Source organism: Mesorhizobium sp. M0136 (assembly GCF_040322515.1).
Lineage (GTDB): Bacteria > Pseudomonadota > Alphaproteobacteria > Rhizobiales > Rhizobiaceae > Mesorhizobium.
Genome location: NZ_JAMYTP010000013.1, coordinates 1 through 56,181 on the forward strand (window position 1 = coordinate 1; position 56,181 = coordinate 56,181).

Genomic DNA, 56,181 nt, shown 5'->3' on the forward strand with positions numbered 1-56,181 from the left:
GGGCGTGCGCAGTTCCATGACGCCGATATCAGCGGCAGCCGCTTCTCGTTTGCCAATCTCGCACGGGCGGACTTCCGAGGAGCGACGTTCACCGCGCCGATAGACTTTGACCGCGCCTTTTTCTTTCTGACCCGTATCGAGGGCGTCGACCTTTCCAATTCGGTGGGTCTGTCCCAGTGGCAGCTCAACATGGCTTGCGGAGACGCCCGGACCGAGTTGCCTTCTGGCTTGACGAGGCCTGAAGATTGGCCCTGTCAATTCCAGCAGGAATAGTTGTCGGCAAGCGAACTGCGGCAATGCTGCGCCCGACAGGATGAAACTGAGAACCCCTATGTCATCGTTTGCGCTATATAACTTTTGCGACAGCCGGGAGCGGATGAATGGAATCGGGCCGTATTTCTCCCATTACCCACGCGGTCCGAGGCGGCAGAAATGGGGCCGAGCAGACCGTCCGCTGCTAGGGTACCCAGCACGCGAGCGGACATGTGAGAGTTCGGTGCGAAGGTCCGGGATCAGGCCCATTGCGGACGTACGTGTTGGTTCGCCTGTTGGCGCTGAAGCGCCCATTTGGGCCGCTAGCCGCACATGTGCGGCGGCTCAAAAAAGCCGATTGTCATGCGCCAGCGGAACGCTGTGACAAGCGAACACCAGCGCCGCCACCGTTCTCTGGAATGAATTCGATCCCGGCCGCTTCGAAGACTGCACGAATTTCGGCGAGGGTTGAATTCTTTAGCTGTTCGCCTCTTTCCAACCGCGCGATGGTATCGGGAGATACGTTTGCGTTTAGGGCTAACTCTCGAGTTCCCCGTCTTCGGTATTTCCGCCGCCTGGGCGATCGCCAAGTTCGAGTTCAAGGGCGAGGCGTTCCTGACCACACTGATCGACCTGCCGTTTTCGGTCTCCCCGGTCATTTCCGGCCTGGTCTACGTACTTCTGTTCGGCGCACAAGGCCTGCTCGGCGCCTGGCTCAAGGCGCATGGCATCGTCATCCTGTTTGCCGTGCCGGGCATCGTGCTGGCCACGATCTTCGTCACCTTCCCCTTCGTCGCCCGCGAATTGATCCCGCTGATGCAGGAACAAGGCAATGGCGACGAAGAAGCAGCCCTGTCGCTCGGGGCCAATGGCTGGCAGGCGTTCTGGTACGTGACGTTGCCCAACGTCAAATGGGGATTGCTCTACGGCGTGTTGCTGTTTGCCCGTGCCATGGGCGAGTTCGGCGCGGTCTCGGTCGTGTCGGGCCACATACGCGGGCTAACCAACACCATGCCGCTGCATGTTGAAATCCTTTATAACGAGTACAATGCCGCCGCCGCCTTTGCCGTCGCTTCGCTGCTTGCCGGCCTGGCGCTCGTCACGCTGGTCTTGAAAACACTTCTCGAGATGCGCTACGGCGCCGAGATCGCCGCGACGCGCGGACACTGACAAATGCATGTCGCCCAAAAGTGCGTAGCGGTTTTGGGACAACGACATGCATCGACAAAAAGAGACGGTTGATGGAAGTTCGCGTTGTCAACGTGCGCAAGGAGTTTGAGCGGTTTCCGGCGCTTCACGACATCTCGCTCGACATCAAGTCCGGCGAGTTGATCGCGTTGCTCGGACCTTCCGGTTCCGGCAAGACGACGCTGCTCAGGCTGATTGCCGGCTTGGAGCGGCCGACCCGCGGAAAGATCTTCTTCGGCGAAGAGGATGCCTCCCAAAAGTCGATTCAGGAGCGCAATGTCGGCTTCGTCTTCCAGCACTACGCGCTGTTTCGCCATATGACGGTCGCCGACAATATCGGCTTCGGACTCAAGGTCCGGCACGGGCCGTCACGCCCGTCGGCGAAGGAAATCCGCCGCCGCGCCTCGGAACTCCTCAACCTCGTTCAGCTTTCCGGTCTGGAAAAACGCTATCCGGCGCAGCTTTCGGGCGGCCAGCGCCAGCGCGTGGCGCTGGCCCGCGCCATGGCGATCGAACCGGCCGTGCTTTTGCTCGACGAGCCGTTCGGCGCGCTCGATGCCCAGGTGCGCCGCGAACTGCGCCGCTGGCTGCGCGACATCCACGACGCCACCGGCCATACTACGGTCTTCGTCACCCATGATCAGGAAGAGGCGCTGGAGCTTGCCGACCGCGTCGTGGTGATGAGCCAGGGCCGCATCGAGCAGGTTGGCACCGCCGACGAGATCTACGACACGCCGAACTCGCCCTTCGTCTATGGGTTCATCGGCGAATCGAGCTCGATCCCGGTCAAGGTCGAGGACGGCCAGGTCTGGATCGCCGACCGGCCGATCGGGCTTTCCGCGCCGCACGCACCGCAAGGTGAAGCGACGCTGTTCTTCCGCCCGCACGACGTCGATCTGGTGGAAGAATGCAACGGCTGCATCGCCGGCACGGTTGTCGCCAGCCGCCGCGTCGCCGGCACCAGGCGGGTCGAGCTCGAAATCGGCGGCGAACGCCAGCGGGTCGAGATCGAGTTGCCAGTCGACCATCCGGCGGCGCAGAAAAGCCGGGTGGCTTTCAGGCCGCGGCGCTGGAAGCTTTTTCCGGCTGCTTGATTACGAGGCGATTACCAACTTGTGCACAACAAGACGTTTCGGCCCGCTCTTTCGACGCGCCTTAGCGAGAGCACAAGGGTCATCGGATTTTCGGGAAAGCCGCAAAGCCGTAGTGCTCGTAGAAGGCTTTCGCTTCGTCCGATATGGCACGAACAAGAAGGCCGCGAATCCCGAGGATCGTCGCGGCGTAACGCGGTGCGCAGAACGGCGTCTTGCAACAGCGCGGCGCCTAACCCCTTGCCTTGCCAGCTTGTGTCCACGCTGCTCGAATGTCGCGCGGTCGACGTCGAGCAGCCTGATGGAGCAGGTCTGCACGGCCTTGCCGTTCAAGATGGCTTTGGTCACCGCGATCACGTTCCCGGCGGAAACTCGCCGTCGGTTGTCTCCCATCCCTGAAAGGCGTCCACGTCATCGACCGGAGCAAGCGCTGCGTCAGCGGATAGTGGTGTCGATGCACGCGTCTTTCGCCACAGCGGCGCCAGGAGCCACCATTCCCGGCGCTTCTCCAATACTGACCTTCGCGCGCTACGGCTTGAGGCGATTCGGAGCTGAACCTTCAAAGATAATAGCGAATTAAGAAAACAGCGGTATTTTGACCGATTGAAATCTCCTTGGGGGTGCTCATGGCTCTATATGTCATTGGCGCAGGCATGGGTCGCACTGGCACATATTCGCTGAAGCTCGCGTTGGAGCATCTTGGGTTCGGGCCGTGTCATCACATGGCAGATTTCCACGCCAATCCCGAGCAGAAGGCGCTGTGGCGCGCCGCCGGCCAGGGACAACTCCCGACCTGGGATGCGGCATATGCCGGCTATCTTTCCGCGGTCGATTGGCCAACGGCGCATTTTTGGCGCGAAGTGAGTGACCACTACTCTGATGCAAAGGTTATCCTGACAGTTCGTGACCCGGAAGCCTGGTATGACAGCATGGCGCAAACAATAGGGCTCACGATGGATGCTGCTACCAATGATCCACAGTCCTTTGGTGTGGCGGTGGTTGGAAACACTGTCTTTGGCGGTCGATTTGATAACCGTGATCACGCAATCGCTGTCTATGAAGCACATAACGCTTCCGTGAAATCAACGCTGCCACCTGAACGCCTTCTTACTTATCAGGCCTCCGAAGGGTGGGAGCCGCTTTGTGCCTTTCTCGGTGTACAGTTGCCTTCCGAACCGTTTCCACGCACCAATTCGACTGCCGAATTTCGTGCTCGCATAGGGCGCTGAACGGCGGTTTTCCACCCCGGCCGGACCTTCCCGAGCCTCATCAGGCAATCTGATGTCTGAACGCACCAACCGACCACGTGCGCCAGTAGCAGTCATCCGATCGGACGAATCGAATGACCGCTTTGGCTAGTTCGGTTCGAATTCTTTTGCTCCAGGATGTGTTCCGCCGAACCAACCACGTAGGCAGCTGGTACAATACCAATAACTGCAGGCCGGGGGTACGCCTCCGAGGAGGGCCGGTGCGTACGTCGCTGCGAAAGCGGCCAATTGGACCCACAATCAGCGAACATTTATTTTCGTCTGAGCGCCGATACGTCTCACAGTGGCCCTATGAACTCGGAAGATGCGATCTCGGCGGCGGGTGGACCATCATTCAGCATGCCGATGATTTCGGAGCGCTGATCGGACGTGAGTTTTGGGCGACGACCACCTTTAGTTGTGTGCGTCAAGTTCTGCAAAAATGGCGTGGCAGTAGCTGTGACGTCGGCGTGTCCGCCGCGCAGCCCCCGTGTTTAGCGGAGCGGCGGACACACGGCGGTGCTCAGGCGGCCAATGCTCTCAGGCTCTCCTTCTTGTGCTCGCGCAGATGATCCATGTTGAGATAGCGGGTCGCCTCGAGCCAGTTCTCGTGGATCTCGACCGCCAATGCCCGAACCAGCCGCAGGCAGCTCCGCGGGTTGGGGAAGATGCGAACGACCAGGGTGCGCCGCTTGATCTCCTGGTTCAGCCGCTCCAGCATGTTCGTCACTTCATGTGCTTGTGGTGGGCAAGCGGCAGCCGATAGAAGCTCAGCGTCTCCTCGATGTTGTCTTCCACCCAGTTGACCAGCTTCGGGTATTTGGCCTGCCATTTGGCGATCCACTGCGCCAGGTCGCGTTTGACCTCGGCAAGGTCGCGCCGGTCGTAGAACCATCTGAGCTCCATCAGGCAATCGTCGTCGACCTTGCGCGGCACGTAGTCGAGCGCGTTTCTGAGGAAGTGCACGTAGCAGCGCTGCCAGACCGCTTCGGGCAGCACTTCGCGGATTGCCGCCCTGAGCCCCGGATGGTCGTCGGAGACGACGAACTCGACGCCGGCGAGCCCGCGATTCTTGAGCCCCGTCACGAACTCGCGCCAGCTCGAATGGCTCTCCCGGTTGGCCAGCTCCACGCCCAGGACCTGGCGCCGGCCCTCCCAATCCACGCCGATCGCCACCAGCACCGCCTGGCTGGCGATCACGCCCGCCTCGCGAGCCCGTTCATAGCGCGCGTCCAAGATGAGATACGGATAGCTTTCCTCGAGCCGCTGCGTGAAGAACGCCTTGAGCGCCTCATCCAGCCGCATCGTCGCCTCGCTCACCGTCGAGGCCGAGAAAGAGTGGCCGCACAATTCCTCCGTCACCGCCTTCACCTTGCGGGTCGAAACGCCTTGTACGTACATCTCGACCAGCGCCGACACCAAGGCCTTCTCCGAACGCTGATAGCGCTCAAACAACTCCGTCGAGAACCGGCCCGTCCGATCCTGCGGAACGCGAAGTTCCAGCACCCCAACCCGCGTCACCCAGCTTGCGCTCGTAATACCCGGACCGGTAACTCACCCGCTCCGCCGTCCGCTCGCCTTTCTCGGCCCCGATCGCCTCCGTCATCTCGGCTTCCAGAGCCTCCTGCACGACAGTCTGCAATACCTGGCGAAAGCCGTCCTCATCCGACAGCAGCAACGCTTTCAACTCGCCCCTGCTCAGTTTAACTTCTCGATTGGTCATGGCACTTCCCCTTCCACGGGAATCGGTGATTGCAACGTCACCACCGTGCCATGGCCGCTCGCCCTTCAGAGCAAGCGCCGTTCTCTCTCCAAAACTTTTTGCAGAACCTTCAGGACACTATCCCACCTTTTCGCCCGCGCTCCTGGCCGCTTGAAGCCCCGCCATGGTGCCTTCCCGTACGATGGTTCGCTCGAATTCGGCGAAGGAACCGAGCATCCGCATCATCATGCGGCCTGCCGTCGTGGTCGTGCCGATTGCCTCGGTCAGTGAGCAGAACCCGGCGACGGCGGCCTCGATCTTCTCAAGGATAAGGAGCAGGTCCTTGAGTGACCGCATCAGTCGGTCTAGTTTCCGGACAGCCACGATATCGCCTTCTTCGAGCTTGCCAAGAAGCCGATGGAGCTCGGGTCGATCCCAGCGTCCTCCAGATGCTCGCTCCTCCGCGAGCCGCTTGCAGCCGGCGGCTTTGACACCGCAGACAGGCCTACGCGCTTCTCTGGAAGCCATACTTGGCCTACTCTGTCAGGGGATCAGATGAGTCGCTCGTCACGAAAACGACGACCAAAGGATCGAAGAATCGCTGGGTCGTCAGGCGCAGCGCGATATTTGGAGGTAACGATGAATTTCACGGACAGGCGCCTCTGGTACGGTGTGGCAGCCGTGATCGTGGTGCTGTTTGTGATCGGGTATGCGGCTGGGTGGTTTGGGGGCACACCGCCACCAGCGCCACAGCAGTAAGCGTACTCTGGTTGCGGTTGCCCGGTTTCTGGACGATGCGAATTGGACGCGTTTGTCGTCCAAAGAACTGCAAGCGCCTTAGCTTAGCCTAGGCTCCAAAGAGATGCGCTAAACATCTTGGATTCGAACGCGCAGCAGTTTTGCCGAATTCAGGAACACCAGGACATCTGGCCCCAAGTGCAAAATCGCTGCCTGGATAGGACCGATCCAGCCCATCAGCGCTGCGGTAATGCCCAAAACGTGCACAACACCGACACCGACAAAAATATTTTTCTGAATTGTCCGGTAAGCACGTCGAGCAATTGCGCGCGCGCTGACAATTTTTGCCAGATCATCCTTCATCAATGCAATGTCGGCGGCTTCCAGTGCCGCCTGCGTGCCGCCGCCGCCCATCGCAATGCCGACATCGGCGCGTGCCAGCGCCGGCGCGTCGTTGATCCCGTCGCCGACCATCGCCACGCGATGGCCCTGCTTTTGCAGTTCGGCGATGGCGGCGACCTTGTCCTGCGGCATCAGATTGGCACGCACTTCATCCACGCCGAGTTCCTTGGCGATGGTCCGCGCTGTGGCCTCATTGTCACCCGTCACCATCACCATGCGCTTGACCCCGGTCGCACGGAGCTTTGCCAGCGCTTCGCGCGCACCTGGTCGCAATGTGTCGGCAATCAGAATTACGCCCGCGAATTTCCCATCGACCGCGACGTGACCGGCGTCTGTCCGCCCTTTTCGGTCGCATCGGAAAGCGGCACGCCGGCCTCGCGCAGCAACGATGCATTCCCGACCAGCACGGTGCGTCCGGAGACCGTCGCCTTCACACCGCGCGCCTGCAACTGCTCGTACTGCTCCGGTTCCGGGACATCGATTTTCATCCGGGCGGCATAGTTGACGACCGCTTTCGCCAAGGGGTGAGCGGAGCGCCGATCGGCGGCGGCGGCAAGGCTGAGCAGATCAGCTTCCGAAAGCGTGCCGTCCTGCATCTCCACGCCGACAACCTCGGGCTTGTTCGCCGTCAGGGTGCCTGTCTTGTCGAACACCAGGACGTCGACCTTGGCCAAAGACTCCAGATAGACGCCCCCCTTGACCAGAATTCCACTGCGTGCGGCTCGCGCAATGGCTGCGATAATCACCAGAGGAGTCGCCAATCCGAGTTCGGCAGGCGATGTGAAAATCAGCAGAGTGACGATCATCCGAACGTCGCGGGTATAAAGATAAACCGCAACGAGGAAGATCAGCACGACCGGGATCAGCCATGACGCGACCTTATCCGCCAGTTTCTGGACGGGTGCCTGTTCCGCTTCGGCATTCTCGACCAGACTGATGATGCGGGCAAAGGTGGTGTCGGCACCAACCTTCTCGGTCTCGATGTCGAGGGCGCCGGATTCGACGGTGGTTCCGGCAAAGACATCGGCGCCATCGCTCTTGTCCTTGGGAATGCTCTCTCCAGTGATCGATGCTTCGTTGACCGAAGCCGCTCCACCGACGACGGTGCCATCGACCGGGATCTTCTCGCCGGCCCGCACCAAGACAACGTCGCCCGCGCGCAAATTCTCGATCGTGACCATGCGTTCGCCACCTGCGTCCCGCACAAGCGCAACTTGGGGCACCGAGCCGATCAGGTCTTTGATTGAGGCTCGCGCACGATCCATATTCAAATCGGCAATGAACTCTGCGATCAGAATGATCACCATGAGGACCGCGCCGGCGACGGTCTCGCCTCCGATCAGCGCTACCACCGTAGCGATGGTGACGAATATCTCGGTACCGATCTTGCGCTCTTTTACGAGGTCAACGGCGCCGGTCTTGACAAGCGGATACAAACCGATGGCAACCGCCCCCCACAAAGCTTGAATGGGAATCAGCTGTTGCCAGTACAGAAAGGCCATCAGGCCGGTAAATATAATGCGAGCGACTTCGGTCCAACGTTCGCGTGTCATCAACACTCGCCAGCCCGATGGAACAGCCTTAGGCGCCGGCTCAACGCTTTCGGTGGCTGCTGTCTCGGATTTCATGATTGGCTCGCTATCTGGATTGCGGTCTTGGCTTGAAGCGTGAGCGCATCAGGATCGTGTCCCAGCGAGTGGTGTAGTTGACGGCTTGGTCGCCGCAGCTTCCGGCATGGGCCGGGAATGATCAGCGCGCCACAGCAGGCTGATGAGCGGATCATCGCTCATTTGGCTGATGGTTTCCAGCGTAATGGATCTCGCCCGCTGCACGGCTCATTCATCGTTCTGCTCGAGCAGGATCGCGCCAACCAGACGGACGATGGCGTCATCGTTTGGGAAGATGCCGATGACCTCGGTGCGCCGCTTGATCTCAACGCTGAGGCGCTCGATCGGGTCGAGACGACCGGCAACGCCATGGCGGTGGTGCGGGTGCTTTCGCCTTTTGTCGACCGGATGATTGTGCATCACTGTCAGTCACGTTGGATACAGTTGGTTCGCGGGCACTGGCGACCTCGACGAGCCATGGTGGCCTATTCATTGGCCTATGTTCTGAGCCCATCTACCTCCGATGTTTCTTGCCGCCCCGTGGGAGAGTTCCTTCGTGCGAGCAGTTTGTCGATCCGCCGGCCATCCATGTCCACGATCTTGAAGTGCCAGCCGCCATACTCAAAATGTTCCCCGACCTCAGGCAGATGCCCTAGTCGAAACAGGGCAAATCCTGCGATCGTATGGAAGTCGCCTTCAGTTGGCCGTGCTCGAAAACCAAGGCGATCGAACGCGTCCTGGGCCGACATCATACCATCCACGAGAAGGGAGCCGTCTTCACGCTCGACGACATCCGGCTCTTCGCCTTCGATGTTGGGCAGGTCGCCGGCGATGGCTTCGAGCAAATCGGTCTGGGTAACAATTCCTTCCAGACTTCCGTACTCGTCGAGGACCATTGCTATGCGGACGGGCGCCTTCCTGAACTGCTCCAGCACTTTGAAAATCGGCGTTGACTCATGAACGACGAGCGGCTCACGGATGATCGCCATCGGATCGAGAACCTGCCCGTCAAGAACCTGGTCGAGCATGTCCTTCTTCAGAACCATGCCGAGCAGTTCATCGATACCGCCCTTGCCAACAAGGAGCTGCTCATGGCGGCAATCGCGGATCGTACGAAGAATCTCGGTTCGGTTATCATTCACGTCGATCCAGTCGATATCCGGCCGAGGCGTCATGATGTCACTGATGCGGCGCTCGCCGATATTGAAGACCCGCTCGACCATCTCCCGCTGCGCCTGCTGCAACAGCCCGCCTTCCTGACTGGCCGAGATCAGAAGCTTCAGCTCGTCTGGCGAGTGCAATGAATCCTCACCGGTTCCCGGGCGCAGGCCGCAGAGTCGCAGAACGAGGTTGCCGAGACCATTCAGCATTAGAATCGCCGGCCTGAGCAGAAAGAGGAACAGACCGAGCGGACGCACGACCCAGAGCGCAGTGTCTTCGCTGCGCTGGAGCGCCAGACTCTTTGGTGCGAGCTCGCCAAGCACGATGTGAAGCGCGGTGATCATGATGAAAGCGATCGCGACGGCGACAGTGTGTGAGCCCGCACTCGCCAACGACCCGAGCAGCCCGATCAAGAGAGGCTCGACGAGATGCGCGAGAGCAGGTTCGCCGATCCAGCCGAGTGCCAGCGATGAAATGGTGATGCCGAGCTGGGTCGCCGCCAGATTGGCATCGAGATTGTCTACGGCCCGCTGGAGCGCTGCCGCGTTCAGCCGCCCAGCCGCAGCGAGTTCGGCAACTCGGCTTCGGCGCACGGCGACCAGGGAAAACTCGGCGGCGACAAAGAAGCCGTTTGCGGCCACGAGTAGGAGAACCGACAAGATTCCAAGAATGTCGCTCAAACTGCCATCGCCTGTCGGCATGATATCCTCTTAATGACGCAATTGGATACTTCTCTGAAACGCAAATGATGGCATTGCGCAATCACTATCAGCATCACGATCGCCAGAAGCATAATCCCCTGATGGCGATGGTAGTGCATCTACTAGCGACTGATCACGGTGCGGTCGAATACGTTGAATGCGGCAAAGTGAGCTTGCAGCGCGGGTCATGTACCGACGCGCCCCATTCTTGGCGTGGATGCGCAGATCACATGAAGGCAGACGCCATCACGCAGCCCGTCGATAAAGCTCAAATGATTGGGCTTGAACTGCTGACGGTAACAGGGCTGAAGCCTGGGCGAACGCTATCCGCAGCTCTCCGGCGGACAGCAGCAGCGCGTGGCGCTGGCCCGCGCGCTGGTCTATGAGCCGAACGTGATTCTGCTCGATGAGCCGCTGTCAAATCTGGACGCCAAGTTATGCGAAGATCTGGCTGCGCCGCCTCATCACCAATCTCGGGCTATCGGCGCTGTGCGTCACCCATGATCAGGAGGAAGCGATGGCGCTCGCCGACCGCATCCTGCTGCTCAACGGCGGCCAGATCGAACAGGACGGAACACCCAAGCAAATCTACAACAAGCCGAAGAGCCTGTTTGCAGCAGAGTTCATGGGTGCCAGCAATCGCCTTGACGGCGTGGTACCGCCATCAACGGCAACCGTGCGGAAATTGTCGCCAACGGCATCCATCTTGTGGGCAGCGCCCAGCAGGAGCTGACCGTCGGCCCCAAAGTCACCGCACTCGTCCGGCTTGAGCGGGTGACGTGGTCCGGGGAGGACGGCCTGGACGTATCGCCATGACCTGCGTCGAGAGCCTTTTCCTTGGCGATCGGCATGAAGTCATTTTCGAAAGCAATGACCTGACCATCCGGAGCTATTCCCGGGACGCCCTTCCGTCCGGCCAATACCATGTCGAGTTCCGGTTCGAGGATCTGATGGTCTTCGCGGCGGAATGAACTTCGGCGTTCACCACCAAGAGGATCATTCTTGCCAACCGGCATGAACATTCTCGAGCGGCTGACCTGCCACGGGCAATTTCCTCCACCTGAGATTAGAGTCCGGCTCGATTGAAGGGCGGACTGATGAAAAGAAAGCGGTTTACGGAAGAGCTGATCATCGCGGTCCTGCGTGAGCATGAGGCGGGGCAAAAGCGGGCGACCTGGCGCGCAAGCATCGGACCTCCGAGGCGGTTAGCCTTACACACGTGTTGAACGCGTGTTCGCTTGCGCATCACCGGGTATCACAGCAAATATACCCGGAGAGGACTTGGCTGCTTCTGCAGGTGAAAAGTGCTGACTTTCTCAGGGTTCTATCTCGCGTCGTGTCTGCTCGCGCTCATTGCGCTCGTCGCCGTTCTCGAACTCGGGCTGCTTCCGGCACTGCTTTCGGGCCTTCTCGTGTTCAATCTCGTTCATTTCGCCGCACCGATGCTCCATCGAATCGGCGTTTCCAACAGCGTGACGAAAAGTCTTGCGCTGACCTTGGTGGCATTGATTTTCACGCTCCTGATAGCCGCCGCTATCTTTAGCGGCATGTCGCAATTGACTGGCGGTTCGGAGAACGTCGTGACGCTCCTCAAGAAGATGGCCGAGATCATCGATACCGCGCGCGTCCATCTCCCGACCTGGGCGATGGCCTATTTTCCATCAAACATCGAGGAACTGGAAGTCTTCGCGGCCCGGTGGCTCCGCGAACATGCCGGCCAGCTTCAACTCGTCGGGCGGGATGTCGGCGTCCTTGTGGTCCACATTATCGTCGGCATGGTGATCGGCGGCTTGATCGCGGTGAGCTCGGCGGCGCCATCGCGCGAGCCCGGCCCACTGGCGGTCGCGCTGGCAGATCGTGTCAACATTCTGAGCAAGGCCTTTCGCAACATCGTGTTCTCGCAAATCCGGATTTCGGCGTTGAATACGTTTCTGACGGCGGTCTATCTCGTCGCTGTTCTGCCGTCCTTCGGCATCGATCTGCCATTCATCAGGACAATGATAGCGCTGACTTTCGTCGCCGGCCTTCTGCCGGTCATCGGCAATCTGATCTCCAACACGGTGATCGTGGTTGTCAGCCTTAGCATCTCCTTCCTTGCAGCACTCGGCTCGCTTGCCTTTCTCATCGTCATTCACAAGCTCGAATACTTTGTAAACGCCAAGATCATCGGTTCGCGGATCAATGCGCGTGCCTGGGAGCTACTTCTGGCGATGCTTTTTATGGAAGCCTGGTTTGGTATGCCAGGTCTTGTCGCCGCGCCGATCTATTATGCCTATCTGAAGGCTGAACTGACGATGCGCGGGCTAATCTAGGGTTGGGCAGGTGGCGATTTGACGACGCAAGCAAGGTGGCCAGCACCAGCCGGCCAGCGTTCATCGCTCCTTTGATCCCCACCCTGGTGGAGAAGCCTCCCGAGGGCCGAGGGATGGACACACAAGTTCGACGGCTACCGCGGGTCTTCAATGCGGACCGCGTCGGAGAATAACTGGCGAATGATACTACGGGGCGACGGCGCAGCCGCCGACAGTCGGATGGAGGTCGATCTCGTCGCAGCCGCTGGGCCCGCTAAATGGCCCTCTTGACTAACGTGCCAGAGGGTCCATTTGTTGACCCTGCGGTGTGCTGATGTCGAAGCCCCTCTTTATCCCGGCGCTCGCTGCTATATGCCTGAGATCGCCGCTGGTGCATGCCGATAATCTCGATCTGGCGTTGGAAGCTTTTCACGGTATTTGTCTTGCCCATGGACCTGACTTCGAACGAACCGTCGCTGCGGCCAGGAGACGCGGATGGACTCCGTTGTCCGGCGACGCAGCACTTGCCCCGTCGATCACGTAGACGCCTTCCAGGGTTGGGAGGCGACCGGTGACGACCTCCCGTCCAAACCATGATCGCGGTGACAAAAGCCACCTTGAATGGCAAGTCCGTGCAAACTTGCTCCATAAGGCTATTCGATGTCGACCGCGCGGCATTCGAGGAGCGTTTCTTCGCCCGGACCGATGCCGAAAAAATCGGCGAGGACAGAAACGGAACGCAAATTTCCAAACTCTACATATTGACAGCCGGAAATCGCAAGCAGCTTGTCCATTTGACGTTCCGGAGGTCCCGGATTACGTCGAACACCGTCATTGCAAGCTCGATCGCTGATGACCAGGGCAGATCAGCTGGTGTTATCTGCACGGGGCGCGGGGCTTTTTGCGTTTGCAAGGAACTCGCGATAGGAATGCTCTGAATCGATCAGGAGCAGGAAATTGAGCGATCGGCAAAAGATCATCTGGATGATAGTGCTGGCAATCCTTGCTGGTATCGCGGTGATCATGCTCAAACATTGGCTGAAGGGCGACCTTGGGTAGCTGCCTCCTTAGATGAAGCAACACAGCCCTGATCGATCAAGGTTGGCATGGGCTTTAGCCCGTCCCATTTCGGCCTGCTTGCAATGGCAGGTGTCCTGCCTGATGCGGAATCGACGAGCGAAATGTGAGCGAAGAATGCAACTGACAGGCATGGTATCCGGCGCGGCGCTGTTGCTCGCTTCCACCGCGGCAGCGAACGCCCATCCGCATGTCTTTGCCGAAGCGAAGCTGGACCTGACCGTCGATCCAGACAAGACGGTCAAGTCGCTTCGGCATCTCTGGCGTTTCGACGACCTCTTTTCCAGCACTGTGCTGATGGAATTCGACAAGAATTCCGACCTTGTCCTTGATGCGAAGGAACTCGATGAAGTCGCTCTCACCGTCCATGCGTCGTTGGCCGAGTACAACTACTTTCAGATGGTGACCTTGAACGGCAAGGACGTGACGATGGCGCCACCGCCGAAGTTCAGCGTCAGCTATGAAAACGATCAACTCGTCGTCCAGTTCGAAACGCAGCCTAAGGACCCGTTGGCCCTTGCTGGAAAAGTCAGTATCGGTGTCTACGATCCGACCTTCTACACGGCAATCGATTTTACCGACGACGACAAGCTTGCGGTGGCCGGTCTGCCGCAAGGCTGCTCACGTTCCGTCGTCCGTCCAGATCCGGACACGGCCATCGCGCAGAACCAGAAGAGCCTGACAGACGCGTTCTTCAGTGATCCGACGGGGACCGATCTCGGCAAGATTTTCGCGACGCGCCTCGAATTGACGTGCGGCTGACCCGGAGCCGGTTCGATGGCCATGTTCCAGACGCTGGTCGAGTTCCAACGCACGATCTACCTGGCGTTGGCCGAGCAGATCAAACTGCTTGCGGCCGGCGGCGGTTGGCTGGCGTTCACGGCCTTTCTGCCCATGGGCATTCTGTTCGGTGCGGCGCATGCGCTGACGCCGGGCCATAGCAAGGCTGTCCTGGCCACCTATCTGGCAGGATCGGACGCCAGCGTCCGGCGTGGGCTTCTGGTGTCGCTGACACTCTCCTTCACGCATGTAACGATTGCCGTGCTGATCGCGGCGCTCTCGTTGCCGTTGGTATCGATTGCCCTGGGCAGTGTTGGCCGCGCCCCGCTGCTGGAAGACGTCAGTCGGGGCCTGCTTGGCCTGATCGGCATTTGGATGCTCTGGCGCGCATTGAGCCACGGCCATCACCACAAGCATGAGGGCGAGGCCGTCGGCGTCATGGCCGGCCTGATCCCATGCCCGCTGACGCTTTTCGTGATGACCTTTGCGATATCCAGAGGCGTTCCGGTCGCCGGCATTCTTTTCGCAATCACCATGATGGCCGGCGTGGCGCTGACGCTGTCTTGCGTTGCGGTGCTGTCGATCCTATTTCGTGAACGTCTGGTGCATTTTTTCGATAGCCGGCCACGCCTGTTCGATGCCATTTCCCGAGCCATTGAGGGCGCTGCCGGCTTGGCGCTTGCCGGCGTAGCCGTTTGGCAGATCACGTCGGGCTGAAATGCCGTGAACCAGATCGAGCGGTGGATCAAGACCCGTTTACCTGGAGGTCAGCCGTGTCTTCGTCGCGGCGCAAAGCTTCGACGCGCATCTGCGCTCGTCGGTGGAACAGACGGATAGGTGACGCCCGACTCTCCGAGTGGAGCCGGGCAACCCTGTATAGCGCTAGATCAGACGCTTGATGTCGATGTAGTCGCCTTCGGTCTGGATGGTCAGCGTCACGTTGCTGTCACCGCGGTTACGCCAGAACCAGCCGTGGTTCCCGTCGAAGGCGGCTTCCAGCACGCCTTCACCGGAAGGAACGCTACGGCCCTTTTCATAACTGACAGATTGTCCGCCTCCATCGCCATGGGCGTCGAAATTGACGACGCCGCCGTCCACGGCCCAGGCGAAGTTTGCCTTGGCGCCTTGCCGCATCACTAGCTTGACCTCTATGCCCTGACCCGGTGCCAGTGTGAAGGACATTTCATCTCGTCTTCCGCTGGTCTGAGCCGGCGCTTCCGCTGGGGCTTCGGCGACCTGTGGGGCCGTACTCGGATTGACTGGCAGGGTCTCGGCAGGAGCGATCTCTCCAGCTGTCACATTGTCTTGGGCAACGGCCTCCCCAGTTGGCGACGGCTGCAAAGCAGGCCGTTCGGCGGTAAGGGCGACTAGGAGGTTTTCAATTCGGTCCATGCGCGCCATCAACTCGGCTGGAGGGACCATTTGCGTCATCCGCTCGGCCGTAGCCTTCGCGCTGGCGATTTCGTCCGCTGCCGCCTCGGCTGCCAGCTGTGTCTTGATTTCGCCCATTCTGGTGAGGCCGAGCAATCTGCCTGCTCCGATCGGGTCGATCGCATACTCGGACGGCATGACGACCGTGATGAGCAAGGCGAGCGCCGTCAGCGCGGCAATGAAGGTGGAGCGCTTGAGCTGCGCTGACGTCGGCAAATCGGCGGGGCTGGGAAGGTCGGTGTTGTACATGATTTCGGTTCCTTATGCTGCGACGAACAGGCCGGTGAGCTGATATCCGATCAGCAGGAAACCAGCCGTCATCATGATGACGTTTGCGGTATAGGCGTGGCGCCAGAAGCTTCGTGTCCGGCGCCAGTAGCCCATCACGATCAGGATGGCGCCAAGGGCCATGAGCTGACCGATCTCGATACCGACATTGAAGGCCAGCAGGTTCGGCACCAGGCCGTCAGGCGAGATGTTGTATTCGAGGATCTTCGTCGACAGGCCAAAACCATGGAAGAAGCCGAAGACCAGCGTCGCGACCTTGGTGTTCGGCTGGAAGCCGAGCCATCTCTGGAAAGCGCCCATATTGTCGAGCGCCTTGTAGACCACGGACAGGCCGATGATGGCGTCGATGATGTAGCTGTTGATGCCGACATTGAAGTAGACGCCGAGCAGCATGGTCGTGGAGTGGCCGAGCGCGAACAGGCTGACATAGATGCCGATATGCTTCATCCGATAGAGGAAGAAGATCACTCCGAACAGGAACAGGATGTGGTCGTATCCCGTCACCATGTGCTTGGCGCCGAGATAGATGAAGGGCAGCACGTTGATGCCCGAGATTTCCTGGATGTAGCCCTTGTCGCCGGCAGCGACAGCATGGGCAAAGGCTGCCCCGGCGAGCAGCGGCAGGGTCAGGAGAGCGATAAGCAGGGGCAGGGCGGGTCGCCGACGCGCGTGGCGCGCGCGTGGCCGGCCCCGGTCGAAGGGTCCTTGCATTGAATTTCCAATCTTCGTCGTTGAGGGTGGCCGCGCGAGCGGCCGCGATCATGCGGCGAGGAATGGTCTCGGCGGTCGCTCGAGCCGGAATGTCGTATCCGGATCGACGAAAGTCAGCGGATAATTCAGCCAGCCCCGTTCGAGCTGCGGAACGGTCGGTGCGAAGTCAGCGGGCGTACTCGCCGTCTCGTGCGAGTGGTCTGCCGCATTGTGCCCGTGAAAATGTCCAAAGCTCTGTTCGTCCGAAACGCCATCATCGTGTGCGTGGCCATGATCTTCGATCTGTGCGGCGGCTCCGCCGTGACGTTCAACCGCGGTGGCAATCGCGATCGGATCGTGTGAGGTCGAATAGCCGAAAGGATGCAGCACGCCGAACATCATCGCTAAAGCGATGACCAGACAAAAAACCGTGCTGTGGATCCGATTCGGCATGAACGGCGATTATTCTCTAAAATCCTAACGAATGGTTTTGCTACATCAGAATCGAGGCCTCTTTGAGACTTGCGTATCCCCTCCAGGAGGATAGTATCTGGATATGAGCGATCAGCCCCACATCCACGAAACCCATCCCGATATTGTCAAGCGCCTGAAAAGGGCCGATGGACATCTCAAGGGCGTCATCGAAATGATCGAAGCGGGCCGGCCCTGCCTCGACCTCGCCCAGCAGCTTCATGCTGTCGAGAAGGCCATTTCGCAAGCCAAGAAGACCCTGATCCAGGATCATCTCAACCATTGCCTTGAAGACGTTGTCGGGCCGTTGGCGCGCGAGCAGCGCCGCTCGATCGACGAGTTCAAGGACATCACCAAGTACCTGTGAGAAGCGCCATGATGGACAAAGTTCGCGATTGGTTTGGGTTTGGCCCGATGACGCATGGCATGGGGGGGCACGGACATGGTCACGGTGATGGCGGCCACGGCCATACCCATGGCGTAATCGATCCGACGATCGCCACGACGACACGTGGCATCTGGGCGATCAAATGGTCGTTCGTCGTTCTGGCCATCACGGCAGCGCTTCAGCTCGTGGTCGTGTTCCTCTCCGGCAGCGTGGCGCTGCTGGCCGACACGATCCACAATGTCGGCGACGCGGCCACTGCGATTCCGCTGTGGATCGCGTTCGTGCTGGCCCGCCGCAAACCGAGCAAGACGTTCACCTACGGCCTGGGCCGGGTCGAGGATCTGGCCGGGATCGTCATCGTTCTCATCATCCTGTTTAGCGCCATCGTCGCCGGCTACGAGGCGATCGACCGGTTGATCAATCCGCGTCCCATCACGTTTCTTGGATGGGTCGCCATCGCCGGCCTCATCGGCTTCATCGGCAATGAAGCGGTCGCCGTATTTCGTATCCGCGTCGGGCGAGAGATCAACAGCGCGGCGCTGATCGCGGACGGCTACCATGCACGCACCGATGGCTTTACCAGCCTGGCGGTTGTCCTGGGCGCTATCGGCGTCTGGCTGGGCTTTCCGCTTGCCGATCCGATCGTCGGGCTGCTGATCACCGTGGCGATCTTCGCCATCGTCTGGCAGTCGTCGAAAGCCGTGTTGACCCGCATGCTCGACGGAGTCGAGCCCGCCATCGTCGATGAAATCCATCATGCTGCCGAACACGTGTCGGGCATCGGGCGCGTTGAAAGCGTTCAGGCACGCTGGATCGGACATCGTCTGCATGCCGACGTCGCCATCAGTGTTCCGGAGATAGCGACGGCCAAGGACGTGCTGGGCGTAACCGAAGCCCTCAAGGAGGAGCTGTTCGCCCACTTGCCGGCGTTGGCGGAAGCCAATGTCCGCCTGATGAGCTCGGCCGAGCCGGCCGCGGAAACCTCTCATGCTCACCATCATGCGCCAGAGCCCTTCAAGGTAGTCTGCGATCTGGCTGAAGGGACATTGGAAATCGTCGATACACCGGCCGGCGAGCGGATGCGGCTGACTATCGATCGTCACGCCGATGATTTGACAGCGACTGTAATCATCGACCGGGCCGGCGAGCCAGAGACGCTTCGCCTCGAGCCCGCCGCTGACAACCATCATCGGCTTGAGAGCACCGTCGCCCCTGCCGAGCCGCATGAGTTCCAGGCGAGGTTGATCCTGATCGCGAAGGGTCGGGAGCAGGTGCTGCCGTTCAAGATGGTCGAGCCGGAAGGTCACCATCACTGAGACAGGCAGGCCGTTCGCGCCAGTTCTCGATGAACCGTCATCCGCTGCAAGAAGACAAATATGCTTCAGGTCCTGGCCAATCGCACTTACCGTCATCTCTTCCTGGCCCAGGTCATCGCCCTGATCGGCACTGGCCTTGCCACCGTGGCGCTCGGGCTGTTGGCCTATGATCTTGCCGGCGCCGATGCCGGCGCGGTGCTCGGCACGGCGCTCGCCATCAAGATGATCGCCTATGTTGGTGTGGCGCCTGTCGCCGCTGCGTTCGCAGAGCGCCTGCCACGCCGCACCATGCTGGTTTCGCTCGACCTCATCCGGGCTGCGGTCGCGGTGTTCCTGCCCTTCGTTACCGAAGTCTGGCAGGTATATCTTCTCATCTTCGTCCTGCAGTCGGCGTCGGCAGGCTTCACTCCGGCCTTCCAGGCCTCGATCCCTGACGTGCTGCCCGAGGAGAAGGACTACACGCGGGCCCTGTCGCTGTCGCGACTGGCCTACGACCTGGAAAGCGTCGTCAGTCCCATGCTGGCGGCGGCGCTGCTTTCCGTCATCAGCTTCCACGGCCTGTTCGCCGGTACGGTTTTCGGCTTCCTGGCGTCCGCGGCGCTGGTCGTCTCCGTGGTGCTGCCCAGCCCGCAAGCCTCGGAGCCGCGCGGCATCTATGAGCGCACGACGCGCGGAATCCGCATCTATCTGGCGACGCCGCGATTGCGCGGGCTGCTGGCCCTTAACGTTGCCGTCGCGGCGGCAAGCGCGATGGTGATCGTCAACACGGTCGTCCTGGTGCAGGCGCAGTTCGCCCTCTCGCAAAGCGACACGGCGCTGGCGCTCGCAGCCTTCGGCGGCGGATCGATGATTGCAGCCCTTGCCCTGCCGCGGCTGCTGGAGAACGTCCCGGACCGGGTTGCGATGCTCTCGGGCGCCGCGATCCTGGTCGCGGGCGTGCTGGTGGGACCGCTCGCCGGCAGCTACTATCTGCTGCTGCCGCTCTGGTTCGTGCTCGGGCTCGGCTATTCGCTGGCGCAGACGCCTTCGGGCCGATTGATCAGGCGTTCCGCCGATGCCGTCGACCGGCCCGCTCTGTTTGCTGCCCAATTCGCGCTTTCGCATGCCTGCTGGTTGATCACCTATCCCATTGCCGGGCGCGTCGGTGCAGCAATGGGATTGCCCTTCACCTTCATTCTGCTCGGCATCATTGGCGCCGCAGCCCTGCTTGCCGCGATCTGGCTCTGGCCGAAACACGATCCCGACGTGCTTGTGCATACGCATGTCGATCTGCCTAAGGACGACCGGCACATCGGCGACGCAGTATGGTCGGAAGCGGGCTATGAGCATTCGCATGGCTACGTCGTCGACGATCGGCACCCGAAATGGCCCACGGCAAGCTGAGAGCTCGAAATGTCTGGCGAGCTCGCCATCTATGGCGGTCTTTTCCTGACCGCGTTTGCCGCGGCGACCATTCTGCCGATGCAATCGGAAGCAGCCCTTGCGGGACTGCTCCTGACAGGAAGCCATGCTCCGGCTCTGCTCATCGCTTTCGCAGGCGCAGGCAATGTGCTCGGCTCCATCGTCAACTGGTGGCTCGGCCGGGGGATCGATCGCTTTCGCAACCGCAAATGGTTCCCGGTAAAGCCCTCCGCGTTGACGCGCGCGACGCGATGGTATCAGCGCTATGGACGATGGTCGCTGCTGTTGAGTTGGCTGCCTCTCGTCGGCGATCCGCTGACGGTCGTGGCGGGGGCGCTGCGGGAGCCATTCTGGAGCTTCCTTGCGATCGTCACGATCGCGAAGGTCGGCCGCTACCTCGCGCTGGCGGCGATGACGCTGAGCTGGACTTAGCGCTTGTCGAGACCCGCGCCGGCACGGCGACATTACGCGGGATGGCGCTTTCCTTTGCCAAGCGCAGCGCGCGCGCCAACTTGGCTTGGCGCCGAATATGTCTATACAAATGGGAATGCATGTGTACAATCGCTACCAATCAATCAAAAATGGGGAACTGAAATGATCACTCTCGACCGCCGCAATTTCCTTGTTTCCACCGCCGGCCTTGCCTTCGCCGCCGCGCTGCCACGCACCGCCTTTTCGAAACCAACGACACGCTGAAGATTGCCATCGCCGCGGAGACCGGCGATCTCGACCTGCTGCAGAATGTTTCAACGCTGAGCACCTACACCATCGTCTTCGATGCGCTGATCCACTACGGCCAGAACGGCGCGCTTGAGCCGGGACTTGCCACCAAATGGACCATTGCCGACGATCAGCTTTCGATCGCTTTCGATCTGCGTGAAGGCGTGACCTTCAGCGACGGCACGCCGTTCGACTCCACCGCAGCCGAATGGAACCTCAAGCGATGGATGGGGGTGAGCGACTTCTCCTGGATCGGCATTTCCGATGCGTTCGACAGCATTGTCACGGACGGACCAAACAAGCTGACGGTCAAGCTGGAGCGACCGGTGCCGGCCGCACTCCTCGAACTCACCATCGTCCGTCCAGTTCGTTTCCTGTCGCCCAAGGCAGTCGACAAGGATGGCAAGCAGACAGCGCCGATCGGAACCGGTCCATGGATCGTCGAAAAATACGATTCGAGCGGCACCAGCCTCGTTCGCAACGACAAATACTGGGGCGAGAAGCCGCTTTTCAGCCGCATGGAATTGAAGGTGGTTCCCGATGAACTCGCTCGCGCCAACGGCCTCCGCTCAGATACCGGGCCTGCCGCCAAACCAGATCCGGCTGGAACCGGGTTGCCGGTTTGCCGAGCGCTGCGAATTGGTCGAAGCCGGTTGCCGGCAGCACCGGCCGCCGTTGCAGACGATATCCGCGTCGACAAGCCCGCACCGCGTGGCTTGCCCGGTCGTGCTGAAACGAGAGGGGATCGCCGTCCATGTCTGATGCCGCAGCGATCGAGGTCAGGGGATTGAAGGTGCATTTCGCCAACCGTTCGGGTGTCGGCGCGGTGCGGGCGGTCGATGGCATAAACCTGACGGTCACGCGCGGCGCGTTCCACGGCATCGTCGGCGAGTCCGGCTGCGGCAAGACCACGCTGGCGCGCACCATCGTCGGTTTGCAGAAGGAGAGCGAAGGCACTGTCCTGATTGGGGGAAGGGATCGCACCGAATGGCTGAAATCGGACACGAAGTCGTTCAGCCGCGAAGTCCAGTTCGTCTTCCAGGATCCGTTGGGGTCGATGAGCCGCCGCCAGTCCGTCTACCAGACACTGGAGGAGCCGCTGCAGATCCATCGCTTCGGTTCATCAGTCGAGCGCCGGCGCCGCATCGCCGAGCTTCTGGATCTGGTTGCGCTGCCTGAGACGGTGCTCGACCGTTTGCCAAGGTCGCTCTCCGGTGGCCAGCGGCAGCGCGTTTCGATTGCGCGCGCGCTCGCGCTGAAGCCGTCCATACTGGTCTGCGATGAGCCACTTAGCGCGCTCGACGTTTCGATCCGGGCGCAGATCGTCAACCTGTTCACGTCGCTGCAGAAACAGCTTGGCCTGACCATTGTCATTGTCGCGCATGATCTGGCGATCGTGCGCGAGGTCTGCTCGAACGTGACGGTGATGTATCTCGGCCGCATCTCGGAAGCCGGCCTGACCCGCGCGCTGTTTCGCGAGCCGGCCCATCCCTACAGCCAGGCGCTGCTGTCGGCTGTTCCTTCTCCCGATCCTCGCATCGAAGCCGGGCGCCGCCGGATCATTCTCGCCGGCGATCCGCCAAGTCCCAGCGCGCCGCCTCCGGGGTGCCGGTTCAACACGCGCTGTCCGGTGGCGATCGACGTCTGCCGGGTCGAGGAACCGATGCTGCGATCGGTGCCGCATGGCGGCGTTGCAGCCTGTCATCTGGCCGATAGCGGCCGCCGCCCGGTTATCTGAAAGATGTCATTTCTGCGCCTGAACGATTCGCGAAGCTGACCGTGGTCTCGGGCGTCCTGCGCGAGCCTTTCAGGGTTTTCCTGCTGCTTGTCGCCGTCGCCAAGGTCGGCCGCTATCTGGTTCTTGCCGCCGTGACCCTGAGCGTGATCTGACCTCGCGAACTTTTTCGAAGCTGAGCTGGTTAGGTCGGCTGGTTCGAAGAGCCCTGTATGATGCGCGCGGACGGGAAGCGCTAGCTCTTTTTGACGGCGACCTTGTCGAGGGTTGCGCGCAGGCCTTTTGCCAGCTTCTGCGTATCGCGCGACCGGTCAACCAAGCTACGGCGCAGCGCTCCAGCCAGCAGCGACATTGTTAAGACATTCCTGTGGCCGCGCGCCAGGCCTGCACAACCAAGCTGTGCTGGTTCCAGATCATCAGCGCTCCACTCACAGCCATGAGCGCGACCACAAGGCCGCGGAACTGTCGTCCACTCAGGCGTTCGAGCCAGCGCTTGGCCAGCAGATTGGCAAGCGCAGCGCCCAAACCCGCGGCTGCGCCGTACATGACCGCCTGACCACCGAGCGCGCCGAGTCCGGTGAATACCGCGATCTTGACGACATCGGTCACAAACGAGTTCACCGATTTCGTGGCGACCAACGTCTCCTTCTCCGAACCGTAGTTCAGATAGAGCGAATTCAGGACGGGTCCCACCGTGCCCATCAGCGCCGACAACAGCGCGACGATCAGGCCGGCCGGGAGGAACCACCAGCGGCGGGCTCGGTAGCTCCGCTCGCGCGCGCCGCCGCGAAATTCCCAGACTGCACTGATCAGATAGATCCCTATGAATATCTGGAGCCATTCCGCCCGACTGTTGGCGAAGAGCCAGGAGCCCGCCGCGGCGCCGGCGATGGCGCCGGGCAGGTACCAACGGACCAGGCTCCAATCGATGTTGCGCCGAAACGCCAGGGCGCGGATGGGATTGCCGATGAGCTCGGTCAAGGTGATGACCGGCGCAACCGGCCCTCGCTGTGATGAAAGTCACGGCGGGGATCAGCAATAGACCTCCGCCTCCGGCCGAGAGGGTGTTCAGCGTCCAGGCGAGGAACCCCGCCAACGCCAGGAGGCCTAGTCTAATCCAGTCCATCGGATCAGAACGAAGCGGGCCTTCGATCGTTCCGAACGCATCGGTTCGCAAAAACCCGGCCCGCCTTTTGAGTCTCGTGTGCGATGGAAATAATCACCCGTTACCGGGCCAAACGCGGGCGCCCGGAAGACCGGACGCCGGCGCACCGTGCCGCCGATAGCTTTGAAAGCTGGTTGAAAGCGTACCGGCTAACCAGCCGGAGTTACGGTGAAGTCATCAAAATACACGTGACTGTCGGCCTTCGACCACAAGCCAACACGCCCGGTCACCGGCTCAGGCAGCGTGTCCTGCAGGTAGAGCTTGCTGTCGACATAGCCTTCGACCTTGGTGCCGGCGATGCGCACCTTCAGGTCGTGCCATTCATGGGTTGAGGTTGGGGTGTTCTTGACCCAGGTCACCGACGAGCGTTTCCCCTTTTCGAACCTCCACAAGACAAGATTGTTCTCCAGAGGGTTGGCGCGAATCGTGAGATAGTCGCTATTGGGCTTAAGGTTGAACAATATCCCTGCACCCTGGTCGATGCGGCCGCTGATGCCTTCGAAGCGGACGCTGATCTCTCCATCGCGGAAATCTGGCGTGCGTTCAAAGACCGCGTAGGGGAAGTATGCATAAGCCTGGACGCGGTCGAGAAACTCGGCATACCGCTCCCCATAGAGCGCCCGTGCCTTGTCGGCGAGGCCGGCGGAGGTCTGCCCCTCCTTCGGCGGCCATCGACGGCCAACACCTTGTTGTCGCCTTCAGTTTCAATCCGCCAAATGCCCACCACGCCGGGCATAGCCTTCGAATCTGCGCCAACTTCCTCGTCCGAAAAGTTCACGATGCTGCGCTGGCCGGCAGAAGCTGGCAGCAGCAAGGCCACCAGGCCGGCAGCTGCGGCGACTGTCACGAGGCTATGTGAGATTTTCACGGCTGATCTCCTTCTGGCTTGAAGCGTATTCGATGGTCGGTACCCGGCGGCACCGCCACCAGGCGACCCCGATGAGCAGCGGCAGGCCGCCAAGGAACTAGGGAAGCGCGATCCAGGGCACGGCGACGAGCGGATAACCTGGATAGTCGTCGGTTCCTGTGACCGGTGCGAGCAGGGGTACGTTTGCGAGCCCGTAGAGGAGCGGCAGAATTTCCTCGGTGCCCGTCGATCGGCTGACAGCCGACCGGCCGCCGTAGCTGTACTCCACTTCACCATACGACTCGTCGCTTGCGCTGCCGACAGCGCTCTGCTGGTCGCCTGCAGGACGGATGATAATCCGGGGAATGATCCGCTCGAGCTTCGACAGGATGCTGGTCTGCAAATCCGCATACCGGGGGTCTTCAGGTACCAGGTGAACGGTGATGGTCAGCTGCTTGCTGAGCTGCGCCAGCGCCCGCTCGTCGGCTAGCGAGAAAGAGTTCCGCCGGTCCTCGGTCGAATCCACCGACCATCTGATCTGGGCTGCAGCGACCAGCACAAGGCAGGGCGCCGCGATGCAGACGACCGAACGTGCAACCTTGGTGCGCAGGGCAACGCCCATCGGGAGCCAAATGGTAGCGAGCGCAGCAAAACCAAGAATCGCAGCGAGCACCCCGACGACAAGACTGATCGACAACAATCCGAGCTCAAAGGTGTGCAGCGTTTGGGTGAGCGACAGCCACGACGACCAGCCAAGGAGGTCGGGTTGGCTGGCCGCCGCGAAGTCGATGACCCACGATCCAATCGTGAAACCGAGCGTGACAATCGCGGCGGTTGCCGCGCTCTCGGCAAGCGCGGCTGCGAACAATGCAATGGCGCCGACCAGTAGCCCGTAGAGCAAATGTCCGAGAACAAGATTCAGCGTCTCGGCAACGAACAGGTGTCCGCCCATGAACTCCCAAATCGCGAGCGCAGAGATCGCAGGCACCGCGGCAATGAGCCAAGCTGCGAAGACGGCAACCAGCTTCGCGCCAATCAAGGTCGGCGTTCGATAGGGCAGTTGGATCAGGAGCCGCAAGGCGCCGGACTCCTTTTCGTTGCCGAGCACGCGTATGGCAACAAAGGGAAACAGCAGTGTGACCGCGACGTAGAAGCCACCGAACGTCGGGACCAACACGCCGTCAAGCGGTGATAGCGCGCTCGCGAGCCCCGACGCGTCGAGCGCCGTGGCGCTCGCGTTGCTATAGAGCGATACGGCCTGAAAGAAGCTGAAGCCGATGAGAGGGCAGAGTATCAGCAGCATTATCCAGAGCGGCCGGCCGCTCGCCATTTCCCGCAGCTCCTTGGCCAGCAAGGGGCCGAAGGGAGCGCCGAGCGGTACGGCTGCCTCAGGTGAGCGCAAGGAAAACCTCCTCCAACCCACCGGAGGAAATTCCCGCACGCGCCCGCAGGTCGCTCAGGGATCCGATGCCGCGTACGCGGCCGTCCGCGAGCAAGACGATTCGGTCGCATATGCGCTCGGCATCGAGCAGTTGGTGTATCGCGAGGACGAGGCTGCGCCCCTGCGCCGCGACCTTGCGAAGCACGCTCATGATCTCGCGGGTCTGTCGTAAGTCGAAGCCGTCAAAGGGCTCATCCATCAGCAGCAAGGGATGCGGCGTGATCAGGGCAAGCGCCAGCATTAGTCGACGGGCATACCCCTTGGACAATTCAGACACGCGCTTGATTAACACCGGTGCAAGTCCGACGGCCCCGACTGTCTCCGCGACGTCGAGGTGCGATGTCCGGTACACATCAGCGAAGAACGCAAGAACATGTTCGACGTACTGGTCGCGCCAGGGCCGCAGGCCGTCGGGAAGGAAGAAGATCGACCTGCGGCGCGATGCAGGCGGCAGAGAGGCGCCGTGCCGGAGAATCGTTCCCGAGTCGGCCGGAAGAAGGCCGGCGATCGCTTCCAACAGCGTAGTCTTGCCGGCGCCGTTCGGCCCGATAAGACCGAGAACTTCGCCGGCCTCCACGTTGAAGGCAACATCCGCCAACGCGGTTTGCTCGCCATAGCGCTTGGTCAACGCACCGACCTGAAGGGCATATCCTCCCTCTTGCCGTGTAGCGATTTGCGCCTTGTCAGACATCCGGCTTCGCATCAACATCGGCTGATTCCCTCCCGGCGTGCGATCGCGCGGAGGCCCAATATCTAGCTCTTCTTGACGGCGACTTTATCGAGGGCCGCGCGCAGGCCTTTTGCCAGCTTCTGCGCGTCGTCATTCGCCCAGAAATGCATGAAGAAGAGCCGCGGCTCTTCATCGAGCATGTGGCTGTGCAGCGCGGTAATCTCGATGCCGTTATCCTGCATTGCCTTGAGAACCGGATTGACCTCCTTGGCGGTCAGCACAAAATCACCCGTGATCGCTGCTTTGCCACCGCCCGTCGACTGGAAGTTGATCGCTAAGGCCGAGCCCAGGGCGGCCGGCACGTCCATACCATTTTCCTTGACCGGTTCGGCGCGCGGGATACTGAACTGGTAGACGCCGCCATTGACCTTACCTTTGTAGCCAATGGCCTTGTCGACGGCCGCCGTGTCGATCGGCTGGGTGGATGCTTCCGATTGCGAGCCACCGGACGCGGCATTCTCCATCGGGGTCTTTGTCAACGCCAATCCGGCATGAAGCGCAGTGGCGAGCGTGACGGGATCACCCTGGCCGAACACGTGCATGTAGAGCGTCATCGGCTCCGCGCGCAGCAGGTGGTTGTGCACTGCAGTGATCTCGATCCCACCTTGTTGTAGCTTCTTCATGACCGGGTTCACCTCGTCCTGCGTCAGAACGATGTCGCCCATGACCATCGCCTGGTTCACCATTGGCTCGAACGCGATCCAGCCTCCGAGCGCAAATGCTGGCTTCAGGGATATCCCATCGAGGGATACTTTCAGGTCGGTTCGTGGCAAGCCCACCCTGTAAACGCCGCCAGGCATTTCCGTTCCGGATTTGCCGAGTGTCTGCGCGACTATTTGCCAATTGGGTGCAGCCGATGCCGGTTCGAGCAGCGCCGAGACCGCAATCAGCATTGCGCCGCTCATGAGTTTTGCATGCATGGGAGTTCTCCTTGTGATCTGCCCCCAATCGCCCACCGGTCAAGCCACAGCTGGTTTCATGGCAGGTGGCCAGCTGTGCGTCTCCGCCTTGCGGCGCGAAGCCCAGGCATAGAGCGCGTCGTAGATGACGAAGCCGTGCTTCAGCACTTCCTGGTCGTCGGGCGTCACGTCCCTGAGCCCCATCGAGATCGCAAGCAGCCCCGCAGACTGTGGCGTCAAATCGTGCCGATCGGTGTCGGCGCCGCGCACGATCGAGGCGATCGTCACGATCGCCGGATCGCGCTCGAGGCCGTATTTCGAGACGAAGGTATCGAAACTGCAGCCGTCCACATGCGTGAACTCGACACCGGGCACGTCATACGGTGTAGCGCCCGTCTCCTGGGCAACCGGGATCACCCGATCCGGCGGCACGAACAGGAATTCTGGCTCCTTGTCGATGAAGCGGGCGATCAGCCAGGGACAAGCAATACGGTCGATGACCGGACGTTCGCGGGTAACCCATTTCATGGCCTTGTCTCCCTTTTGGTTGGCGCCACTCAGCGCTGCCTACTGCTGCGATACCAACAACGCTACGCTTGGATGAAGAATGATACAAGTGTTACATATTATTTTGCCCGTGATACGGTTCATTTATGAGTGATGGCGAACCGAATGGAACAGCGCTGGCTGCTCCTTATCCATCAGCCCATCAGCTGCCGAGCAAGCCGGCCTTCCGGGTGAAGATCTGATGGCGCGCACCGAAATCCTGCGGGTCAAGGCGGGACATGTTCTGGACATCGGCGCCGCGCTGGCGGTTACCCTGCTCGGCCGCTGATCCGGAGATAGGTTTTCGATCTTGGCCGACCCGTGTTTGGGGTCCGCCGTGACATCGACTGGATCGATGCCAACGGCAGTTCCCAAGAGATGTGCCGTTCGGCCCCGCCAGGATCGACGAGTATGGCAACTTCGACGGAACCGCCACCCAGGCCGACCTTCCCACCGCCGTCGCGCCGCCAACCCGAGCGCTGCGCCGAAGTTCTTCACTCGATACATCATCGCTGCGATCAATCGCGAGCGCGCGGCGGTCGCGTGACTCCTGTGGCGACTGCAACAGACTATTGCTGTGTGTTGAGCGCCCGCCTCAAGCTCTGCGCCAACGCCTGAGCATTGCCGATGCCCCAGTAGTGCAAGAAGATGATCCGCGGGTCTTCAAAGAACATGTGATTGTGCACCGCGATCACTTCAATCGCTCCAGCTTGCAGTTCACGGATGACCGAACGGACTTCATTTTCCAGCATCGCAAAGTCGCCGCAGACCGCGGCGCGCTCGTCCGTGCCCTGAAAGGCTAGCCATGTGTTGTAGCCCATTGCCGCACCAATATTGAGCTCGCCACAGCGTGTGCAGACGACGGGCACGGATGGGCGCCCCAGGACAAACTTGAGCACGCCGTCCTTGCTCTCGCCCTTGTGCTTGACAATCGCCTCAAGCGGCGGCGCGTCCAAGCTACTATTCACTTTCTTCATGGCAGGTTCGACAGGATGCTTCTGGCGCACGATTTTTATCGCTTCAAAAATCCTATGCGCTCCTGTCGCTAACGCAGTTTCATCAGCCGTACCCTCGACATGCATAAACATCACGCGCGGCTGTTCGCGGACGAAATGATTGTGTAGGGCTGTTACGTACAGGTTCGCCTGGATCGCTGCGGCCATCGCGTCCTCGATTTCATCTTCGAGCACGACGATGTCGCCCATCAACGTGGCATGATGTGCCCCCTGTTTAAAACTGACCCAGGAGGTGAGGCCCATAAACGGAATGATCTCAAAGCCGTCCAGGGTCACTCTCATTTCACTGCGCGGGACCGATAACTTGAGCACGTCCCCCGTGGTCTGTCCCTTCAGTCCGGTAAGGGATTCAATAGCTTGGGTATTGAGCATCTTAGACCTCCTCGTTTCATCTAGCACTAGCCGAAACCAAATTTCGGTTGGCGCCGCACAATGAATCGAGTGCCGAACGCCATCGCGAGCGTCACCATTCCAATTATAAGGTGCAGGAGTGGTATGAAAAAGAGCAGTATGAAGCAGCCAGCCAGGCCTAACCAAGCGAAGAAGGGCGAGAATAGGCGCTGCTCCTTGCTTAAGTGCAGAGCGGCGTAGTGGGTAATGGCAAACCAAACCAGCAGGTAAAAGCTGGCGAGCGGCAAAACCTGACGCAGGTCGAACACCAGCACCACTGCAAAGACGAGCACGCCGACGGCAGGTACTGCGTGACGCGGCACCTTGAAGCGCGGATGGACCTCGCCGAGCCACTTCGGCAATTCGTGCGCCTCGCCCATCGCGAGCGCCACACGCGAGACGCTGAGCAGATCGCTAACGAGTTCGTTAATCGATGCTGTCCATGCGGCCCCCTAGGATCAGCCAGCCGCCCCACGGCCCGATAGCCTGCATAGCTGCCTTGAAGAGAGGTACGTCATCTTTGGCCATTTCCTCTGCGCCAAGCACCCCCAGAGTAGTAGCAGCCACGGCGTAGTAGACGACGGCGGCGATCGCAATGCCGCCTAGAATGGAGAAGGGAATGGCCTTTCGGGGATCCCGAATTTCGCCCGCCATAATGGCGGTGCGCATGAAGCCGTCCCAAGCCCAGAAGAAGATCGCGGCGCCCGCCATAAATGCGAATGGCCCCTTATCCAGTGTCGGGGCCAAACGAGCGACTTCTACATGCGGAGCCGCGAAGAAGACGAATACGCCCAGCAGCGCAACGATGACCAGCATCAGGCCAATAATGACTTTGCTCGTGAAGGAGATACCGAAGGAATTCAGTGCCATGACAACGAGCACAACCGCGCCAGCCGTCAAATGTACGGGCAGGCCAGGAACAAGTTGTGCTGAGTAATAAGCGAAGGCGAGCGATACCACGCTCGTGCCCACAATCCCCTGTCCAACATAGCAACAGCCAGCAAGGAAGGCGACCGTGTCGAGACGGAACGCTCGTGCCCAGATGAACGCACCGCCATGTCTGGGGAAATTGACGCCGAGCTGCGCGCCGCTGATACCTGTGGCCAAGCATACCAGCCCTCCTGGAATCATCGCCAGGAGAAGGGCGGGACCGGCCCGCTCGGCGGTCGCACCAAGGGCACCGAAAATACCCGTCCCGATAATCATGCCGGCAGTCATGAGCGTAGCTGCGGTGCGTCCAAGGGTCCGAGTCGCGGATGATCCTGACTGGGTAGCCCCACCCGAAGCTCTCATTTCGCCACCTCCTGTCAGGCGTCAGCGGGACAGTCTGCGAGACCGCCAACGCTACGCCTGAATAAATAATGATACAAGTGTTGCATTTAATCTTGCGCGTGATACGGTTCACTTATGAGTGAGGGGCAATCGACTGAACAGCGCTGGCTGCTTCTTATCCATCAGCTGCCGAGCAAGCCGGCCTATTTCCGGGTGAAGATCTGGCGGCGGTTGCAAGGCATCGGCGCGGTCGCGGTGAAAAGCACCGTCTATGCGCTGCCGGCCAATGCCGAGACGCAGGAGGATTTCGAGTGGCTTCTGAAGGAGATCGTCGCCGGTGGCGGCGAGGCAATGGTGTGCGAGGCGCGTCTCGTCGACGGGCTGTCGGATGCCCAGGTCCAGGCGCTGTTCGATGCGGCGCGTGATGCCGACTATGCGGAGATCGCCAAAGAAGCGCGTGGTCTCGCCGCCGAGATCGGCGCGAACGCTGCGCCAGAGAAACGTGTGGAGACGCGGCCGCAGCTCAACCGAATGCGCAAGCGGCTCGCCGAAGTGGACACGATCGATTTTTTCGGCGCTACCGGTCGCCTCGCGGTTGAGGGGTTGCTCGCCGAGCTCGAAACGCATGTCGTGGAGGACCAGCCCATGACCGAGGAGTCGAAGGCGGCTGAGCCGATCACGGACCTCAAGGGCCGGATCTGGGTGACACGCCGTGACGTGCATATCGACCGGATTGCCTGCAGCTGGCTGATCCGCCGCTTCATTGACCCAGACGCCGTCATCCGCTTCGTCCCGGGCAAGAGCTATGCGGCAAAGCCGGGAGAGCTGCGCTTTGATATGTTTGACGGTGAGATCACCCATGAGGGCGACCGCTGCAGCTTCGAGGTGCTGCTCACCCGGGCCGGGCTTGACGACCCGGCGCTGCAGGCCATCGCCGAGATCGTCCATGATATCGACCTCAAGGACGGCAAGTTCGGGCGCGACGAGACGACGGGCATTGCCAGCCTAATCGCGGGCATCGCCATGACGAATAAGGGCGACGAGCAGCGGATCGCGCAGGGCGGCCCGGTCTTCGACAATCTCTACCAGTATTTCCGCCAGAAGCGCGGGTGAGGGGAACCAATGACCAGCGTCCATGCCGTCCATCCGAATGCGCTTGGGGATGAACCTTCGCATGGCATCCCCTTCCGCGAAGCAGTGCGGGTCTGGGCGCGAGTCGCTGCGTTGAGTTTTGGTGGCCCGGCCGGCCAGATCGCGGTAATGCATCGCATCCTCGTTGAGGAGAAGCGCTGGATCGGCGAGACGCGGTTCCTGCATGCGCTGAACTACTGCATGCTCCTGCCAGGACCGGAGGCCCAGCAGCTCGCCGTCTACATCGGGTGGCTCCTGCATAAAACCCGAGGCGGGCTCGTGGCCGGCACGCTGTTCGTACTGCCGGGCGTCATCGCCATCATGGCGCTGAGCTGGATCTATGCGATTTTAGGCAATGTCGGCGCGGTGCAGGCGCTTTTCTTCGGCCTGAAGGCCGCCGTCCTCGCCATCGTGCTTGAGGCGGTTATCCGGGTCGGCAAGCGAGCGCTCAAGAACAAGGTCATGATAGGCCTCGCCGCCGCCGCCTTTATCGGGCTCTTGCTGTTCCATCTCCCGTTCCCGCTCATTGTCCTGACGGCCGGAGTGATCGGGTACGTCGGCGGGCGGGCCGGGCTGGCAGCGTTCATGGCGGGCAACGGCCATGGCAAGGTCGGCGGCAAGCAGGTCGCCGACGCGGAATCGGCGCTCGGCGAAGGCATTCCTGCCCATGCTCGCCCGCCGGTCAGCTGGTCGTTGAAGATCGGAGGTGTGTTTCTGGTGCTATGGCTGGCACCTGTCCTCAGCCTTTTCGTGCTGTTCGGGTCCGGCAATGTCTTCGCCGATATCGCGGTCTTTTTCTCGAAGATGGCGGTCGTGACCTTCGGAGGCGCCTACGCCGTCCTCGCTTACGTGGCGCAGCAGGCTGTCGATACATATGGCTGGCTGAAGCCAGGCGAGATGCTGGACGGCCTCGGCATGGCGGAGACGACGCCTGGCCCCTTGATCATGGTGACCCAGTTCGTCGGGTTCATGGGCGCGTATCGAGCGCCGGGATCGCTTAATCCGCTGCTCGCTGGAACGTTGGGCGGCCTGCTCACCACCTGGGTCACCTTCACACCTTGCTTCCTCTGGATATTTGTCGGTGCGCCGTTCGTGGAAACGTTGCGCAGTAACAAGGCCTTGTCCGCCGCGCTGGCGACCATAACGGCAGCCGTGGTGGGCGTGATCCTGAACCTGGCGGTGTGGTTCGCGCTTCACGTTCTGTTTGGAGCACTGCGCGAGGTCAAAGGGTTCGGCATGACGGTCGATGTGCCCGCATTCAGCTCCGTCAACGTCCCGTCCCTCGTCCTGACATTGGGTGCGCTGCTAGCGGTGTTTCGCTTCAAGATCGGCATGCTCCCGGTGCTCGTCGGCTGTTCGATCCTCGGGCTGCTCTACGGGATGGCAACGGGAGCGATCTAACCCGTGCAGCCAGCGCCGCTTACCAGTGGTGAGGAGGCATCGTTGACGTTACAGTGGCTCGCGCACGGTTTGCGCAAAGCTATTTCGAAGCGGCGCTTCAGGCTCCTTCCTGCCGGTGCTGAGCCGACTGCTGCGAACCTGCTGATATCAAGGGGACTGCGGGCCTTCGGTGACGGTCTGGTCAGCATCCTGCTTCCCGCCTATCTTACCACGCTCGGCTTCGACGCCTTCGAGATCGGAACCCTGTCGACGGCGACGCTCGCGGGCTCAGCCCTCCTCACCCTGGCTGTTGGGATCGTCGCGCACCGCTTCTCCCGTCGAGCGCTGCTGACCGCAGCGGCTGTCCTGATGATAGCAACGGGGGTCGTCTTCGCTGTCGTTCACGACTTCTGGCCGCTGCTTCTCATCGCGTTCGTCGGCACGCTGAACCCATCTTCAGGGGACGTCAGCGTGTTTCTACCGCTCGAACATGCGCAGCTTGCGCAGAGCGTCACCGACCGCGACCGCACGGCGCTCTTTGCGCGCTACAGCCTCATCGGCTCTCTCGCCGGCGCCGTCGGAGCGCTGGCCGCAGGAGCGCCCGACTTTCTCCGCGACGCCATCGGCCTGGAAATGAAGCAGGCCCTCCAGGCAGCTTTTCTATTTTATGCCTCACTTGGGTTGGCGGCGGTGCTCCTCTATCGGCGGCTGCCGAGTGACGCGCCTGATGCAGGCAAAGTGTCGGCACAGCCATTGCGCAGGTCTCGCTCCATCGTTCTGTCACTCGCAGCGCTCTTCAGCCTCGACGCTTTCGCAGGCGGCTTCGTCGTCCAATCGTTGTTGGCCCTCTGGCTCTTTCAACGGTTCGGCCTGTCGCTCGCCGCGACCGGCGCAATCTTCTTCTGGACGGGTGTCCTTTCGGCTGCGTCCTATTTGGTCGCTGTGCGAATTTCCCAGCAGATCGGACTCATAAACACGATGGTGTTCACGCACCTTCCGTCGAGCCTCTGTTTGGTGCTCATCCCGATCATGCCGAGCGTCGCTCCGGCTATCGCTCTTCTGCTGATTAGAAGCGCGCTGTCGCAGATGGACGTGCCGACCCGCACATCGTACGTCATGGCCGTGGTGACGCCCGAAGAGCGGGCTGCCGCGGCGAGCATCACCGCCGTCCCCCGCAGCCTCGCGGCGGCCGCCAGTCCAGTCCTCGCAGGGGCTCTCCTTGCCGTCTCCAGCTTTGGCTGGCCCCTGATCATCGCCGGTGGGCTGAAAATTATCTACGACCTTCTGCTGCTCGCGACATTTCGCAGTGTTCGCCCTCCAGAGGAGCACGGGGGCGGGAGGAATGACATGTCAGTCGGCCATGATCGAACTGGCAACGACGCGCGGGTTTCCTGGTGGCGTTGAAGGCAGGACCACCAGCCGGACAAATTGCTTACGTCCGCCGGCAACGAGGATGTAGAGACGCGAGAACTCCTCCGTATCGCGATCTTCGGCAATCTTCTCGGCATCCGTACGGGTGAAGAAACTCTTCCGAAATGCCTCTTGATCGATATCGGGAAATGCCAGCGTACACGTCTGCACCGGTTTGCCGCTCATCGTTGCCTTGGTAGTGCCGATGATGGTTCCTGCTGGCAATCCTTCCTCCGCTTCGGCCACCAGCCATGCCTCCACTGAGGTTGGATTAGCGATTGGCGCGAGTTCGGCGAAGCCTGCTTCGGCAATAGGTGTCCACCTGCGTTCGTGCGCGGTCTCTATCATGCGCTCGAAATTGGGACCCTCGGCCAGACAGGTACGGTGAAATTGTTCGACAGCCTGATCCGCATCACTGGCGGCCTGCGCCGGCGACATCGTCAGACCCAAGATGGTCCCTGCCAACGTTAGAAATCGGAACATGTCTATCTCGCGTAGCCGATTGTGGTCGAACCACTTATCCTGAACGGGCTACGACACTCGTTGTTCCGGACTGTCGGCGCCTGCATGGCCGGTATTGATCTGGTGGCTTGATGGAGGCGCGAAGCGCCTGCGCAGTTGATGCAATGTTCAGGCATCTGGCAACTGATGGAACCATGCCGCACTGGGTTTCGATGACGGACCCTGCTACAGACCCACTCACACCGCCGGGCAGGAGCAATTGATCTCGTGCTGAGTTCCTGGAGACATCTCCCGGCGCTCGCCGAGGAACCTGCATGGGGTCGGAACAAGAACTGTTCCCAGCGACACGCTAAGGTCGAACGGAGCATGAACGTCATGCGGCGTGGCGTAATCGAGCCGGAAGTCTGAGCGACCGGAAGCCTTCCGGCATCTGATGTTCCACATTCCAAGTGTAGATGCCGGTCAGATTGATGTGTTCCCAACTCAGCGGCGAGACGTGCTTGAGCAGGTGATCCGGAACCTCGCGATGCATTTTGCGTAAATGGGTGACGGCCGTTCGATATAGACCGTATTCCTGCTGAATTTTTCCTGCGGCGCTGTTTGATGGACGCGCGCTTGGGCCCCCCATTTTCTATTGCCCGCCTCGGCTCATGCGGGGCGGGCTTCTTGGCGTTCTGGGAGGATTTGCTCACCATGGTTCGTAGTGGCGGCGCAAGGTGAGCGCCTCACCTGAGGCTACATGGCGGCCGTGGAGATTGCCTCAGGAGCGGCGCCCAATCGGAAACCTTAGCACCTCCGCGTTTTGACGTGGCTGCTTGAACTCTTCCACGGCAACCGCCTCAATTAGCAGGTCCAAGGCTTCGCGTCCCCTTCGACTCATCGGGTCATCGCCACAAAGGTAGTCATACGCTCGATCTAAATGCACTCGGGCGGCGGAAAAATTGCTTGTCATAGGACCCTCTCTAACCACCCGCATTGGCCGTCTACGAGGTGAAGGTCGCGCAAATCGTCAATATCTACAGACAAATTTGAATCAAATTGGGGATGATCGGGGGAGTAGCTACGACGTGACCCACGGTGACTGAACCGGTGGACATCGACGCCGAGGTCTCGGCATTCCTCGCGCGGCTGGAGGCCGAAGTCCCCTCCGTCAAGCCCGCCGACGGTCACTCGCTAGACTAAGACTAAGACTAGCGCTCGGTCGGATCATAAATGCCGAGCACCCCGTTCCGAGACCACCTCTGACCGGCGTCATTCGATGCATACGCGCGGAACCGGCCCGATTTTGCGGCGTAGAGCCAGAGGCGGCTGCCAGGTCCAGGCCGGTTGGCTCCAAATCGTGCTAGGTCGGATCAGGTTTGTCCACACCACTTTGCTAAATGCGGCGGGCGATAATGCCATCGAAGACGAATGGCGCAGGTATCGGGTATCGATCCGTCGGAGCACCCAATCCCGACGCAACGCGGTTCGCAGCCATCTCGACCGATTGATGGACTCCTGACTGCGGGATGTAAGGAGCTTTTCCTAGCCTACTAGCTAAATGGAAAGACGCCGATCCCCTCGTGAGCCAACCTCGGCGCAACCTACTCGAACTCCAGAGCGAAAAGAGCGCGTGCGGCTCGAGCCACTTGCGACGAAAATGGAAACGGCGCCTCGGCATGACCGACTCCGACTGCCTGAGCGCCGGCATCGCCTTTCAGTGCGCGCAAGGGGAACGTTCCAGTGGCCAGTGCTGCCTTGCTGGAACGGAGCAGGTGGGCTGTTCTAGCAACACGGTTGGGTACCCGGGGTCTCAACAATGATCAAATGCGCAGGAACGCTCGATCCGGCGCCTGGCCGGGCCGCCGCGCCCGCTGCAAAAGTCTGCGACGACTTTGGTGCCTTTTTGGACACTTCCCCGGTTGGACGGTATGGGTGGTCTCCAGCGGCACCGCTGGAGCACCGTTTGGTGACGTTATATAGACGCTCGAGAGCCGTGGCGCACTGGCAGAAGACGGCTGCACACCCTTTGCCCTCGCATCGACCTTGACGAAATTCTTCCCTGGAATTGGATACCTGTCACCGTGACCTACGCCGAGGCCGCTTGATGGCGACAATAACCCACGTCTTCACCATCGACCACGTTTCGCGAATGATCGGGGAGGATCTCGAGCTCCTTCAGGCGATCTCAGCAACGATGACAATCTCAGCTATGGCAGTATCATTAGTGTCCATGACGGTACGGAGGAGGCGATAACCCCTCTCACCGACGATGGCATTGACCAACTAAGACAGATGCTTGCCCATGCTCGCCGTTCGGCCGAAAAGTGGAACGAGTTCCTCGATGACTTCGTCTCAGATCCGGACATCATCGCGCGCATCAAGGCGAGATCTTCGGCGCAAGACCGACCGGCTGCGGCATAGTTGAGGACAAGCCGATCAATATGGTTACCTTTGCCGCCACCTCGTCCAGAGTAGCGGTAAGCCGGTTTATCTGCGAGGCGGTTGCCGCCAGCTCCGGGCCGTAGCGGGTAACGAGATATTCCCAGTTCTGGCTGAGGGAGTGAAGATGTTGGGCGGTTTTCGCGCGAAGGCGCAGCCTCGCTTCCAAAGCGAGTTCCGTGCGCGCCGACAGATCGTGCTGCATTTTGCGGATCTGATTGGGGCTGTGCCCACGGTGGAGCAAAAGCGCGGTCAGATAGAGTTCGATCGCATGGATCGCCGACAATCTGACCGCGCTCGAGTGAGCGGTTTGCCTGGCCGGCCGAGCCGAAGCAGCAGGGTTGCCGCCTTGCGGTACTCTTCCGCAAGCTCGTGGACCTACAGCGGCGAGGCCAGCTCTCCTGGGTATTTTCGTTCTTCAATCTCCATTCATGCAATCCAAATGCCACGCAGAAGTTTGGGCAAAGAGCAAAACAATCTATTCTTCGGCACTCTCCATTTCGTGGCATCGCTGTCGCAATCCCGAGCAAGACATGCCGCGGTCGGATCTGCGTCGCGGCGACCGCAGTGGTTCTCGACGGATGAGAAGGGCGCATGCCGCGCCTGGCTTGTCGTCGCCTCGCCGATCGGCCCCGGAAGAGATCAGGTGGGCGTCTCCCTGGGGCCGGGCTGCGGGCTTCGCTGAAGCCGGCCTGCGGTCGTCTTCACCCCTTCAGGCACGCATCCCTAACGCGCCCGCTGCCGCACCTCCGGCGCTTAGCCTGCTTGAGTGCGGATAAAGCGCCTTGCCTCATTACCGAGGCAGTTTCTTCATCTCCGCTGCGAACCCGACGTGCGCGTTTCCCGGATACGCCTCTCCATGCGTGACATCGACCACAGGGCGAGGGTGCCTGGTAGCATTCCAGGGCTCGTTCAATCCATTCCCAGGCGAGGGCACCGTGCGCATACCGCAGGCGTTTGTGTCGGCGAACTGGGCGGAGTTTCTTCTAGGCAATCTGCATCTCTGACCGGGTTGAGCTCGTCAATGACCTAAACAAAACAAAACCGCATCGCGAAGCGATGGCCTGAGGCAGCTATCAAATCGCCTTGACCGGCATATCGCTCAAGAGCGACTTGCAGGGCTACATTTGCTTTGAACGTTCTGGGAATGCTGCCGAGCGGTGATCATCGCGCTGACGAGGAGCTCCTGACCATGGCGTAGAATAAGTTCATCACGGCGTCATTGAGGAAGCCGTTGTTACGGTGCCGATATCCGCATCGTCGGCGATCGCGCCTTCTACATGCCGGGCGGCGACTTCATCCAACTGCCGCCGCAGCCCGCTTTTTTTCCGAGGCCGCGCGGACAACGACAGGCAAGGTACGCGCTGAATCCCAATCCCTCCCTGGCCGAGCAGTTCGCCATACTGGCGGCATGACAGCGGCCGGTCTCGACCACCTTCATCACGCAAAAAACTTTGCAACACAACCCATCCGCCGTCGCCAGCACCTGCTTGCGTGTCGCTTCGGAGGGTCGGCCGGTTCCCGAAAGCACGTATGATGCCATCGCGACCGACGCCTGCCGCCGCCGCGACTTCCTTGATTCCGGACTGTTTCATGAGTGTGCCGCCGGCCGGTAACGTCAAGCGGCAACAAGCCGCATGATCGTATCGATATTGAACTTGAAGCGCTGCTCTAGGGCGTCCTTGGCCATCAGGTCCCGCTCGTAGATGATCGAACCGGTGAAACGGTTTGTCAGGTAGTAGTAGCCGACGGCCGCGATGGTGATGTTGAGCTGCACGGGATCGATGCCGTCGCGGAGGACGCCCGCCTTCACTCCGCGCTCAAGAATGCTCGAGACCAAGTTCACGAGCTTCCTGCTGGAGACCCGGACGATCTCCGATTTTTTCAGGTGCTTGCCTCGATGCAGGTTTTCACTGTTGACGAGCGTCAGAAATTCCGGGTTCTTCAGGTAGTATTCCCAGGTGAAGCGCACCAGTTTTTCGAGCGCTGCCCTTGGGTCAAGATCTTCCAGGTGCAGCTTCTGTTCGGCGTTGCGAATATCGAGATAGGCCTCTTCGAGAACGGTCTGGAACAGGCCCTCCTTGCTCTCGAAATAGTGGTAGATCATGCGCTTGTTGGCCTTCGCCTTCTCTGCGATATCATCAACGCGCGCCCCACCCAAGCCTTTCTTTGCAAATTCTTTTTTTGCCGCTTCGAGGATGCGCGCCTTGGTGGCTTCCGCGTCGCGGATGCGCGGTTTTCGTCCCGGTTTTTCGTTTTGTTCGCCCGTCATGTTTTGAGCCTGCCCTCTGCCGCGGTCGGGATTTATTTCCTGCAACTCATACACGCGCGTCGCCGTCCGTCACAGCCGTTCGACGCGATTGCTCGTCGTGATCATACTGAAACCGCTTGACTTGGGCAAACTAAAAGAAGTAACTGGTTAGTGCGTTAAATGGCGTGGGTCACACCGGAGCGCCTCGCCTGAAGGCTAGGCTCTCCTCGTCGGCAGCAGCGCCAGTCGTGACGCGGAAAGCGTTTCAATCGAGAATTGGGAGGAACCAATGTCGACCTTTATCAAGGATTTCATCGAGCGCGAAACGGTCAGCCGTCGCAATTTTCTGTTCGCAGCTGCGGCCGGCATGGGCGCGGCTGCCGTGCCGGGACTATTCGGTGGCGGCATCGCACGCGCCGCGCTGACGGACCCGGCGATTGCCTGGAGCTACCGCGACCGCGCCTCGGCATACTGGAACTCTGTCGTCTCCGGCGGCGAGGCCTTCGTGGAGTCGCTCGGCAAGCCGAAGAGCGCACTCATCAGCCTTATCAACGAGGGCTCGACGGAAAAGTCGCTCGCTGACATCAAGGCCTTCCTTGCCAAGAACAATGGCAATTGCGCCATTGCCTGCGATGCCAATGACAGCCCGAACGCCCGTCCGGTCGTCGAGGCCGTTCAAGCTGCCGGCGCCTATGTGTCGACGATCTGGAACAAGACCGACGACCTGCATCCCTGGGATTTTGGCGACAATTACGTCTCGCATATGACCTGGTCGGATGAAAAGCCGGCGGAAGAAACCGCCCGCATCCTCTTCAAAGCCATGGGCGGTGAGGGTGGCGTGGTCCATCTCGGCGGCATCGCAGCCAACAATCCGGCCGTCGAGCGCCTCAACGGCCTCAAGAACGCACTGAAGGACTTCCCGAAGGTCGAGCTGCTCGATGCCGAGCCGGCCGACTGGGACACACAGAAGGGCGCGGCCCTGATGGCCTCCTTCCTGACGCGCTACGGCGACAAGATCAAGGGCGTGCATTGCGCCAATGACAACATAGCCTACGGCGTCATCGAGGCGCTGCGTGCCGAGGGCATCGAGAACATGCCGATCGTCGCCTATGACGGCAATCCGGAAGCCGTGCAGATGGTCATGGATGGTCAGCTGCTCGCCACCGTCTTCACCAATCCGCATTGGGGCGGCGGCATCAGCGCTGCACTCGCCTACCATGCCGCCATCGGCACCTTCAAACCTTCCGAGGAGCCGAAGGAGCATCGCGAATTCTATGGCCCGACGATTCTCGTTACGGCCAAGGACGCGGCGGAATTCAAGGCGAAGTACCTGGATTCCGTGCCGACCTACGACTGGAAGGACTTCTGGGGGCCGTCGAAAGGCCAGATCCAGTACAAGTCCTGACCATAGGCAGGGCGGCAGCCGTACGCGCTGCCGCCACATCTCCTGCGAAATTTTATTAAAGGGTGTCTGACGTGACACGTCGCCTATCACGCGAAACCTTGATCAAGTGGGCGCCGCTACTGGTGCTGATCGCGCTGGTGATCTTTTTCACCGCGTTCAACCCGACCTTCTTTTCCTTGCGGAACTTTGCCCGTATCGCGATCGCGGCGACCCCGGCGCTCATGGTCGCCGTCGGCGTCACCTTCATCATCGTCATGGGTTCGATCGACCTTTCCATGGAGGGAACGGTCTCGCTCACGGCGGTCTCCTTCGCCTTCATCTTCGCCCAGCTTGGCGGCTCACTCGCCGGCTTCGGCTGGATAGCCATTCCGCTTGTGCTCGTGCTCGGCGGCCTGATCGGGCTTTTGAACGGGCTGGTGCATGTAAAACTGAAGATCCCGTCCTTCATGGCAAGCCTCGCCATGGGCTTTGTCGGCACCGGTGCCGCGATCCTGCTGACCGGCGGTGATATCGTGAAGGTCAGCGATGCCACCTTCCGCGGCCTGCTCACGGTGCGCTGGCTCGGCTTCCCGCTGATGGTCTATGTCGCGGCCTTCTTCCTGTTCGTCGGCTGGTTCATCCAAACCCACACGACGCTCGGCCGCAATTTCTACGCTGTCGGCGGCGGCGAGGACCTCGCTCACGCCTCGGGCCTCAACGTCACCCGCGTCCGCGTCACCGGCTTTGCGCTCGCCGGCGTCTTCTACGCCATCGCCGCTATCCTCGTCGTCGCCCGCATCGGGCAGGCGGAATCTGTGACCGGCGCAAACTTCATGTTCGTCTCCATCACCTCTGTGGTCGTCGGCGGCGTGGCGCTCTGGGGCGGCATCGGCGGCGTGTGGAACGCGCTCGTCGGCGTGCTTATCGTCAACGTCATCGACAACGGCATGGTCGTCATCGGTCTGCCCGATTTCCTTCAGGACGGAGTGCTGGGCCTCCTCGTCATTCTTGCGGTGGTGCTTTCCACCGACCGCAAGATGGTTTCCTTCGTTAAGTGAGGAGCGCCATGTACGAGCTGAAAGCCGTCAACAAGAAATTCCCCGGCGTCCACGCGCTGAAGTCTATCAATTTCCACATCAAGCGCGGTGAGATCGTCGGTCTCGTCGGTGAGAACGGCGCCGGCAAATCCACGCTGATGAAGGTCATCTACGGCGCCTACCAGCCGGATGGTGGCCAGGTCCTCATCAACGGGGCGTCCGTTCGCTTCGCCAATCCGCGCCAAGCGATGGAAAAGGGCATCGGGATGGTGTTCCAGGAACAGTCCCTGATCCCGAACCTCTCTGTCATGGAGAACATCTTTCTCGGCTACGAGCGCCAGTTCGTCCGCTTCGGCGTGGTCGACTGGAAGGCGATGGCGAGCGCGGCCAAGGCGCAGCTCACCAAGGTGAAGCTCGACCTCGACCCGGTGACGGTGACCTCGAAACTCTCCTTCGCCCAGCGCCAGCTTGTCGAACTCGCCAAGGTTCTGACACTGGAAGAGCGGGTGAAGGGCGACCTCGTCATCCTGCTCGACGAACCGACCTCGGTTCTATCGAAGGAAGAGGTCGAGCTGCTCTTCAAGCTTGTGCGGGAGCTGACGACGCGCGCCTCCTTTATCTTCGTTTCGCATCGCATGGACGAGGTGATGGAGCTCTCCGACCGCATCTATGTCATGAAGGACGGCGAGGTGGTCGACGTGGTGGAGCGGGGCGGCGCGACGACGGAGGCCATCCAGCACAAGATGGTCGGCCGCAACGTCGACAAGCAATATTACCGAGAACACCTGCAGAAGCCGTTCGATGGCTCGAAGGTGCTGGTCGAGATGGCGGGCGTCGGACTGCCGGGCAGCATCCAAGATATCTCCTTCAAAGTGCATGCCGGTGAAGTCCTGTGTCTCGTCGGCACGGAAGGTTCCGGGCGCGAGGCGATCCTGCGCACGATCTACGGCATGCTGACGCCGGCGACCGGCCGTCTCAAGATCAAGGGCGCTGACGCCAATGGCTATTCGCCGCGCCAGTCGGTCGCCCATGGCGTCGGCTATGTGCCGCGCGAACGCAAGATCGAAGGCATCGTCGCCGGCATGAACGTCTACGAGAACATGACGCTCTCGCAGATGCGGAACCATTCGAGCGGGGGGGTACTGCGCGTTAACGAGGAGCGGGCGCTGGCGCGCGACTGGATCAAGAAACTCTCGATCAAGGCACATTCGGAATTTGCCGATTGCGGCAATCTCTCGGGCGGCAATCAGCAGAAGGTCGTGCTGGCAAAATGGCGTTCCGCCGGCTCCGACATCATGTTGCTCGACCACCCGACGCGCGGCCTCGACATCGGCGCGAAGGAAGACGTCTACGACATGATCCGCGCGATGGGCGCGGCAGGCGTCGGTATCGTGCTCGTCGCCGATACGCTGGAAGAGGCGATCGGCCTGTCGCACACCATCCTCGTCGTCAAGGACGGGCGCATCCAGAAGCAATTCGCCTGTAAGCCGGGCGCCAAGCCCACGCCCTTCGACCTGCTGCACCATATGATCTGAGGGAAGAAATGGATATTCAGCGCCTCAAACCGCACCTACCCTGGGTCACGCTGGTCGTGCTCGTCGCGATCGTCGGCGTCAACGATCCCGGCTTCCTGCGCCCTTCGAACCTACTCGGCATCGCCGGGGATATCGTGCCGCTCTTCATCATGGCGCTCGGGCTCACCTTTGCTATCTATATCGGCGGCATCGATCTTTCGGCCCAGTCCATGGCGAACATGGTGACGGTCGTCGCCTCGGTATATCTCGCCTCCATGGGGGGGTGGGTCGCCGTGCTGTGCGTGCTTGCCGGCTTCCTGCTCGGCATGCTCTCCGGTTATGTGACGACGCGGCTTTTCGTGCCGTCCTTTATCTCCACGCTCGCTGTCGGCGGTGTCGCCTTTTCTATTGCGCAATGGCTCTCCGGGCAGCGCGCACTCAACATGGATGCCACACAGCGCAACGAGACCTTCGGCTGGATGATCGGCCGCACCTGGGGCGTGCCGCATGAGCTGCTGATTGCCGCGGCGCTCGTCGCGATCTGCCTCTTCATCGAGCGACGCACGACGCTTGGCCGTGCCCTGAAGGCCGTCGGTGCCGGCGAACTCGCGGCCGCGGCCTCAGGCCTCAATGTCGCCCGCTACAAGATTCTTGCTTTCGCGATCTCGGGCGCACTCGCCGCCATTGCCGGCCTCCTCTTTGCGGTAAAGCTTTCGGGCGGTGCGCCGACGATCGCCAACGGCTTCCTGCTGCCGGCCATCGTTGCGGTGCTCGTCGGTGGTACGCCGCTGACAGGTGGCGTCGGCGGTGTCGTCAACACCGTGGTCGGTACGCTCATTGTTGCCGTCATCCGCGCCTCGATGCTCTATTTCGAGATCGACGCGACGCGCCAGCAGATGGTTTTCGGCGTCGTGCTGATCGTCGCCATCGCGCTGACCATCGACCGCGCAAAGCTGCGCACCGTGAAGTGAGGATCTGGCCATGAGCACCATGCGCGCCGCTGTCCTCACTGCGCCGAAGCGCTTCGAACTCCGCGACGTTCCGGTGCCGTCCGTCGGGCCGGATGATGTACTGGTGCGGGTAACGCGCACAGGCATTTGCGGCACGGATATCCATATCTTCAACGGCCACTACGCCACTGACCAGTTGCCGCTGATCCCCGGCCATGAGTTCTGCGGCACGATTGCTGAGATGGGCACCAATGTGCGCCATCTCTCGCCTGGTACGCGCGTGGTCGTCGACATTAATATCGGCTGCGGCACATGCTTCTGGTGCCGCCGTAATGAGGTGTTGAACTGCGCCGAGGTCACCCAGGTCGGCATCGGCAGGGATGGGGCTTTCGCCGAATTCGTCGCCGTGCCCGCGCGCCTCGCGATCCCCGTTGAGGCTGACATCGCTGACGAAGTTCTCGTCCTCACCGAGCCGGTCGCCTGCGTCGTCCGCGCCGCGCGCAAGGCGAGGGCGACCTTCGGCCAGTCGGTCGTAATCTTCGGCGCGGGGCCGATCGGCAATCTTCATGTGCAGATGATGCGGCTCGTCGGCGCGGCCCCCATTATCGTCGCCGATCTCTCCGCCGAGCGCTCCCGGATGGCTCTCGAAGCCGGCGCGGATGCGGCGGTGTCCGATCCGGCCGAGCTCAAGAAAACCGTGCTGCGGATGACCGGCGGACGCGGCGCGGATCTGGTGGTCGAAAGCGTCGGCAACAGAAAGCTCTATGAACAGGCTTTCGACCTGACGCGCCGCGGCGGGCACATCGCCTTCTTCGGCATCACGTCGCGGGGCGAGACGGTCCCCCTCGATATCCTCCGCACGGTTCTGGAGGAGACGAGCCTCAAGGGCTCCGTCGCGGGCATGGGGGAGGATATGCAGGACGCATTGACCCTTCTGTCGCATGGCCGGTTCCGCACGGATGATTTCACCAAGGCGAGCTACTCCCTGGAGAATATCCAGGCGGCTTTCGACACCCTCGGGGAACGGCCGCACGACCTGAAGACGCAAATCGCCATTGCGGCGTAAGACCTATCGAAGTGGAGGTATCCCGTGGACCAGAAAAACCCGTTCCTTTCTGCCCCGGCCGCAGCGCGCACCTTCGGCTTTTTCGTCGATGGCGAGTGGAAAGACGGCGCGCAATACTTCGAACGCACGTCGCCCGGCCACGGCACGCCTGTCACGCGCACGGTTCGTTGCACGGTCGATGATCTGAACGCCGCCGTCGCCGCGGCACGCCGCGCCTTCGAAGATCGCCGCTGGGCTGGCCTTTCGGGTGCGGCCCGCGGAAGCGTCCTGTTGCGCGTTGCTGAAATCTTGCGCCGCCGTCGCGACGAAATCGCCTATTGGGAGGCGCTGGAAAACGGCAAGCCGATCTCCCAAGCGCGAGGTGAAATCGATCACTGCATCGCCTGCTTCCAAACGGGCGCCGGTGCGGCGCGCATGCTGCACGGAGACAGCTTCAACTCGCTCGGCGACGATCTCTTCGGCATGGTGCTGCGCGAGCCGATCGGCGTCGTCGGCCTCATCACGCCCTGGAACTTCCCGTTCCTGATCCTCTGCGAGCGCGTGCCCTTCATCCTCGCCTCTGGCTGCACGATGATCGTGAAGCCGTCGGAAGTGACCGCTGCAACGACGCTGCTGCTCGCCGAAGTGCTGGCGGAAGCGGGCCTTCCGGCCGGTGTCTACAACGTCATCACCGGTGCCGGCCGCAGGATTGGCCAGGCGCTGTCCGAGCATCCTGACGTCGACATGCTGTCCTTCACCGGCTCGACAGCCGTCGGCCGCTCCTGCGTCCACGCGGCAGCCGACAGCAACTTCAAGAAGCTCGGCCTGGAGCTTGGCGGCAAGAACCCCATCATCGTCTTCGCCGATGCCGATCTGGAAGACGCCGCCGACGGCGCGGCCTTCGGCATCAGCTTTAACACCGGGCAATGCTGCGTCTCCTCCTCGCGCCTGATCGTCGAGCGCTCCATCGCCGCCGAATTCGAAAAGCTGCTCGTCGAAAAAATGAAGAAGATCCGCGTCGGCGATCCGCTGGACGAGGCGACTCAGGTCGGGGCCATTACGACAGAGGCGCAGAACGCCACGATCCTCGACTACATCGCGAAGGGCAAGGCCGAGGGCGCAAAACTTCTCACCGGCGGCGGGCCGATCAATCTTGGTCGCGGCCAGTATATCGCGCCGACGCTCTTCTCCGGCGTTTCATGCGACATGGTCATCGCCCGCGACGAGATTTTCGGCCCCGTGCTGTGCTCCATGCATTTCGATACGTTGGAAGAAGCCATCAAGCTTGCCAATGACACGGTTTACGGTCTTGCGGCGAGCGTCTGGACGAAGAATATCGACAAGGCACTGATGGTGAGCCGCCGGGTTCGCGCCGGGCGCTTCTGGGTCAACACGATCATGGCCGGCGGTCCCGAAATGCCGCTCGGCGGCTTCAAGCAGTCCGGCTGGGGCCGCGAGGCGGGGATGTATGGGGTAGAGGAATATACGCAGGTGAAGTCCGTTCATGTCGAGATCGGCAAGCGCACGCATTGGATCGCATGATGGCCGCTGGCTATGACTATGTGATCGTCGGCGGCGGTACCTCCGGGTGCGTGCTGGCGGCGCGGCTTTCGGAAAACCCGTCCGCGCGAGTGTGCCTCATCGAGGCGGGCGGGCGCGATACCAATCCGCTCATCCACATGCCCGTTGGCTTCGCTAAGATGACGACGGGGCCGCTCACCTGGGGCCTGAAGACCGCGCCCCAGAAGCACGCCAACAACCGTGAGATCCTTTACGCGCAGGCCAAGGTGCTCGGGGGCGGGTCGTCGATCAATGCCGAGGTTTTCACGCGTGGTGTGCCCGCCGATTATGATCGCTGGGTCGAGGAAGGCGCGGAAGGGTGGGGCTTCAAGGACATCCAGAAATATTTCCTGCGATCGGAGGGCAATTCGATCCTCTCCGGTGCCTGGCATGGAACGGATGGCCCGCTCGGCGTCTCCAACATCCCCGAGCCGCAACGCATGACGCGGGCCTTCGTGCAGAGCTGCCAGGAGTTCGGCATTCCCTACAATCCGGATTTCAATGGCCCGGTGCAGGAGGGGGCGGGCGTCTACCAGACGACGACGCGCGACAACCGGCGCTGCTCGGCGGCCGTCGGCTATCTGCGTCCGGCCCTGAAGCGTCCGAACCTGACGGTCGTCACCGGTGCGCTTGTCCTGCGCATCGTCTTCGAAGGACTCCGTGCGGTGGGCGTCGAGTACGAGGCCGGCGGCTACCGCACGACGGCGCGGGCGGAAAGCGAGGTGATTCTTACCTCTGGCGCCATCGGCACGCCGAAGCTGATGATGCTCTCCGGCGTCGGGCCGGCCGATGCGCTCAACAGCCACGGCATCCAGGTGGTGCAGGACATGGCCGGCGTAGGGCAGAACCTCCAGGACCATTTTGGCGTCGACATCGTCGCGGAACTGAAGAACCACGATAGCCTCGACAAATACAACAAGTTGCACTGGTCGATCTGGGCAGGCATTCAGTACACACTCTTCAAGTCCGGCCCCATCACCTCCAACCTCGTGGAGGGTGGGGCGTTCTGGTATGGCGACAAGGCGAGCCGCATCACCTCCAACGTCGTGCAGGGTGGGGCGTTCTGGTATGGCGACGAGGCGAGCCCGACCCCGGACCTGCAGTTCCACTTCCTTGCGGGCGCGGGGGCGGAGGCAGGCGTACCGAGCGTGCCGAAGGGCGCGTCCGGCATCACGCTCAACTCCTATACGCTTCGGCCAAAGTCGCGCGGAACCGTGACCTTGCGCTCGGCCGATCCGCGCGCCTTGCCCGTTATCGATCCGAACTTCCTCGGCGACCCCGACGATGTAAGGATTTCCGCTGAAGGCGTGAAGATCAGTCAGGAAATCTTTGGCCAGCCTTCCCTGCAGAAATGCATCAAAACGTTGCATTTTCCCGATAGAAACGTGCGCACGCAGGAAGACTATGTCGCCTATGCACGCCAATACGGGCGTACCTCCTATCACCCCACCTGCACCTGCAAGATGGGGCGGGACGAGATGTCGGTGGTCGACCCGCAACTGCGCGTCCACGGCCTCGATGGCATCCGCATCTGCGACAGTTCCATCATGCCGAGCCTCGTCGGTTCCAATACCAATGCGGTGACGATAATGATCGGCGAAAAGGCATCGGACATGATCCGCGGCAATGCCTAATCGATCGAGGCTTCTCAAGCAAAAGGGCGGCCTTGCGGCCCCCCCAGACTGCTGACAAACCCCTGGCATTTTGAAGGGGGTTTTTGATTCACTGGGTCATGTTGAAGCGACCCGCCCCTGAACAGACCGCGCTCGAGATGGTAACGCTGGATCAGTTGGTTCCAGCTGATCACCTGTTGCGCAAGATCGACCGTGTGATCGATTTCTCCTTCATCCACGAACTGACCTCGCCGCTCTATTGCCCCGACAATGGTCGCCCGCCGCTCGACCCGACCTTGATGTTCAAGGCGCTGTTCATCGGCTACCTGTTTGGAGTTCGCTCGGAACGGCAGTTGGTGCGCGAGATCGAGGTCAATGTCGCCCATCGCTGGTTCCTGCGGCTGAAGCTGACGGACAAGGTGTTCGACGCCTCGACGCTGAGCCAGAATCGGCGGCGGCGTTACGATGATACCAGCGTGTCGCAGGCGATCTTCGACCGCATTGTCGAGCAGGCGATCCGGGCGGGCTTGGTCGACGGCACGGTGCTGTACACCGACTCCACCCATCTGAAGGCCAATGCCAACAAGGGCAAATACGACCTTGCCATGATCGCCAAGTCGCGGGCCGACTATTGGGCCGACCTCGATCGTGCGATCGACGCCTAACGGGTGCTGCACGGCCAGAAGCCGCTGAAGGAGAAGGAGCGGCGGCCTGCGGTGAAGGAGACCAAAGTCTCGCGGACCGATCCCGACAGCGGCTACATGGTGCGCGAGGGCAAGCCGAAGGGCTTTTTCTATCTCGACCATCGCACGGTGGATGCAGCCCATGCCATCATCACCGACACGCATACGACGGCGATCGTCCACGATTCGACCGTTTACCTGTCGAGGCTTGATCGGCAGGTGGAGCGCTTCGGATTTGATGTCGGCGCCGTCGGACTGGACGCCGGCTATGCCACGGCAGGCATCGCCAAAGGACTGGGGGACCGGGCAATACGCGGCGTCACCGGCTATCGTCGCCCCACACCACCCAAGCCCGGCATGATGGCACCGTCGTCCTTCACCCATGAGCCGGCGGCTGATAGCTATCGCTGCCCACAGGGCCAGGTGCTGGCCTATGTCACCACCGACCGCAATGGCTACCGCCACTACAAGAGCGACCCTGCTATTTGCCGCGACTGCCCGTTGCTTGCCTCCTGCACGACCAATGCCAAGGCCCAGCGCACCATCATCCGCCATGTCTGGGCAGATGCGAAGGAGCGCACCGACGCCAACGGGCTGACCGCATGGGGCAAGGCCATCTACCGCCGCCGCAAGGAGACCGTCGAACGCTCCTTTGCCGACGCCAAGCAACTGCACGGTCACCGCTATGCGCGCTTCCGAAGTCTCACCAAGGTCGCCTGCCAGTGCCTGCTCGCCGCCGCAGCACAAAACATCAAGAAGATCGCTCTTTGCTTGTGGCCGAAGCCAAAACCTCGCCTCGCCTGAGGCTCAATGCCTCCTGTCAAAATCCCCTGACAGAAGCAGTCCAAGATACTTCAATCACATAACAAATACCCCGCCGAAAATCGACGGGGTTTGTCAGCGGCCTGGGGCGGCCTTGCGGCCGCCCTTTTGCGTCAGTCCCATTGGGGGACCCAGGGCAGTTGCCCCGGCTTGACAATGCGGTAACCGGTCGCGTTCAGGGCGTCGATCCTGTCCATGTCGATGGACGACAGCGTGAAATCCATGATGTCGAAATTCCCCCGGATGTTTTCCGGCTTCGTCGACATCGTGTTGAGCGGCACACCCTTCTGGAGAGTCCAGCGCAGCACGACCTGTGCAGCAGATTTTCCGTAGGTTTTGCCGATCTCGGCGAAAAGACGGTGCTTGAACACTTCGCCGCGGGCGATGGACGCGTAGGAGGAAAGCGGGATGCCCGTCTCCGATGCGGCGGCGAGGAGCTTCTGCTGGTTGACCAGCGGGTGAAACTCCACTTGGTTGGTGACGAGCGGTCCTTCGACCACGGCGCGCGCCACATGCATCATGCGTGCGGTATAGTTCGAGACGCCGATGGTATCCGTAAGACCCCTGTCCCGGGCGGATTGCAGGAGGCGCAGGGATGGCGCGACGTCACCGTCTGCCGGCGGCCAGTGCAGGAGAAGCGCATCGAGGCGATCGATCTGCAATGACTTCAGGCTGGCCTCGACCGAGGGCAGGAATTTTTCTTCTGAATAGTTGTCCGGATGCACCTTCGTGGTAATGCAGAGCTCTTCCCGCGCGACGCTGCAGACTGCGAGTGCCGCACCCGTATCGGCCTCGTTGCCGTACATCTGCGCCGTATCGAACGCTCGGTAACCGGCGCCGATGGCGGCAGCGATCGCGTGTCTGAGGTCGTTTCCCTTCAGCGGAAAGGTGCCGAAGCCGCGCTGAAAGCTCTTCTGGAAATAGATGTTCATGCCTCCTCCTTGGCTGTCTGGGAGCATCGATGGCGCCATGCGCGTCGACGCGAAAAACCTGCTTGCCTGATTGCCCAGGCCGTGTTTAATCTATAACTAGTTAGTTACTTAGTGCAATGCGGAACGGAGGTGAAGTCGATGAAGAAGGTAAAGACGGCGGAGGAGGCGGCCCAACTCGTCAGGGATGGTGCGGTCGTTGCAGTCAACTCTTCGTCGGGCCTGTGTTGCCCTGAGGCCGTTCTCAAGGCGCTAGGCGAACGCTTTGATCGCGAAGGCCATCCGCGCGGTCTCACCTCCATTCACCCGATCGCGGCCGGCGACTTCTTTGGCACCCGTGGTGTTGACCACATCGCCAAGCCGGGCATGCTGAAGAAGATCATCGGCGGCTCCTATCCCTCGGGGCCAAGCAATGCCGAGCCGCCGCTGGTCTGGCAGATGATCCTCAAGGAGGAGCTCGCCGCCTGGAACGTGCCCTCCGGCATCGTCTTCGACATGCTCCGGGAGGGCGCCGCCAAGCGTCCGGGCGTGCTCACCAAGGTTGGCATGGAGACCTTCGTCGATCCCGATCAGGAAGGCTGCGCGATGAATGCGAGTGCGCGCGCCGAGCCGATCGTTCAGCGGGTTTCGTTCGCGGGAGAGGACTGGTTGCATTTCCCGGCGCTTCGCCCCGATGTTGCGATCATCCGTGCGACGACCTCCGACGAGAAGGGCAACCTCACCTTCGAACAGGAGGGTGCGACTCTCGGCGCTATGGAAATGGCGCTGGCCGCCCGCAATTCCGGCGGTCTGGTCATAGCGCAGGTCAAGCGGGTGGCGGCCAGCGGCACCCTGCGGCCCCATGACGTGCGCGTCCCCGGCATCCTCGTCGACGTCATCGTCGAGGCGCCCGATCAATTGCAGACGACGGCGACGCCCTATGACCCGGCGATTTCCGGCGAGCTCTTCCGGCCGCTCGAAACCTTCCGCCTGCCGGCCCTCGATGTTGGCAAGGTCATCGCCCGCCGCGTGGCGCGGGAACTGCAGGATGGCTGGGCCGTCAATATCGGCTTCGGCATTTCGGCCAACGTGCCGCGCATCCTCATCGAGGAAGGGCATCACGGCAAAATTACATGGGTAATCGAGCAGGGGGCCGTCGGCGGCGTGCCGCTTCTCGATTTCAAGTTCGGCTGTGCCTCCAACGCCGAGGCCTTCGTCGCCTCGCCCCATCAGTTCTGTTATTTCCAGGCGGGCGGCTTCGATTGCTCGCTCCTGTCCTTCCTCGAGATCGATTCCGAAGGATCGGTCAATGTCAGCCGCCTGGCGGCAACGCCACACCGCACCGCTGGCGCCGGCGGTTTTGTCGACATCACGTCGCGTGCGAAAAAAATCGTCTTCTCCGGCAATTTCAATGCAGGCGCCAAGATGCACATCGAGGACGGCCGGCTGGTGATCGACACGGAGGGCCGCATCGCCAAGTTCGTGCCGAAGGTCGATCAGGTCAGTTTTTCTGGCAAGCGCGCCCGCGCGCAGGGGCAGGAGATCACATATGTCACGGAGCGCTGCGTAATAGAGCTTGATACGGACGGACTTGTGATAACCGAGATCGCCGCTGGCCTCGACCTCCAGCGCGACGTCCTCGACCAGGCGGCGACGTCGTTGCGCGTATCGCAGACGCTCAAGGTGATGGACGATGCGCTATTCCGCGCTGGCACCATGGGGCTTGCGCTGTGAGCGATCCGCGCATCGAACTCCGAATCGAGGGCCACCTTGCGCGGCTCACCCTGCGCCGCCCGGAAAAGCTGAACGCGGTCGACGAGGACATGGTCGATGCGCTGTTGCGGGCCTGCCGTACCATCGAGCGCTCGGATGCCCGAGTTGCGATCCTGTCGGGAGAGGGCGGCAGGTCCTTTTGCGCGGGGGGCGATATCGAGGCGTGGAGCAGCCTCGACGCCGACACGTTCTCTCGCCGCTGGCTGCGCGACGGACACGGCGCCTTCGATGCGCTGGCCCGCCTCACGGTTCCACTGATCGCGGTGCTGAACGGCCACGCGCTCGGCGGCGGGCTGGAGCTTGCTGCCTGCGCGGACCTGCGCATCGCCGAAGCGCATGTGAAGATCGGCCAGCCGGAGGCCGGCCTCGGCATCATTCCCGGCTGGTCCGGCACGCAGCGCGCCTCGCGCCGCTTCGGCACGCAGCTTGTCCGCCGCATGGCGCTTTTCGGTGAAGTCTACTCAGCTGATGAGGCCATCGCGCTCGGGCTCGTTGATCAGGTCGTGCCCACGGGCGAGGGTGGCGCCGCCGCAGAGGCCGCGGCGGCCCGCGTGCTGAAGCGATCTCCAAGGGCGACAGAATTGACGAAGATGCTGATCAATGCCGCCGAGTACGAGGAAAGCGAACGGGTCGTAGAGGCCTTGGCCGGCGCGGTGGCGGCTGCATCCGAAGATCTCACGGAAGGGCTGGCGGCCCACAGGCAGAAGCGGCCGGCGCGTTTCGACAGATAGCTTTCGGTCATCCCATACTCCTGATCCGTTTGGCGGTCTCATGAAGCCTGAAGACAAAGATTTTCTCGCACAACTCTTTCGCGCAGCGATCGAAGCCGCGGCTCCCGAAAAGGCCTTAAGCACATATCTACCGACCCGACCCAAAGGAAAGACCGTCGTCATCGGCGCGGGCAAGGGCGCCGCGCAGCTTGCCGCGGCTTTCGAAAGGCTGTGGGATGGCCCACTGGAAGGGGTTGTGGTGACGCGTTATGGCTATTCGGCGGCCTGCCAGAGGATCCGTGTGCTGGAGGCTGCCCATCCCGTTCCGGATGTTGCGGGGCTTGAAGCGTCTCAATCGCTTTTCGACGCTGTAAAGGGGCTTGGTGAGAATGATCTCGTCGTGGCGCTGATCTGTGGCGGCGGGTCCGCCCTGCTCCCAGCCCCGCCCGGCGATCTCACGCTGAAGGATGAAGCCGCCCTAAACAGCGCGCTGCTGGCGAGCGGTGCGCCGATTTCCGTCATCAACGCTATTCGCAAGCAGGTCTCCGGCATTAAGGGTGGGCGGCTCGCCGCCGCATGTCATCCTGCAAGGGTTGTGACGCTCGTTGTCTCCGATGTGCCTGGCGACGACCCGGCGCAGGTCGCCAGTGGACCGACCGTGCCGGATGCAAGCAATCGCAAAGAGGCGCGCGCACTGGTCAAGACATGGGGTGTCAAGCTGCCCGAGCGGATCCAGGTTTGCCTTGATGAAGACGTGGGCCAGCCGCCATCGCCTCATGACTCAGCCTTTGCCGGTCATGAGGTCCACATCATCGCTTCTGCACGCCTTTCACTGGAGGCTGCCGCGCAACGGTCGGAGGCGCTCGGCGTGCCCGCCGTCATTCTATCGGACTGCATAGAGGGGGAGGCGCGCGACGTCGCGGTTGTTCACGCCGCTATCGCTCGCGAGGTCGCCAGCCGTGACCGCCCGTTCTTGCGTCCCGTCGTCATCCTCTCCGGCGGAGAAACGACGGTGACGATCAAGGGACGTGGCAAGGGTGGACGCAACACGGAGTTTTTGTTGTCGCTCGCGCTCGCAGGCGAAGGTGTGCCGTTTGCAGCACTTGCCGCCGATACGGATGGTATCGATGGCTCAGAGGACAATGCGGGGGCCTTTGCCGACGGCGCCAGCATGGGGCGCCTGCGCGAACTGGGGGCGGATCCTGCCGCACTGCTTGCCGGCAACGACGCCTGGACGGCGTTTCATCGTTTGGGCGACCTGTTCGTGCCCGGCCCGACAGGAACCAATATCAATGACTTCAGGGCAATCCTGATCCGTTAGAGCTTGCCCGCGCCGCTTGTTGCAGCGCGGGCTGATGCGAGCTCAGCCCGGAACGGGTGCGTCCTCGCGCAACAGGCGCTGCCTCTTGAGATCTGCCCAGAACTCTGCCGGGATCGGATGGGAGAACCAGGCAAGGTTCTGGTCAAGCTGTTCGACCGTGCGCGTGCCCGCCATGAAAGAGGGTACGCCAGGATGGGCGAGCACGAATTGCAGTGCGGCGGCGGCCAGCGGCACGCCATGCGCCGCACAGACCCCCTCGATCTTCGCGACCTTTTCCAGGATGTCGCGCGGCGCCGGCGCGTAATTGTACTTCGCCCCTTCCTTCGCGCCGGTGGCAAGGATTCCCGAATTGAAGCCGCCGCCCACGACGACCGCCGCGCCACGTGCCTCGCACAGCGGAAGGAACGCGTCGAGCGCGTCCTGTTCAAGGAGGGTGTAGCGGCCGGCCAGCAGGAAGCAGTCGAAATCGTGACGGCGGAGGGCCTCATGGCAGACCTGCCATTCGTTGACGCCGACGCCGATCGCCTTCACGACCTTTTCCGAGCGCAGCCGCTCCAGCGCGCGCCAGGCGCCGTCCATCGCCTGCTCGAACACTTCCGGCTGCTCGCTCCCGCGTGTGAAAACGTCGATGTCATGGATGAAACACATGTCCATCCGCTCCAACCCCAGCCGCTGCAGGCTGTCCTCGAAGGCGCGCATCGTGCCGTCGTAACTGTAGTCGAAATGCATGGTGAAGGGCGCAGCATTCGTCCACGGCGCAAAATCGATGGTGTCGCGCCGTGCCGGTCGCAGCAGGCGCCCGACCTTGGACGAGAGGACGAAA

Annotated in this window: 50 protein-coding genes and 12 pseudogenes (1 of these 62 only partly in view); 34 read left to right on the forward strand and 28 right to left on the reverse strand. The window is 61.4% G+C overall.

Going from position 1 to position 56,181, the window contains the following annotated elements:
• Positions 1 to 273 (forward strand): pentapeptide repeat-containing protein (locus tag NKJ35_RS16875; protein ID WP_352648616.1); only part of this gene is annotated, 273 nt, incomplete at its 5' end.
• Between the two features lie 340 nt (positions 274 to 613).
• On the opposite strand, the pseudogene NKJ35_RS16880 reads toward NKJ35_RS16875, so the two are convergent.
• A pseudogene (locus tag NKJ35_RS16880) lies at positions 614 to 805 on the reverse strand (transcriptional regulator); the annotation flags it as partial.
• 2 nt (positions 806 to 807) lie between these two features.
• Between NKJ35_RS16880 and NKJ35_RS16885 the strand changes: the two are divergent.
• Both NKJ35_RS16885 and NKJ35_RS16890 read left to right on the forward strand, forming a co-directional pair.
• A pseudogene (locus NKJ35_RS16885) lies at positions 808 to 1,422 on the forward strand (sulfate ABC transporter permease); the annotation flags it as partial.
• Between the two features lie 71 nt (positions 1,423 to 1,493).
• Positions 1,494 to 2,534, forward strand: a complete 1,041-nt coding sequence (locus NKJ35_RS16890; protein WP_352648618.1) for a sulfate/molybdate ABC transporter ATP-binding protein — start codon at positions 1,494 to 1,496, stop codon at positions 2,532 to 2,534.
• Positions 2,535 to 2,545: 11 nt separating this feature from the next.
• On the opposite strand, the pseudogene NKJ35_RS16895 reads toward NKJ35_RS16890, so the two are convergent.
• Positions 2,546 to 2,797 (reverse strand): annotated as a pseudogene (locus NKJ35_RS16895) (GNAT family N-acetyltransferase); the annotation flags it as partial.
• A gap of 360 nt (positions 2,798 to 3,157) precedes the next feature.
• On the opposite strand from NKJ35_RS16895, the gene NKJ35_RS16900 reads away from it, so the two are divergent.
• Positions 3,158 to 3,760 (forward strand): sulfotransferase family protein, encoded by a 603-nt coding sequence (locus tag NKJ35_RS16900; RefSeq protein ID WP_352648620.1) that lies wholly within the window; start codon positions 3,158 to 3,160, stop codon positions 3,758 to 3,760.
• Positions 3,761 to 4,301: 541 nt separating this feature from the next.
• On the opposite strand, the pseudogene NKJ35_RS16905 reads toward NKJ35_RS16900, so the two are convergent.
• The 5 genes and pseudogenes from NKJ35_RS16905 to NKJ35_RS16925 form a co-directional block, all read right to left on the reverse strand.
• Positions 4,302 to 5,501 (reverse strand): annotated as a pseudogene (locus NKJ35_RS16905) (IS256 family transposase).
• A gap of 117 nt (positions 5,502 to 5,618) precedes the next feature.
• Positions 5,619 to 6,008, reverse strand: coding sequence for a recombinase family protein (locus NKJ35_RS16910; RefSeq protein ID WP_502904643.1), 390 nt, complete (start codon positions 6,006 to 6,008; stop codon positions 5,619 to 5,621).
• A gap of 449 nt (positions 6,009 to 6,457) precedes the next feature.
• Positions 6,458 to 8,248: pseudogene (locus NKJ35_RS16915) on the reverse strand (HAD-IC family P-type ATPase); the annotation flags it as partial.
• Between the two features lie 48 nt (positions 8,249 to 8,296).
• A pseudogene (locus NKJ35_RS16920) lies at positions 8,297 to 8,578 on the reverse strand (transposase); the annotation flags it as partial.
• 146 nt (positions 8,579 to 8,724) lie between these two features.
• Complete coding sequence (locus NKJ35_RS16925) at positions 8,725 to 10,089, reverse strand: hemolysin family protein (RefSeq protein WP_352648622.1); 1,365 nt, start codon at positions 10,087 to 10,089, stop codon at positions 8,725 to 8,727.
• A 406-nt stretch (positions 10,090 to 10,495) separates the two neighbouring features.
• On the opposite strand from NKJ35_RS16925, the gene NKJ35_RS16930 reads away from it, so the two are divergent.
• The 4 genes and pseudogenes from NKJ35_RS16930 (at position 10,496) to NKJ35_RS16945 (ending at position 12,401) form a co-directional block, all read left to right on the forward strand.
• Positions 10,496 to 10,822, forward strand: coding sequence for an ATP-binding cassette domain-containing protein (locus NKJ35_RS16930; RefSeq protein ID WP_352648863.1), 327 nt, complete (start codon positions 10,496 to 10,498; stop codon positions 10,820 to 10,822).
• Positions 10,823 to 10,901: 79 nt separating this feature from the next.
• A complete protein-coding gene (locus NKJ35_RS16935; RefSeq protein WP_352648624.1) occupies positions 10,902 to 11,060 on the forward strand; it encodes a hypothetical protein in 159 nt (52 codons plus the stop codon).
• Between the two features lie 126 nt (positions 11,061 to 11,186).
• Positions 11,187 to 11,293: pseudogene (locus tag NKJ35_RS16940) on the forward strand (transposase); the annotation flags it as partial.
• 100 nt (positions 11,294 to 11,393) lie between these two features.
• Positions 11,394 to 12,401, forward strand: a complete 1,008-nt coding sequence (locus tag NKJ35_RS16945) for an AI-2E family transporter (RefSeq protein WP_352648626.1) — start codon at positions 11,394 to 11,396, stop codon at positions 12,399 to 12,401.
• A 632-nt stretch (positions 12,402 to 13,033) separates the two neighbouring features.
• Here the strand turns inward: NKJ35_RS16945 and NKJ35_RS16950 are convergent.
• Positions 13,034 to 13,174: a hypothetical protein gene (locus tag NKJ35_RS16950; protein WP_352648628.1), complete on the reverse strand. Its 141-nt coding sequence runs from the start codon at positions 13,172 to 13,174 to the stop codon at positions 13,034 to 13,036.
• A 415-nt stretch (positions 13,175 to 13,589) separates the two neighbouring features.
• On the opposite strand from NKJ35_RS16950, the gene NKJ35_RS16955 reads away from it, so the two are divergent.
• Together NKJ35_RS16955 and NKJ35_RS16960 are read left to right on the forward strand one after the other, a co-directional pair.
• Positions 13,590 to 14,219, forward strand: coding sequence for a DUF1007 family protein (locus NKJ35_RS16955; RefSeq protein WP_352648852.1), 630 nt, complete (start codon positions 13,590 to 13,592; stop codon positions 14,217 to 14,219).
• Positions 14,220 to 14,240: 21 nt separating this feature from the next.
• Positions 14,241 to 14,954, forward strand: a complete 714-nt coding sequence (locus NKJ35_RS16960; RefSeq protein ID WP_352452073.1) for a HoxN/HupN/NixA family nickel/cobalt transporter — start codon at positions 14,241 to 14,243, stop codon at positions 14,952 to 14,954.
• A 165-nt stretch (positions 14,955 to 15,119) separates the two neighbouring features.
• Here the strand turns inward: NKJ35_RS16960 and NKJ35_RS16965 are convergent, their stop codons facing one another.
• Genes NKJ35_RS16965 through NKJ35_RS16975 form a run of 3 tightly spaced genes read right to left on the reverse strand, consistent with a single transcriptional unit; the run spans position 15,120 to position 17,099 of the window.
• On the reverse strand, positions 15,120 to 15,917 hold the full coding sequence (locus NKJ35_RS16965) for a hypothetical protein (protein WP_352648630.1): 798 nt from the start codon (positions 15,915 to 15,917) through the stop codon (positions 15,120 to 15,122).
• Positions 15,918 to 15,929: 12 nt separating this feature from the next.
• Positions 15,930 to 16,667, reverse strand: a complete 738-nt coding sequence (locus NKJ35_RS16970) for a HupE/UreJ family protein (protein WP_352648632.1) — start codon at positions 16,665 to 16,667, stop codon at positions 15,930 to 15,932.
• A gap of 48 nt (positions 16,668 to 16,715) precedes the next feature.
• The gene (locus NKJ35_RS16975; RefSeq protein ID WP_352648634.1) at positions 16,716 to 17,099 is read right to left on the reverse strand and encodes a hypothetical protein; all 384 of its coding nucleotides are present in this window, start codon (positions 17,097 to 17,099) and stop codon (positions 16,716 to 16,718) included.
• 103 nt (positions 17,100 to 17,202) lie between these two features.
• Here NKJ35_RS16975 and NKJ35_RS16980 point away from each other — a divergent pair, with 103 nt between their 5' ends.
• The 9 genes and pseudogenes from NKJ35_RS16980 to NKJ35_RS17015 all read left to right on the forward strand — a co-directional run.
• Positions 17,203 to 17,484 (forward strand): metal-sensing transcriptional repressor, encoded by a 282-nt coding sequence (locus NKJ35_RS16980; protein ID WP_352570671.1) that lies wholly within the window; start codon positions 17,203 to 17,205, stop codon positions 17,482 to 17,484.
• Between the two features lie 8 nt (positions 17,485 to 17,492).
• On the forward strand, positions 17,493 to 18,821 hold the full coding sequence (locus tag NKJ35_RS16985) for a cation diffusion facilitator family transporter (protein WP_352648636.1): 1,329 nt from the start codon (positions 17,493 to 17,495) through the stop codon (positions 18,819 to 18,821).
• 60 nt (positions 18,822 to 18,881) lie between these two features.
• Positions 18,882 to 20,204, forward strand: coding sequence for an MFS transporter (locus NKJ35_RS16990; RefSeq protein ID WP_352648638.1), 1,323 nt, complete (start codon positions 18,882 to 18,884; stop codon positions 20,202 to 20,204).
• Positions 20,205 to 20,213: 9 nt separating this feature from the next.
• Positions 20,214 to 20,654 (forward strand): YqaA family protein, encoded by a 441-nt coding sequence (locus NKJ35_RS16995; RefSeq protein ID WP_352527314.1) that lies wholly within the window; start codon positions 20,214 to 20,216, stop codon positions 20,652 to 20,654.
• 162 nt (positions 20,655 to 20,816) lie between these two features.
• Positions 20,817 to 20,918, forward strand: coding sequence for a twin-arginine translocation signal domain-containing protein (locus tag NKJ35_RS30915; protein WP_502904644.1), 102 nt, complete (start codon positions 20,817 to 20,819; stop codon positions 20,916 to 20,918).
• 89 nt (positions 20,919 to 21,007) lie between these two features.
• Positions 21,008 to 21,505: pseudogene (locus NKJ35_RS17000) on the forward strand (ABC transporter substrate-binding protein); the annotation flags it as partial.
• A complete protein-coding gene (locus tag NKJ35_RS17005; RefSeq protein WP_352648641.1) occupies positions 21,483 to 21,704 on the forward strand; it encodes an oligopeptide/dipeptide ABC transporter ATP-binding protein in 222 nt (73 codons plus the stop codon). The pseudogene NKJ35_RS17000 and the gene NKJ35_RS17005, both read left to right, overlap by 23 nt.
• Entirely contained in the window at positions 21,697 to 22,680 is a 984-nt protein-coding gene (locus NKJ35_RS17010; protein WP_352648643.1) for an oligopeptide/dipeptide ABC transporter ATP-binding protein, read from the forward strand. The genes NKJ35_RS17005 and NKJ35_RS17010 overlap by 8 nt, the downstream gene beginning before the upstream one ends.
• Positions 22,681 to 22,715: 35 nt before the next feature.
• Positions 22,716 to 22,832, forward strand: a pseudogene (locus tag NKJ35_RS17015) (YqaA family protein); the annotation flags it as partial.
• A 199-nt stretch (positions 22,833 to 23,031) separates the two neighbouring features.
• Here the strand turns inward: NKJ35_RS17015 and NKJ35_RS17020 are convergent.
• The 9 genes from NKJ35_RS17020 to NKJ35_RS17060 all read right to left on the reverse strand — a co-directional run bounded on the left by NKJ35_RS17020 (position 23,032) and on the right by NKJ35_RS17060 (position 31,004).
• Positions 23,032 to 23,658, reverse strand: a complete 627-nt coding sequence (locus NKJ35_RS17020) for a sulfite exporter TauE/SafE family protein (protein ID WP_352648645.1) — start codon at positions 23,656 to 23,658, stop codon at positions 23,032 to 23,034.
• Between the two features lie 333 nt (positions 23,659 to 23,991).
• Positions 23,992 to 24,303: a hypothetical protein gene (locus NKJ35_RS17025; protein ID WP_352648647.1), complete on the reverse strand. Its 312-nt coding sequence runs from the start codon at positions 24,301 to 24,303 to the stop codon at positions 23,992 to 23,994.
• 504 nt (positions 24,304 to 24,807) lie between these two features.
• Complete coding sequence (locus NKJ35_RS17030; RefSeq protein WP_352648648.1) at positions 24,808 to 26,091, reverse strand: ABC transporter permease subunit; 1,284 nt, start codon at positions 26,089 to 26,091, stop codon at positions 24,808 to 24,810.
• The gene (locus NKJ35_RS17035) at positions 26,078 to 26,821 is read right to left on the reverse strand and encodes an ABC transporter ATP-binding protein (protein WP_352648650.1); all 744 of its coding nucleotides are present in this window, start codon (positions 26,819 to 26,821) and stop codon (positions 26,078 to 26,080) included. The genes NKJ35_RS17030 and NKJ35_RS17035 overlap by 14 nt, the downstream gene beginning before the upstream one ends.
• A 62-nt stretch (positions 26,822 to 26,883) precedes the next feature.
• Positions 26,884 to 27,780 (reverse strand): DUF1259 domain-containing protein, encoded by an 897-nt coding sequence (locus NKJ35_RS17040; RefSeq protein WP_352648652.1) that lies wholly within the window; start codon positions 27,778 to 27,780, stop codon positions 26,884 to 26,886.
• A gap of 39 nt (positions 27,781 to 27,819) precedes the next feature.
• On the reverse strand, positions 27,820 to 28,287 hold the full coding sequence (locus NKJ35_RS17045) for a chromate resistance protein ChrB domain-containing protein (protein WP_352648654.1): 468 nt from the start codon (positions 28,285 to 28,287) through the stop codon (positions 27,820 to 27,822).
• Between the two features lie 587 nt (positions 28,288 to 28,874).
• Positions 28,875 to 29,693, reverse strand: coding sequence for a DUF1259 domain-containing protein (locus NKJ35_RS17050; RefSeq protein ID WP_352648656.1), 819 nt, complete (start codon positions 29,691 to 29,693; stop codon positions 28,875 to 28,877).
• Positions 29,694 to 29,719: 26 nt separating this feature from the next.
• Positions 29,720 to 30,091, reverse strand: a complete 372-nt coding sequence (locus NKJ35_RS17055) for an APC family permease (RefSeq protein WP_352648658.1) — start codon at positions 30,089 to 30,091, stop codon at positions 29,720 to 29,722.
• A gap of 46 nt (positions 30,092 to 30,137) precedes the next feature.
• Positions 30,138 to 31,004, reverse strand: a complete 867-nt coding sequence (locus NKJ35_RS17060; protein ID WP_352648660.1) for an APC family permease — start codon at positions 31,002 to 31,004, stop codon at positions 30,138 to 30,140.
• Positions 31,005 to 31,118: 114 nt separating this feature from the next.
• Between NKJ35_RS17060 and NKJ35_RS17065 the strand changes: the two genes are divergently transcribed.
• The 3 genes from NKJ35_RS17065 to NKJ35_RS17075 all read left to right on the forward strand — a co-directional run bounded on the left by NKJ35_RS17065 (position 31,119) and on the right by NKJ35_RS17075 (position 34,898).
• Positions 31,119 to 32,096 carry a chromate resistance protein ChrB domain-containing protein gene (locus NKJ35_RS17065; protein WP_352618796.1) on the forward strand — a complete coding sequence of 326 codons (978 nt, stop codon included), beginning with the start codon at positions 31,119 to 31,121 and terminating at the stop codon, positions 32,094 to 32,096.
• A 9-nt stretch (positions 32,097 to 32,105) separates the two neighbouring features.
• A complete protein-coding gene (gene chrA / locus NKJ35_RS17070) occupies positions 32,106 to 33,515 on the forward strand; it encodes a chromate efflux transporter (RefSeq protein WP_352648662.1) in 1,410 nt (469 codons plus the stop codon).
• Positions 33,516 to 33,596: 81 nt separating this feature from the next.
• Positions 33,597 to 34,898 carry an MFS transporter gene (locus NKJ35_RS17075; RefSeq protein WP_502904648.1) on the forward strand — a complete coding sequence of 434 codons (1,302 nt, stop codon included), beginning with the start codon at positions 33,597 to 33,599 and terminating at the stop codon, positions 34,896 to 34,898.
• On the opposite strand, the gene NKJ35_RS17080 is transcribed toward NKJ35_RS17075, so the two are convergent.
• From NKJ35_RS17080 to NKJ35_RS17090, 3 genes and pseudogenes are all read right to left on the reverse strand, one after another.
• The gene (locus NKJ35_RS17080) at positions 34,845 to 35,387 is read right to left on the reverse strand and encodes a hypothetical protein (protein ID WP_352648664.1); all 543 of its coding nucleotides are present in this window, start codon (positions 35,385 to 35,387) and stop codon (positions 34,845 to 34,847) included. The two genes, NKJ35_RS17075 and NKJ35_RS17080, sit on opposite strands and share 54 nt — an antisense overlap.
• A gap of 352 nt (positions 35,388 to 35,739) precedes the next feature.
• Positions 35,740 to 35,939 (reverse strand): annotated as a pseudogene (locus tag NKJ35_RS17085) (Tn3 family transposase); the annotation flags it as partial.
• 187 nt (positions 35,940 to 36,126) lie between these two features.
• Entirely contained in the window at positions 36,127 to 36,318 is a 192-nt protein-coding gene (locus NKJ35_RS17090) for a hypothetical protein (RefSeq protein WP_352496786.1), read from the reverse strand.
• A gap of 1,134 nt (positions 36,319 to 37,452) precedes the next feature.
• Between NKJ35_RS17090 and NKJ35_RS17095 the strand changes: the two are divergent.
• Positions 37,453 to 37,769, forward strand: a pseudogene (locus NKJ35_RS17095) (hypothetical protein).
• Here the strand turns inward: NKJ35_RS17095 and NKJ35_RS17100 are convergent.
• From NKJ35_RS17100 to NKJ35_RS17110, 3 genes are all read right to left on the reverse strand, one after another.
• Positions 37,726 to 38,073 (reverse strand): hypothetical protein, encoded by a 348-nt coding sequence (locus NKJ35_RS17100; protein WP_352648666.1) that lies wholly within the window; start codon positions 38,071 to 38,073, stop codon positions 37,726 to 37,728. The pseudogene NKJ35_RS17095 and the gene NKJ35_RS17100 sit on opposite strands and share 44 nt — an antisense overlap.
• Positions 38,074 to 38,998: 925 nt before the next feature.
• A complete protein-coding gene (locus NKJ35_RS17105) occupies positions 38,999 to 39,382 on the reverse strand; it encodes a hypothetical protein (RefSeq protein ID WP_352648865.1) in 384 nt (127 codons plus the stop codon).
• 23 nt (positions 39,383 to 39,405) lie between these two features.
• Positions 39,406 to 40,059: a TetR/AcrR family transcriptional regulator gene (locus NKJ35_RS17110; protein ID WP_352496373.1), complete on the reverse strand. Its 654-nt coding sequence runs from the start codon at positions 40,057 to 40,059 to the stop codon at positions 39,406 to 39,408.
• Positions 40,060 to 40,327: 268 nt separating this feature from the next.
• On the opposite strand from NKJ35_RS17110, the gene NKJ35_RS17115 reads away from it, so the two are divergent.
• The 8 genes and pseudogenes from NKJ35_RS17115 (at position 40,328) to NKJ35_RS17150 (ending at position 50,628) form a co-directional block, all read left to right on the forward strand.
• Positions 40,328 to 41,443 (forward strand): sugar ABC transporter substrate-binding protein, encoded by a 1,116-nt coding sequence (locus tag NKJ35_RS17115; protein WP_352648668.1) that lies wholly within the window; start codon positions 40,328 to 40,330, stop codon positions 41,441 to 41,443.
• 71 nt (positions 41,444 to 41,514) lie between these two features.
• The gene (locus NKJ35_RS17120) at positions 41,515 to 42,480 is read left to right on the forward strand and encodes an ABC transporter permease (protein ID WP_352648670.1); all 966 of its coding nucleotides are present in this window, start codon (positions 41,515 to 41,517) and stop codon (positions 42,478 to 42,480) included.
• Positions 42,481 to 42,488: 8 nt separating this feature from the next.
• On the forward strand, positions 42,489 to 43,994 hold the full coding sequence (locus NKJ35_RS17125; RefSeq protein ID WP_352648672.1) for a sugar ABC transporter ATP-binding protein: 1,506 nt from the start codon (positions 42,489 to 42,491) through the stop codon (positions 43,992 to 43,994).
• Positions 43,995 to 44,002: 8 nt separating this feature from the next.
• Positions 44,003 to 44,944 carry an ABC transporter permease gene (locus NKJ35_RS17130; protein WP_352648674.1) on the forward strand — a complete coding sequence of 314 codons (942 nt, stop codon included), beginning with the start codon at positions 44,003 to 44,005 and terminating at the stop codon, positions 44,942 to 44,944.
• A gap of 10 nt (positions 44,945 to 44,954) precedes the next feature.
• The gene (locus tag NKJ35_RS17135; protein WP_352648676.1) at positions 44,955 to 45,989 is read left to right on the forward strand and encodes a zinc-dependent alcohol dehydrogenase; all 1,035 of its coding nucleotides are present in this window, start codon (positions 44,955 to 44,957) and stop codon (positions 45,987 to 45,989) included.
• Between the two features lie 24 nt (positions 45,990 to 46,013).
• Complete coding sequence (locus tag NKJ35_RS17140; protein ID WP_352496354.1) at positions 46,014 to 47,510, forward strand: aldehyde dehydrogenase family protein; 1,497 nt, start codon at positions 46,014 to 46,016, stop codon at positions 47,508 to 47,510.
• Positions 47,510 to 49,162, forward strand: a complete 1,653-nt coding sequence (locus NKJ35_RS17145; RefSeq protein ID WP_352648678.1) for a GMC family oxidoreductase — start codon at positions 47,510 to 47,512, stop codon at positions 49,160 to 49,162. The genes NKJ35_RS17140 and NKJ35_RS17145 overlap by 1 nt, the downstream gene beginning before the upstream one ends.
• Before the next feature lie 98 nt (positions 49,163 to 49,260).
• Positions 49,261 to 50,628: pseudogene (locus NKJ35_RS17150) on the forward strand (IS1182 family transposase).
• A gap of 131 nt (positions 50,629 to 50,759) precedes the next feature.
• Here NKJ35_RS17150 and NKJ35_RS17155 read toward each other — a convergent pair.
• Positions 50,760 to 51,578, reverse strand: coding sequence for an aldo/keto reductase (locus tag NKJ35_RS17155; RefSeq protein WP_352496356.1), 819 nt, complete (start codon positions 51,576 to 51,578; stop codon positions 50,760 to 50,762).
• Between the two features lie 138 nt (positions 51,579 to 51,716).
• Here NKJ35_RS17155 and NKJ35_RS17160 point away from each other — a divergent pair, with 138 nt between their 5' ends.
• The 3 genes from NKJ35_RS17160 to NKJ35_RS17170 are packed head-to-tail and all read left to right on the forward strand — an operon-like array spanning position 51,717 to position 55,358.
• Positions 51,717 to 53,288 (forward strand): acyl CoA:acetate/3-ketoacid CoA transferase, encoded by a 1,572-nt coding sequence (locus NKJ35_RS17160; protein WP_352496357.1) that lies wholly within the window; start codon positions 51,717 to 51,719, stop codon positions 53,286 to 53,288.
• Complete coding sequence (locus NKJ35_RS17165; RefSeq protein ID WP_352648681.1) at positions 53,285 to 54,058, forward strand: enoyl-CoA hydratase/isomerase family protein; 774 nt, start codon at positions 53,285 to 53,287, stop codon at positions 54,056 to 54,058. The genes NKJ35_RS17160 and NKJ35_RS17165 overlap by 4 nt, the downstream gene beginning before the upstream one ends.
• A 40-nt stretch (positions 54,059 to 54,098) precedes the next feature.
• Positions 54,099 to 55,358, forward strand: coding sequence for a glycerate kinase type-2 family protein (locus tag NKJ35_RS17170; RefSeq protein WP_352648683.1), 1,260 nt, complete (start codon positions 54,099 to 54,101; stop codon positions 55,356 to 55,358).
• Between the two features lie 42 nt (positions 55,359 to 55,400).
• Here NKJ35_RS17170 and NKJ35_RS17175 read toward each other — a convergent pair whose 3' ends face one another.
• Positions 55,401 to 56,181: the 3' portion of an aldo/keto reductase gene (locus tag NKJ35_RS17175; protein ID WP_352648685.1), read on the reverse strand. Its footprint extends 236 nt past the window's final position; only the last 781 of its 1,017 coding nucleotides appear in the window; the start codon falls outside the window, past its right edge — the gene reads right to left on this strand; its stop codon occupies positions 55,401 to 55,403.

Coding starts and splice junctions, on each gene's coding strand:
- NKJ35_RS17055 (WP_352648658.1), bottom strand. CDS start 30,091: ATGGGCGAGGCGCACGAATTGCCGAAGTGGCTCGGCGAGGTCCATCCG.
- NKJ35_RS16980 (WP_352570671.1), top strand. CDS start 17,203: ATGAGCGATCAGCCCCACATCCACGAAACCCATCCCGATATTGTCAAG.
- NKJ35_RS17145 (WP_352648678.1), top strand. CDS start 47,510: ATGGCCGCTGGCTATGACTATGTGATCGTCGGCGGCGGTACCTCCGGG.
- NKJ35_RS16990 (WP_352648638.1), top strand. CDS start 18,882: ATGCTTCAGGTCCTGGCCAATCGCACTTACCGTCATCTCTTCCTGGCC.
- NKJ35_RS17065 (WP_352618796.1), top strand. CDS start 31,119: ATGAGTGAGGGGCAATCGACTGAACAGCGCTGGCTGCTTCTTATCCAT.
- NKJ35_RS30915 (WP_502904644.1), top strand. CDS start 20,817: ATGATCACTCTCGACCGCCGCAATTTCCTTGTTTCCACCGCCGGCCTT.
- NKJ35_RS16970 (WP_352648632.1), bottom strand. CDS start 16,667: ATGCAAGGACCCTTCGACCGGGGCCGGCCACGCGCGCGCCACGCGCGT.
- NKJ35_RS17050 (WP_352648656.1), bottom strand. CDS start 29,693: ATGCTCAATACCCAAGCTATTGAATCCCTTACCGGACTGAAGGGACAG.
- chrA (WP_352648662.1), top strand. CDS start 32,106: ATGACCAGCGTCCATGCCGTCCATCCGAATGCGCTTGGGGATGAACCT.
- NKJ35_RS17130 (WP_352648674.1), top strand. CDS start 44,003: ATGGATATTCAGCGCCTCAAACCGCACCTACCCTGGGTCACGCTGGTC.
- NKJ35_RS16925 (WP_352648622.1), bottom strand. CDS start 10,089: ATGCCGACAGGCGATGGCAGTTTGAGCGACATTCTTGGAATCTTGTCG.
- NKJ35_RS16985 (WP_352648636.1), top strand. CDS start 17,493: ATGATGGACAAAGTTCGCGATTGGTTTGGGTTTGGCCCGATGACGCAT.
- NKJ35_RS16910 (WP_502904643.1), bottom strand. CDS start 6,008: ATGGCTTCCAGAGAAGCGCGTAGGCCTGTCTGCGGTGTCAAAGCCGCC.
- NKJ35_RS16890 (WP_352648618.1), top strand. CDS start 1,494: ATGGAAGTTCGCGTTGTCAACGTGCGCAAGGAGTTTGAGCGGTTTCCG.
- NKJ35_RS17105 (WP_352648865.1), bottom strand. CDS start 39,382: ATGAAACAGTCCGGAATCAAGGAAGTCGCGGCGGCGGCAGGCGTCGGT.
- NKJ35_RS17080 (WP_352648664.1), bottom strand. CDS start 35,387: ATGTTCCGATTTCTAACGTTGGCAGGGACCATCTTGGGTCTGACGATG.
- NKJ35_RS16975 (WP_352648634.1), bottom strand. CDS start 17,099: ATGCCGAATCGGATCCACAGCACGGTTTTTTGTCTGGTCATCGCTTTA.
- NKJ35_RS16960 (WP_352452073.1), top strand. CDS start 14,241: ATGTTCCAGACGCTGGTCGAGTTCCAACGCACGATCTACCTGGCGTTG.
- NKJ35_RS16995 (WP_352527314.1), top strand. CDS start 20,214: ATGTCTGGCGAGCTCGCCATCTATGGCGGTCTTTTCCTGACCGCGTTT.
- NKJ35_RS17115 (WP_352648668.1), top strand. CDS start 40,328: ATGTCGACCTTTATCAAGGATTTCATCGAGCGCGAAACGGTCAGCCGT.
- NKJ35_RS17045 (WP_352648654.1), bottom strand. CDS start 28,287: ATGAAATGGGTTACCCGCGAACGTCCGGTCATCGACCGTATTGCTTGT.
- NKJ35_RS17005 (WP_352648641.1), top strand. CDS start 21,483: ATGAACTCGCTCGCGCCAACGGCCTCCGCTCAGATACCGGGCCTGCCG.
- NKJ35_RS16965 (WP_352648630.1), bottom strand. CDS start 15,917: ATGTACAACACCGACCTTCCCAGCCCCGCCGATTTGCCGACGTCAGCG.
- NKJ35_RS17155 (WP_352496356.1), bottom strand. CDS start 51,578: ATGAACATCTATTTCCAGAAGAGCTTTCAGCGCGGCTTCGGCACCTTT.
- NKJ35_RS16930 (WP_352648863.1), top strand. CDS start 10,496: ATGAGCCGCTGTCAAATCTGGACGCCAAGTTATGCGAAGATCTGGCTG.
- NKJ35_RS17125 (WP_352648672.1), top strand. CDS start 42,489: ATGTACGAGCTGAAAGCCGTCAACAAGAAATTCCCCGGCGTCCACGCG.
- NKJ35_RS17010 (WP_352648643.1), top strand. CDS start 21,697: ATGTCTGATGCCGCAGCGATCGAGGTCAGGGGATTGAAGGTGCATTTC.
- NKJ35_RS16935 (WP_352648624.1), top strand. CDS start 10,902: ATGACCTGCGTCGAGAGCCTTTTCCTTGGCGATCGGCATGAAGTCATT.
- NKJ35_RS17040 (WP_352648652.1), bottom strand. CDS start 27,780: ATGCATGCAAAACTCATGAGCGGCGCAATGCTGATTGCGGTCTCGGCG.
- NKJ35_RS17170 (WP_352648683.1), top strand. CDS start 54,099: ATGAAGCCTGAAGACAAAGATTTTCTCGCACAACTCTTTCGCGCAGCG.
- NKJ35_RS17060 (WP_352648660.1), bottom strand. CDS start 31,004: ATGAGAGCTTCGGGTGGGGCTACCCAGTCAGGATCATCCGCGACTCGG.
- NKJ35_RS16950 (WP_352648628.1), bottom strand. CDS start 13,174: ATGGACAAGCTGCTTGCGATTTCCGGCTGTCAATATGTAGAGTTTGGA.
- NKJ35_RS17090 (WP_352496786.1), bottom strand. CDS start 36,318: ATGACAAGCAATTTTTCCGCCGCCCGAGTGCATTTAGATCGAGCGTAT.
- NKJ35_RS17035 (WP_352648650.1), bottom strand. CDS start 26,821: ATGTCTGACAAGGCGCAAATCGCTACACGGCAAGAGGGAGGATATGCC.
- NKJ35_RS17110 (WP_352496373.1), bottom strand. CDS start 40,059: ATGACGGGCGAACAAAACGAAAAACCGGGACGAAAACCGCGCATCCGC.
- NKJ35_RS16900 (WP_352648620.1), top strand. CDS start 3,158: ATGGCTCTATATGTCATTGGCGCAGGCATGGGTCGCACTGGCACATAT.
- NKJ35_RS17135 (WP_352648676.1), top strand. CDS start 44,955: ATGAGCACCATGCGCGCCGCTGTCCTCACTGCGCCGAAGCGCTTCGAA.
- NKJ35_RS16955 (WP_352648852.1), top strand. CDS start 13,590: ATGGTATCCGGCGCGGCGCTGTTGCTCGCTTCCACCGCGGCAGCGAAC.
- NKJ35_RS17160 (WP_352496357.1), top strand. CDS start 51,717: ATGAAGAAGGTAAAGACGGCGGAGGAGGCGGCCCAACTCGTCAGGGAT.